We start from the raw sequence: 50,494 nt of genomic DNA, 5'->3' as shown, positions 1-50,494 counted from the left end.
GTTGATGTGGTACTTAATAGGGTTCATATTTAATGAAATAAAGGGTACATATTTATATTTATAATCGTTCTATTTTATTTTCATTTCTTACTTATGAACCCTTTAATTTTTTTTATTTAAAAAAAATATAATTAATTAATTATGTGCCCTTTTGTTGTTATTATTTTATTTTTATGGTACCTTTACTTATATTTATGTTACCTTTAAATTTAAAGTTGAGGTTGTTATGAGTGATTTAAAAGAAAATTTGAAAGTTGAAGATGAGTCTATTCGTACTGCTTTATATAAGCCTAATTATGATGGTGGATCAGGGCCAAGAAAAATAGACTTCAATAGATTATCTAGCCAGCTTCTAGCAGATGTTGATAGCGTTGAAAATTCAAATATTAGCCAAGCTTTGAAAACTTCAAAATATAAAGCTTTAGCTAGTAAGTTTAAAAATGCTTTGTTTAATGATAAGAGAAAATATAGAGGGAAAAGCCTTGAGAAAAGAATAAGTTTAAAAACTTTTGCTAGTTACTTATCAAGAGCAAGAAAATTATTTGATGATCGTTTACATCATTCTTTCTTTAAAGAAATAGATAAATTAGCTATTAATTACCCTTCTTATAATCCTATTTTTAACAGTTGGCACAACAAGGATGCTGCTACTATTAGAGTTGAAATTATAGAATTAAAAAAAAATCTAAAAGACTGTATGGTCTTAATAGAAAAATACAAGCAAAACACTAAGAATACAGTTCTAAAAAAAACATATCCAGTATGGGCTAATTCAATAGAGAACAACACTATTATTAATGAATCTGAAACAGCAAAAAAATTATTGAATGACCTTGATAGAGTAAAAGTAAACCATGAAATAATGTATCACTTAACACTCGATGCAACTGAAAAGTCAGCAATTAAGATGAAAACAGATGAGAAACTAAGGCAGAAAAAACGTAATACTATTCTAATTAATTACCCTGCTTATATAAATGAAATAACAAAAATAATAAACCTACCCGATGAAGCTTTTAATGGTTTTACTAGAGCAAGTATTGCTCCTTTATGTTTTGCACTTGCTGCAGCATCAGGCCGAAGAATGATTGAGATATTGCATACTGGTGAAATAAAAAGAATATCTAAATATAAAATATCTTTTACTGGTCAAGCTAAAAAGCGTTCAGAAAATGAAAGTGTTGAAAGAGAAATTTATAGTTTAGTTGATAGTCGACTATTTATAAAAAAAATAGAGACTCTTAGAAACTCTCAAGCATTGAGTGATATATACGAAATAATAAATAAAAATCCTGATCACTTAACTAAAACAGATAACATGAAGATCAACTCTGTTTTTCAAGATCCTTTAAATTCTTTTGCTAAAACATTTTTTAATGATAAAAATAGAGTTTTTAAAGATACTCGTGCTATTTATGCTCGAATAGTTTATGAGCAATATTTCAATAGAGATAAGCGTTGGAAAAATGTTGATGAAGATGTTTTCTTCTCTGAAATACTAGGGCATGATGATGAAGAAACACAGCTTCACTATAAACAATTTAAGCTAGAAGATTTTAACCCTAATTTAGATATAACTATTGGTGAAAACACTAGGCTTGAAGCATTAAAAAAACTCGATGATGATATGAGTGGTCTTGCTCGTCAAAATTCAGCTATTAAAATACATGACTGGGTTAAAGAGCAGATTTCAATAAATCCTTATGCCAATATAACGACTTATAGTATAAGAAAAGCTTTAACAGTCAAATCGACGGTTGTTGCACGTTATATGGAATTTGTAGCAGATGCACTAGATATTAAAAAAGATAATGGTAGGTTTGTAAGGAAAGAGGATGAAAGCAACAAAATTATAATAAATGACGATATAGATAATATCAATGATCATATTACTTATAATGAAAATAATGTTGAACTTGAAGAAGGTGAAAATGAAGTTGAAAAAAATATAAAAATAGCACTAGCTGAAGAAGAACCACCGCAGTTCACTGCTATGCAACTGGTAACAAAGGAGTGGCTAGTGCAGTTCGTTTACAAAGGTGTTCCGTGTGTTTGGACTGGAAAAGCCGATAATATGGGAGACGCTATAAATAAAGCTTGGGCTGAAAAATAAAAATAGGGACCACGGTCCCATTTTTATAATAATTAAATAATTAATCAGGGTGTACATCTATTTTCACCGCTTAAAAAAGGTTAAATTTTTTACTTATAAGGTGATTCTATAAAACTTAATAAAAAAATATATAAGATTGCAATAGGGAATATGGGGATGGCTAGAACCCTATTAGTTAAATCACCATCTTTAGCTAATACAAAAATATAAGCACTATAAAATAATATAATGTAATAATAAAAAATAACTAATCGTCTTTTTCTATTTAATATTTTATTATTTTGATAACCCTTAGCTATGAGCCGAGAAAAACGATATCTAATAAAAAAACCAATTATGACCAGACAATAAAAGCTAGTATATATAAAAAAGGTCATTAATTTTTATCTCCATCTAGCACGTTTCCAGATAAATCTTCTTTGTATTTGCTACCATCAATTCTTTCACATGAATAATATGCAGGTACATCATCATAATCGCCAGTTATAGTTATAACTAAAGAGCAATTTTCAATAATCTCTTTTAAGTTACTTATTTTTTCTGGCTCACTGACAACCATACTCACCTGTTTTGTATTAGTATCCAGTATAAAAGCCTTTTTTAAGTCACGATAAATATCAATTAAAGACAATGTATCTCCATACACCTCCATCGTCAGTAGTATTTTTTTCATTTGTAAATAGGTTTTTTCTAGATCCTGCCTACCATAACGCCAGAGTTTAAGTGTTTTTGATTTATTGTAGGGATTAAATTCATTAACTCTCAATACTGTATTCATTTTAGGAACTAATTTAAGTTTCCCTTTAACTGAAATACCAAAATCAACTAAATCATAGACCAGGTTTCCTACCGAAGAATTAAAACCTAATACCTCCGCAGTTTTTTTATAGCCTTCTCTTAAAAGACCATCGACTTCTAAGCTTCTATCTCCACCATCAAAAGCGTTAGCTATTCCATTATAAATGCCACCACCACCTTCATACGCGCCATTTATACCATGAACCATTAAAGGCGCACCTATAAGACAACCCCAGCCAGTCATGCATAGCCCAATACCCGTTATAGTCATACCTACGCCACCAAGTACTGACAAACCATTTTTGCTCCAATTAAAAGCTTGTTCCCAAAGGCTATTTTCCTCATCCTTAATAATTTGATAACCTTCTTCATAAGTCATAGCACCAGTATCAACTTGATAGACAATATCATTAGCTAAATTTTTAACTTCTTGCTTAAATCCTTGCTTAATACCATCATGGTATAAATGCTTTTCACATAATTCATCAGCGCATTTTAACAAACGACGGGCATCAATACGGATTAAATCCTTATCATTTTCAGATGTCCTATTTTCTTGTAATGAAGTTGTACCAAATGCGGTATGTGTTTGTTTGTTAAATGAGGTGATATTATTTACTGTATTGGTTTGTGGCGTTATGTTTGATGAGGTTCTTGTATTTGTCGTACTATAGCTAGTCGGTTCATTAACATACATATCGCTTTTGGTTGCAATAATTTTATTAATTCCTATCGGAGAACATTTGCAAGCTATGATGCAGCCGGTATAAGCCGCAGGCTTGCCATCAATGACAAAGGTTGTCGCCCCTTCGATTATTTTTCCTGTGCTTTTACATTTAGGGCAATATGCTAAATCGCCCTGTAACGCAACCCCACTAGTACCATCAAATGCACTCCCAGAGGCGCTTATAATTTTCCCGCCTGTTGTTGTTTTATCTCCAATTACCGCTATTCGTCTTGGCATTTTTTTACTTCCTTATACTTTATTATTATTTTTAATAGTGTATTTGAAAAATTAAAATTTTAACTTTCATTAGATAGTAAATAGTTACTTTTCTAAGTATATATCATTTCAATTTTATTATTATCTGTATTTGCCATAAAAAGTAATATTTTAAACTATAAAAATTAAGCCGCTCTCATACGATTTTTAAAAATTTCTAAGTGGTCTTGAGATATATCCCCTAAGAACTCGCTCATGTATATACCTATAATGGTATTAGTAAGCGCCCAAACAGGGAGGTCATCATCAATAAAGAAGTCCCTCTCTACATCAGTTAACACCTCTTCTACCCAGTCTTTGCTTATTGGTAAGTCTTCTAATGCGGCTGATAAGATGTTAGCCCACTTAAGATCCTTTTGATCCTCGATTTTGTTTTTATTATTATATATAGATATTAAATCAGGGATCACTTCGTGCTCAGTTTTTAAGTTTTGGTTATTTTTAGCACTAGTCGATTTATTCATTTTTTTGCGGTTATCAGTAATTGATGATATAAACTGCCATGATTCAGAGTCTATAAACCATACATAGCCACGGCCCTGAGAACGCGGAAGTCTTCTTTTATTTATTTTATACCCATGTGACTTACAAATAGCCTTAAAAACGGTATCAGCTCGTTTTGGCTTGTTTTTGGTGCCTGTGTAGCCCCCAAAACGGATAACATTATTAAACATTTCTAAACGCTCAATATCTATTAGATTATCCATTGCTTTTTGCATTGCTTCAGTAGTAACGTCACCTTCACCAGTTTTTATATTTATTCCGCAATCATCAAAGTATCTTCTTAATAATTTCCTATGTAATGATGCAAACGTTCTAGAAAGTATATCAACAACGGGTTTAGATTGTACGCTTAATGAATCAACAAACGGGTGTGCTTTTTTAAATATTTTATCTGCTGCGTCTTGAGAGAGAGAATTTACGACCATGTAGTCAGATATCCCATTTAACTTATATTTATAAATAAACATAAATTCTTGCTCTTCTTTATCTATAGATGCAGCTTCATCATGAGACATATCACGAATCTCAACCATTTTTATTTTATTTTTTCCACCTGATAGCCAAAAATCAATAGATTCTTCATTAACATCTAAGCCAAGTTCATGCTCAATTTCGTATCGAGTTATCATGGCTTTCTCTTCTTCAGTTAGAGTTCTTTTTTCTAAAAGTTTTGTTCTTGTTTTGTCATCAGGTGTTTGAGCTTCTAAATAACGCATTAGCTCTATTTCTTGTACTCGTTTTTTTGCATCTTTCCTTATATTTTTACCGAGAGTGCTTTTTTCTTCATTACTAGCTAAATGGTGCACTTTATATCCATCGGCATCTAAAATATAAATAAGATTATTTGAAAAATTTGACCTTGAGGAGGCTTCCATTTCCATTATTTTCATTTTCATTTTAGTAAATGGAGTATCTGCTAGACCTAAAGATAATTTATCATTTTCAAATATAGCATCGCAGTATTCCTGGTTAATTTCACCAGTTGCTATCATTGCTTGAATAAACCCTTTTCTTATATTTTCAGCAGTTTCTGAATGTTGGCCCGAAATTTTATCAAACCCAATCATAAACTCGACCGCAGTCCTATCTCGTCTTAACATTTGAATAGCATCAGATGGAACAACAACACCACTAAATATTCCATAATGTTTTTTAAAGTGTTCAACCTCAATAGATACACCTGATGATATAGCCGGGCTATAAATTAACCCATCATATTTTTTTGCAGTTTTACTTGGTGAGTCAGTGAATTCCATAACTTCCGGAGTCGGCGTAGTATCTTGGCTTACATAAAGAAATTTTTTAGAAGGGTGATTTGTTTTCAATTCATTAAGAAGTTGATCAGCTTTATTCTTGTTATCAGTTGCAACTAAAAAAGTTTCATTATTTTTAGCAGATTCTAATATTTCTGAAAAAACCCTATCACTATCAGTATAAAAGACTTCTCTTTGTTTTTTATTCCCATTTTTGTCTGTGTATGACACATCGACAGGTAATTCAATTACATGAATTTGTGTCCATGGTTCTAGGCCTATTTCTTCTCGTTTTTTTATTGCCATTTCACACAACTCTATCAATGTATCATTAGCATCAGCATCTACTAGAACTGAATGCTCTCGTGATGAAGCAATCGCTAAAATTAAACGATTAAATACGTCAACAGGATATTGAACAACCCTGCTTGTACAAATAGCTCTTAATCCTTGAGTAGCTTCATCGAAACCAAGGAAACCATGTTCACGGACCAATGGGGTCCATGAACCTTTTATAATACTATTAATGCACAAAATTAATTTTTGAACACCTGATGCTATATCATTAATACCTTGCTCTTGATAATTAAAAATATCTGATTTACTTCTTTGCCCATCTGTCATCATGTCATAAAGGCTTGAAGTTAAACTAACTCTATGTGCTAAAGAAATACCACTTTGACTTGAGTTCATTAACGGTTTTAAAAGAAATTTTGATTTACCTGATCCCATTCCTGCACGGACTATGACTGGTCCGTTTAATGATTTTATATGATTTAATATTTTTTCATTAATGAAAGGAGTATTATATCTAGTATAAGTTATGTTATCAGGTCTTAAAGTAGGGTCGGTAATTTTTGTACTAAATGATCGAGGCGCCTGTGCTTTTATTTTAGCCTTCAAAAATTGCTTTCCTATTCTGCTTCTAACGGTTCCTTCATAGATTTTAAGAACTTTTAAGTGATTTAAATAGCCATTAATTACTTTTATTAATTCTTTAGGAGAGTAATCAACAGGACATTTTTTCATGCCAGCATCACAACACGCATATAATTGTTTTATAAATGCTTTTTTGTTTTCAGTAGGGGTTACAGATAGAATTTTTAATTCAGTTTTAAAGTAATCACCTTGAATGCTTAATTTATTATTATTAGAAAAAATTTGTTTTGATGTTTCTCTTTTGCCTTTTTTAATCCAAATATCATTAAAATCTGAACAATCATCTTCATCAATAAATTCTTCGAAACGAGGATAAATACATTTTACTTTTGGATGCTTTTTAAGTATTTCAAAACCGTATTTAATACCAGTATTTCCTTTTCCTTTTTTTGCTTTTAAGTAGTCATTATCTAATGCGACTACAATTTCAATCCAAGGATATAGCTCTACAATCTGGTCTACAACATGCAATAGATTGTTAGCCGAAATACACATTATCGCAGCATCAAACTTACCATTAGCGGCTAAATATGCAGTTGCTGCAGTAGCAAAACCTTCTGCCAATACTATTTTTTTAGCACTTCTTAAACTGCCTACAACATGACAAGCACCAATATAATCCCCAGCGGTTATTGCTGTTGTCAGCGTTTTCCTTCCATCATCATATATACGTTGCCATCCTGATATTTTGGGTGAATTAATTTTTGATAATGGAATAGCCATCAATTTGGGACCATGGTCCCACTCAGAAAAAGATTTAATATTGCAATTATTAAATATAGCCGATATTTGTTTTTTTACAACATAATTAAAAGAACCATCCTCAGCAGATGCAGAGTTGAAAGCTTTTAAAAAAACTTCATATTTTTTCTTATTTTCTTCTGATTTTTTTAGTTCATCTAATTTAGCTAATCTTAAACGTTCTTCTCTTTCAGCTCTTATTTTTGCTAACTGGTTATTATTTTTATTACTTGAGACCGTGGTCTCATTATTTTTACAATAATTATATTCATTAAAAAGAAACTGTAATCCCGACCACGATCCAGCATCAGATCCTTTTTGTACAAAGTTTATAAAAGGGTATTCTATTCCGTCTCTTGATGTTTCTACGCGAGAATAAACTTCCACCCTTCCTTTTAATTTCTTTTCTAACGCTTTGGGAGCTTTGCTATATGATGAGAATCGCTCTGAGTGACCTTTAGTTTGAGATAGTACTATTTTATCTGCAATTGCAGGCCAATCTATTCCAGCGAAGGCTGCGAGGTTAGCTATTTCGTGGTATGCATAATCCATAATTTTATATGGATCGCTATCAAATTTTTCTTTATAAAAATCTAATAAACTCATTAATCTTTTTCCTAAAAAAAGGTTGCAAGATTCCTGAGTAGCAAATATAATAGAATCACTTTGTGGGATTCTAATGTTTTGTTGCTACTCCCAATAACGACCTCGGCCGCCACAGCCGAGGTTTTTTATTGTCTAAATCTTTTTTGATAAAATAATTACAATACAAAACCCTATTTATTATTTATAAAAATAAAATACGCCATAATGATACCCTTGATTACAAAACTAATCAATTGATCTTTTTTTTAAATATTTTTTATGAATGTTGATCTAGCTGTTCCAATTATTAAATGCATTGACTCTATATCATTAAGATCTTGTACCACTCGTTGATGTAAATGTTTAGTCGAATCTAAAAAAACCTTTTCATTTCTAATTGAAGATAATGTTTTTATCATAAAACAGCCATCCTTCATTTTAATTACAACGTCCTCACCAGTTTGAGGTTCTGCCATTGGGTCAATAATAATTACTTCCCCCTCAAGCACTCTTGGGCTAAGCGAATCGTCAACAACCTTTAAAGCATAAAATTTTGTAGAATCAACTGAAAAATTGACAAACTCTAAAACATCAGGACCCAATATAGGGTTTAAAACAGCTTTAGAGCCATTTTTTGTATCACCAGTTATAGGAATTTTCATTTCATTCGAATGGTCATCTACACCTGTTAGTATCCAGTCAGTACTTTTTCCAAGAGCTTTTGCTAAATTATATGCTAGCTCTAATTTCGGCATAGAGCCTTGTGCCTCTATGTTCGAAATAGTTGATTGAGTTACATTAACCATTTTGCAAAGATCCCTAGTTGTCAAACCAAGTTCCTCTCTTCTTTTTTTTAGCCTAAGTCCTCGTTCATTCATAATAAAACTCTTTATAGTTATATACGCTTAACTCTATACATTATCATAACGGTTTAGTTAACTAAACAATTAATTATATTGACTACAATAAAAATGATTAGTAAACTAAACTAAAAATATTACTTTACTAATCATGAAAACAGATGAATTGCTAAAAATTTTTAAAACAAAAAAAAATATAAGTTCGATTTTGAATATTAATCGTTCAGCAGTTAGTTTATGGGGAGATTATGTTCCTATAGATAGGCAGTATGAATTAGAAGTTAAAACTGGCGGGCTTGTCAAATCCGATTATACGGTCAATAAGGAAAAAAATAATGAAAATAGTTAGTGTTCCAGACCGTATGTTGAATACCGAATTTGTGCGAAAAAGAATTTTTTGTGTTTACCATAATTTTTATTCTTCAAATTCTACCGATAAACTGAGTAAATCTGATGTTAATTTAAGTAATCCAAAGCATTTTCTAAAACCAAAAAGAATTGTAGATTTTGGTAGTAAAAAAATACTGATAGATGCAGAAACAATCCGAGTAAGTGAAACATTCAGATACAAAGGAAGCACTACATTAATATCCGAAATTAATTTTAATCACCTTTCTTGGTCTAGAGCTATTAGAGAACTTCCAACATTTCAGCAAGCATGGATTAAGTATTGCTATGGCGAATTATTAGATTATTCATCACAAATAATTATATGTCAGCATGTTTGGCATGAATTTGAAAAAGAAATAAAAAAAAATAGCATTAATATAAAATCCAAAAATAAAAAAATATTAGAGGCGCTTGTTTGGTTAGCAGTTCAAAGCTCAGTTTATGAAGTCCACTATAATAAAAAACTTTATAGTTCATCATATTTGGCTTTATTATCAGGAAAATCGAAAAATTCATGGAGCCAATATTTTAATGATAAATGGTTATTATTATTAGGTATTTGTTTTAATTTAGATAAAGAGGCCTTAATTAATGTCGAACGCAACCATTGCAAATAATTTGCTTTTTTGCTTGTGCTATGAGGTTTTAAAAACAAACAAAACACATCCTAAATTGCTTTATAACAGAAAAGAAAATACTTACTTAATATTTTGCCCTGCTTGTGGCTTTAAAACACTTCCAGATTTTAATAAGCAAGCAGTAATAGCTAGTTGGTTTACTTCTAATCGTTTTGGTGACTCACACATTAAAAATTGCTGGATTACAAGTTATAACAAACAAACAGGTAGTGCAGTTAATTTAAATGAGACCATGGTCCCATTAAATAATAAAAAGAGTTAAGAATGTTTAAAAATCTAATCCCATATAAATTTTCCCCTGATGATAATGATTTTTCCGTTATATCTAAAGCATTAAAGACCGAAAAAAAATTATTATTCAATAAAATAGAGGATTCGCAATCTTATGCTTGTGGATTTAGTCATATTGTTAAAGATAATTATATTATTGAAACCGATAATAGAATTTTATTAAAAGTCATTTTTTCTCATAAATCTATTAAAAAATCAACAATTGATTCAAAACTTGAAGAGCGTCTAGATAAAATAAAAGAAGAGAATAAAACAAATGAAATAAGCAAACATGTAGCTGATATTTATAAGTATCAAGTTGAAGCAGAATGCTTACGTTTTGCGCCAATCACTTCTAAAGAGATTTATATTCTAATTGATAATTATACTAATTATATTTATGTTTCAGCGGCTACCACTAATGTTGCAGAAGAAGCATTAAATTTATTGCGAAAATTAATCGGTAAATTAGTTTGTCATAAAATTGGAAGCAATTTAATTGGCGATAAAATAATTAATCACCTTTGTTTTAATGGCAAAGATTTACCTGCAGAGTTATTTATTGATGATTACCCACTTATATCTGCGAATGACAAGAATAGTGTCAAAGTTAAAATAGATGGAATGCATAAAAATGATCCTCATTTTTTAAACATTTTAATGGGTTTATCAGTTAGATCTATAGATATGAGTTTAGTTAACATTCAAGATAAAAATGATTGCCAAAAATTAGCTTCATTTGCCTTTTGTCCGAGTAATAATGGGATATTCATATTTAAAAATTTTAATTATGACTTGATTGATGGGCAAGAAGAATATACAGATTATGATGATAGTTACTTCTATACTTCAAAGATGATATTAATTGGAAAATATATGAATAATATATTATTGAATTTGAATTTATTTTGTAATTGAGACCATGGTCCCAAAATGGAGTTATTTAATGCATAAAAAAATAACAATGATCCTATTAAATTTAATGAGCTAATTAAGAATGACTAAGAAGCGTAATAAAAAGTATAACCCGACTTTAAAGTTTCAGATTATTTCTAAAGAACGATCTAAGTATTACAAAATTTTAGATATAACAGCTATCGGAGTGTTTGTTTATAGGAGAAATAGAGAGTACAAACCTAAAAAGGCTGATGCTCATTTACTAAATGGAGTTCGTTACAAATGGCAAATTATGGCAGGGGTAATATGCCGGGATCAATTTAAAAAAGAGTATTTAAAAACAGAAACATTCATCACTGCTCAAGAATATTTTACATCTGAGTTAGCTGATTATCTGACAGAGTTCCAAAAAGAATTATGGGAACAATCAAACCCTTTACATCGATTAACTCAGTTCTGGCTGGCCAGTCCAGTTGAAACTGATATTAATGATAATTGGCTTTTATCACAATTAACAAATAAAGGTGCATATTCAAATTTTATAACCGAATATGAGCACGCTCAAATGAATAAAGTTAGTTTAACAACATATAAAGCAACAAAGGATTAATTAATGTCAATTAATACAATAATTATAGATATAGAAACATTGGATATAGATCCAACAGCGGTTATTCTGTCTATTGGTGCGTTTGCCTTTGATAGATTTAATTTAGATGAAACTAGAAAAAAAATCAAAATATCGATTGATTCACAAGAAGATGAAACCCCTTGTTTTCATATGGTATGCGATATTACGAACCAGATTATGCTAGGGAAGAGAACTGTTAGTATGGGAACTCTAAATTGGTGGCGTTCTCAACCTGATTTGGTTAAAAATAGTTTTATTTTTAAATGCAAAAAATATCATTTAGAAACAGTTCTTATGGAGTTGAATAGTAAAACCGAGTATTGGAAAAAAGAAAACAAAGATATTAAATTTTATTTTCGTGGTACTGATTTTGATCCTGTAATACTAAAAAATGCTCTAGACGAATATAATTTACAAACGCCTTGGAAATATTATCAAGTGCGAGACATTAGGACTTATATTGATGCATTGACAGGGGGAACTAAAGGTTATATTGAAAAAAACCAACCTTGTTTTGAAATGATAAAGCATAATGCTTTACATGATGCGATGAACGATGCAGAGCAAATGTGTATAGCATACAATATAAACAAAAGCTTTTTAAACCAGTAAAATAATTAATTGATACCATGGTCCCAATAAAGGTTTTTATGTTAAAAATTATTTTTTGAGGTATTGAAAATCGTAATGGGAAAAATAATTTTAAAAAGTGATTGCTAAACGTGAACTTTTTCGGTAAATTTATTCCATAAATATATATATTGCCATTAAACCGCATTACGCGGTTTTTTTGTGTCTAAAAAAAACAACCACCTTATTAGGTGGTTTTTTTATGCATGAAAATGGGTGATTTAAGCGTGATGCAACACGCTTAAATCAAATCCCCATGCTATTAACTTCATGGTTCATCTAAAACCCATTCGCCGTCTAGACAGCGAGTAAATAATATAGAAAATACTTAGAATGTTCAATGAAATTAAATATAAAAATTCTACATTAGTTAACGCTGATTCATTAGCGTATATGAAAACGTTACCAGATAACTGTATAGACTTAATTTTGACAGATCCCCCTTATTTTAAAGTTAAAAAAGATAAATGGGATAATCAATGGGACAACGAAGCAGCTTTTTTAGGTTGGTTAGATGATTGTTTTGCAGAGTTCTATCGTTTATTAAAACCATCAGGGTCATTATATGTTTTTTGTGGTTCAAAATTAGCATCTGACACTGAAATTTTGATGAGGCAACGGTTTAAAGTTTTAAGCCATATTGTATGGGCAAAGCCAAATGGGCCTTGGCTAAGACAGCATAAAGAAGATTTAAGAGCTTTCTTTCCATCTACAGAACGCATTTTATTTGCAGAACATTATGATGCGGATGGTTTTGCGAAGGGTTTAGTTGGGTATGGTTCTAAGTGTCAAGAGCTAAAAGGTCAAGTTTTTTCACCTCTAATTGAGTACTTTAAAACAGCCAGAGAATCACTAGGTATTAGTGCAGCAGAAATAAATCAAGCAACTGGTACTCAAATGTGTTCACATTGGTTTAGCTATAGCCAGTGGGTTTTGCCAAATGAAATTCAATACAAGGCACTACAGAAACTTTTTAATCAAAAAGAACAAGGTAATTTATTAGATCGTCAATATTCAGATATTTCATTACAGTATGGAACATTAAGAAAGGAATATAGCGAACTTTCATTGGAATTTGATGAATTAAAAAAGGAATATAATAATTTACGCAGGCCTTTTTACGTGACAAGTGATGTTCCTTATACAGATGTATGGACTTATCCTCCGGTAACCTATTACAAAGGTAAGCATCCGTGCGAAAAACCAGCAGAAATGATTAAGAATATTATTAATTCATCATCCCGACCGGGACAGGTTGTGGCCGACTTTTTTATGGGTTCAGGCGTTACTATTAAACAGTCTTTACTATTGGACCGAATTTCTATTGGAGTCGAATTAGAAGAGGCACGGTTTATGCAAACAGAAAGAGAATTGAAAGAAAAATACTAAACCTATCTTGGTGTAATGTAATTGAGCTTCCTGTCAACAAAGAGTTTTTATGCATAATAATTTTAAATGAAGTCACTAGTTAGGATTTTTCTTTTGGCTTTGCAAAAAAAAACAGCCCAAGAGGGCATAACTATGAAGATAAATAATATGGAAACAAAAGGGCCAATTACAGCATGGTTCATAGGGCTTTTTAGCGCTTTAATAAGTAATGTAACCAATTTAAGCTTATCCGAATGGGCGGCATTCATTGCAATAACGGCACCTTTGATTGGGTTGTATCTTAAATGGCATTATGAGCGTCGGGCAGATAAACGTGGTGAATTAGAAACTCAAGCGAAGATAAAAAGTTATGAAAGGTATAACAAAAATAACAACGAGTGCGATTTGTAGTGTCGCAGCAATCATCGGCATCGTTGTCAGTGATTACTCAGATGAAATTAGAACCAGTAAAGAGGGACTGGAAATTATAGGTAATGCCGAGGCTTGTATGAACGAGCCTTATTATTGTCCTGCTAATATTCTAACTATCGGCATTGGATCAACAACGGGTAAAATAGATAAACGCAAATACTCTGATGATGAAATTGCCCTGCGCTGGGTTAATGATATTAAAATTGCAGAGGATTGCGTTAACAGATTTGTTAATGGCTTTCATCTTCCTCAGCCAGTATTTGATGCTACTGTATCAATTACCTTTAATGTTGGGTGTTCTAAAATGAGGGTATCAACGATGTATAGTTACCTTAACTCCGGTAACTATCGAAAAGCATGTCAAGAATTACCTCGCTGGAACAAGGCAAATGGGAAAGTATTAGATGGACTAATTATTCGTCGTAAGAAAGAGGAAAAATTATGCCTCACTTATGATTCAAAATTTAAGCAATAATTTTAGTGAAAATTATTTGTTTTGATTTGTTCTTGTTTCTATATATTTTAGGATTTTGAATTATGACAACAAAATATAAAGTAATCACAATAATTTCTGTTATTTCTGTATTCATTTTACTACTAGGTGTGATTGATATAAAAAATACTTATATAGAATTAAGCCGTCTTAAAAATGAGCTTTCTAAAATCAAATCAGATTTTAACCAATATAAAAAATTATCAGTAGAATTAGACGGGATTAATAATAAATTAACACAGGAATTGAGTGATGCAAAAACTGAAAACAATAAGCTTTATAGCAATGTTATTAACGGCCTTGGCCGGTTGCAGTTCAACATCGATAAGGCCACCCCCTCCAGCGTGGATGATGAAAAAACCTGCGAACTCTCTGGAGAAGCTCGACAAAATTATCATTTACTCAGAGACGACATAATAACAAAAGATAAAATGATTATTGGATTGCAAAAGTATGTTCATGATGTATGTTTAATTAATTGATCGTATTTGTTATTCGATAAAATATTAGTGCCCTGTGTTGTTTTATAGCCGCCTTGTGCGGTTTTTTTGTCTTTAAATAATGGGAAATAATATGAGATATTTAATACTAATTTTAATAACTATTCTATTAAGTGCTTGTAATGACGCCGATGTTGCATCTAGGAACCTTAGCACAGCCGCTGACAATTTTGAAATACAAAGAAGGATCGTATTTTATAATGGTATCACTAATGATTACATGCTTACAATTGAAGGTCTGTGCTCAAAAGATAACACAAGCACAGACAAAACACTTGGAATTATATGTAAAGTTGGAAAGAATGAATATAAAAAACATTTATTAGGATTGTCTGATAATGTTACATTTTTCATTGAACAAATTGATGGACATCAAACTAGTATTTACCATTATAAAGTTATTTTTAAACCATCTGTTATTATCCCTGATATCGAAATAAATTAGTAATTTAGTCCACAAAATCTGTTGATAAATCATGTATCAAAAATCCTAGTCTTATATTTATCAAGCAAATTAAGACCTGATTAATTAGTGTGCATTTTTATAATTACTATATTTTGAATAAATATGTAAATAGTATTTATAAATCAATATTAATGTATGGGCCATTGTCCCATTTAAGGATAAAAATGAAGATTTATATAGCTGGCCCTATATCAGGTTATAAAAATGGTAATAGGGAAGCATTTACTGTTGCTGAAGAAAAACTAAATCAAGTTTCTGGAAATGTTATTTTAAACCCATCTAAGCTTCCTAAAGGTTTAAGCGAAAGCGAATATATGGACATTTGTATGGCGATGATTCGTTGTGCTGACGCTATTTATTTATTAAATGGTTGGAAAGCCAGCGCTGGGGCATCTGCTGAATATGCAATTGCTTATAAACTGGGTTTAAAAATTATGATTCAAAATTAAAATAATCATTTTAAATTTAACGGTAGCGTAGTTGTGAAGCTATTAGCAGTGACCGTTTTTATATCAGTGAGAGATGTTTATTGTGTCTGATTTATTAGAGTTATCTAGTAAGCTTCAACGAATACAAAATCAAATACCTTATGCAACCGCTCTAGCGTTAACTAAAACAGCTAGGAGCATTGAACAGGCCCAAAAAAAAGCATTAATAAGAAAACTTGATCGACCGACACCATTTACGGTTAATTCAGTTGGTTCTATTGCTGCTAGAAAAGATAATTTATTTGCGAAAGTATTTGTAAGAGATATTGCCGCTGAGTATTTAAAACCGTTCGAATTTGGTGGTGAACATAAGCTCAATAGTAAAGCTGTGCTCGCTCCAATTAATGTAACTTTAAATAAATATGGTAACTTACCTCGTACTAAAATGAAGCAGCTTACTAATCGAAAGGATACTTTTGTTGGTGAGGTCGGTGGTATATCTGGTGTTTGGCAGAGAGTAAAGCCTCGGAAGAGTAAAAAGAAAAAAGGCCGTTCTGCTCGTTCACCTAATGGCTTGAGAGTTGATCGACAAAAACAACCGCATCCAAAACTTTTAATAAGCTTTGAGGATCCGCTGGAGGTTAAACCTATACTAGGTTATATGGATAGAGCTGAGAAGATGATTAGCACATTATTTCCTACCAATTTAGAGTCTTCCATTCGTGAAGCAATCAGAACAGCCAAATAATCTATAAAAAGTGGGGCTTGGGTCCTTCCCAGCACTTTTTTGTATCACGGGGATTGCGCACCGCGATTCGCGGCTAGATATTAATTTTCAAAATTTGGGTAACAGGTAACATGAATCAAGCAGATTATGCAAGGCATCAAGGAGTATCAAGAAAGACGATAACCGTTTGGAAAAACAGGGGTATTTTAGTTTTTAATGGTAAAGAAATTGACGTTGAAAAATCGGATGAAAATGTTACCCAATACCTAAAAAAGACAAAGCAAGGTAACAAGTTAAAAGGTAACAACGAAGGTAACAATATTGACGATGATCTCATTGAAAAGTTAACTGAATCTTCTGGCGTCAATTTGACTTTTGATGAAGCTCGGCGAATGAAAGAAAACTACCTAGCACTTTTATCCAAAGTCGAATATGAGACGAAAATAGGGCGCCTTCTTCCATTTAGCGAAATGCTCGATGCAGTTAAAAATGAATATTCGAGAATGCGAACACGATTAATATCCATTGCACCAGAGCAAGGACCTCGATTAAAAATAATGGCAACAACATGCACAGATCAGGAGTTTGTTGAAAAATTGCAAGATATCATTAGTGAGGTGATGAAGGAGCTGAGTCTTGATGAGCGAAGTGAGCGAAATTCAAATTGACCAGTCAGCGTTTGATAGTTTTAAAAACGGATTAATCGCAGCAAGACAAGAGGTTAAACCACCGGAACAATTAGCACTTAGCGAATGGGCTAATAAGTACGCTGTTCTATCGAAAGAAACGAGTGCACAAACGGGCCGATTTACATCATTTAAATATCAAGACGGCATTATGGATGCCGTAACTGATCCTGCCGTTGTTGAAGTTACAGTGATGAAGTCGGCTCGTGTTGGCTATACTAAAATTCTGGATCATGTGATTGGTTATCATATCCATCATGACCCATCTCCAATGCTTGTTGTTCAGCCACGCGTTGAAGATGCCGAAGATTATAGTAAAACTGAAATTACGCCTATGTTACGTGATACGCCGGTATTAGCCGCTATCACTGGTGACTTAAAAGCCAAGACGAGCAATCAAACAATCCTTAAAAAAACGTTTAGCAATGGCGCTAACTTGTCATTAGTTGGTGCTAATTCTCCCGGCGGTTTTCGTCGAATTACAGTAAGGCTTGCCTTATTTGATGAAATCGACGCTTACCCTGTTGGGGGTGCCGGCGTTGAGGGTGATCAGATTGCACTAGGCACAAAGCGAACAGAAACATTTTGGAATAGAAAAATAATTAAAGGGTCAACACCAACAGTCGAAGGTATTAGTCGAATAAAAAACGAATACCTAAAAAGCGATCAGTGTAAATGTTTTGTTCCTTGCCCCCACTGTGGTGAATACCAAATACTCGAATGGGGGGATGAGAATACACCTTACGGAATTAAATGGGATAAAGATGAAAATGGCCATGGCTTACCAGAGACGACTTTCTATGCCTGCCGGCATAACGGATGCGTTATTAAGCACTATTCACTACCATCTATGGTAGAGCATTGTGAGTGGAGGCCAACGTCAGATAGGCCTTTTAATGGCCATCGTGGTTTTCATATTTGGGCTGCTTACAGCTTATTTCCTAACGCATCTTGGCCGAATTTAGTCAAAGAATGGTTAGAAGTAAAAAACAATCCGCTTGAACGACAAACATTTATTAACCTTGTTCTTGGTGAAACGTATGAAGATAAAGGCGAGAAATCACTTAACGAAAAGTCACTAGCAGAGCGGTGTGAAGTATATGCGGCTGAGGTTCCTGATAATGTAGCGGTGATTACGGCCGGCGTCGATACGCAAGATGGGCGGTTTGAAATTGAGATTGTCGGTTGGGGTAAAAATGAAGAGTCCTGGTCAATAGCTTATGACGTTATCGAAGGTGACCTTGAAACAAACGAACCGTGGGATAGGCTTGATGCTTATTTGAAACAAATCTGGCGTCGGGCTGATGGGCGTGGTTTTAATATTATGGCCACATGCATGGACTCAGGCGGTCATCATACACAAAAGGTGTATGAGTTTTGTAAGGATCGGCTTGGACGTCGTATTTTTGCAACGAAAGGCGAGTCTGCTCGTGGTGGTGCTCGTTCTCCCGTTTGGCCAACTAAGCGTCCAACCAGTCGGAATAAATCGACGTTTAAACCGATAATATTGGGTGTAAATGCGGCAAAAGATGTTGTTCGTAATCGATTACACTTAACTCCACCAAAATTAGATGAAGATTCGCCGGGATATATGCATTTTCCTGTTGATCGTGACCTTAATTATTTTGCTCAGCTTTTATCTGAAAGTTTAATCGTTAAAAGTGCGAACGGTCAAAAATTTCGTGTTTGGGAACTTCGTCCGGGAAGAGCAAATGAAGCACTGGATTGTCGTGTTTATGCCTATGCAGCGCTATGTGGGTTATTCCAGTTCGGGCTTAAATTAAATAATTTAGCTCAAAAAATTAAAGACAATCAATTTGATCTTGTTCCAGCTTCAAATAATGAAAGTAATAAAGTTGACTATCGCTATCCGGGCGTAGTTATTGAAGAACAACCTGTGGAAAAAGTAAGCCGCCACAAAAAACTTGCATAAGAGGATATATGGTAACTTTAAGTACAAGCATTTTAGTCGGGTTAACAAAAGAAGAATTAAAAAAAATGCTAAGCGAAGCACAGTCTGCTTATGCGCAATTAATGACGGGCAAAAAAACAGTGTCACTTTCTTATTCACTCGGCGATGGCAATCGTTCTGTTTCTTATCAACAAGCAAATTCAACGGATTTATTCGCTTGGATAAAATTGTTACAAGCCGAACTCGGTATCGTTCCTACCACTCGGCGGCCATTGCGATTTAGGTATTAATTATGACAGTGCAAATTTTAGATGTAAATGGCCAACCTTTCCAGCCCAAAAAAACAATGGCTTTAGTTGGGTCCGGTACGCCTTATGATGCGGCTGACCGTCATAGTGATCAGATGGCTAACTGGCGGCCTTATTCGCTTTCACCTGATTTAGAGATTAACAATAGTCGAAGTGTTATTTCTGCTCGAATTAAAGATTTAGTTCGCAATGACGGGTGGGCGAGTGGCGGTATTACTCGAATTTTAGATAATACGGTCGGTGCGACATTTAGACCAATTCTAAAACCTGATTATCGTTCACTAAGGCTATTAACGGGGATTAAAGGATTTGATATTCAATGGGCTGATGAGTATAAAAAAACGATTGAGGCTCATTATCGACGCTGGGCACTTGATACTCGGCGTTTTTGTGATGTTCAGCGTAAGCTGACATTACCGCAAATTTTTAGATTAGCATTTAGACATAAGCTAATCGATGGCGATGGTATTGCGTTACTTCATTATCGATTAGATAAAATTAATGACCATGATGCCTATTATGCGACAGCAATTCAAATTATCGATCCCGATCGTTTGAGTAATCCAGATAATATGTTTGATAACGAAAAATACCGGGGTGGTGTTGAGATAAATAATGATGGTGCTCACGTTGCATATCACATTCGAAAAGCTCATGAAAGCGATTGGTTTTCAATGCCTGATGCGATGTCATGGCAGCGAATTCCGCGTGAAACAAAATGGGGTCGTCCAATCATTATTCATGATTTTGATATGGATAGAACGGATCAGCATCGAGGAACGGGAATTTTTACGCCTATTTTGCAGCGAATGAAAATGCTGACAAAGTATGACCAGAGCGAACTTGAATCATCAATTTTAAATGCGGTATTTAGTGCGTACATTGAATCGCCTTATGACCAAACATTAGTTGAAGAGGCCATGGGGGAAATTAGCACTTATCAAAAAGAGCGAGCGGAATTTCATAATGATCGGCGCATATCTTTAAGCAGCGGCGCTAAGATGCCAATTTTGTTTCCGGGTGAGAAAATTACATCAGTTAATGCGGCTCGGCCGGTGAGTAATTTTCGTGATTTTGAAAGTACAGTTTTAAGAAATTGCGCATCCGCAATGGGTTTATCATCTCAGCAGCTTTCGCAAGACTGGTCAGATGTTAATTATTCTTCAGCACGAGCAGCGCTAATTGAAGTATGGAAAACCTTATCAAGACGACGGTCTGATTTCGCCACAGGATTTGCCCAGCCGATATTATCTGCTTTTGTTGAAGAACTTCACGAGAACGGTCTGTTGCCATTACCTAATGGAGCACCGCATTTTGCTCATAATCGTAATGCTTATTCTCGTGCACAATGGATGGGGCCGGGGAAAGGCTGGGTTGATCCGGTTAAGGAAAAACAAGGCGCCATTCTTGGTATGCAAAACGGTCTCTCAACGCTTGAAATTGAAGTTGCTGAAAATGTGGGTGAGGATTATTTGGAATTACTTGACCAGATTCAGCTAGAAAAAGAAGCATTCGAATCAAGAGGATTAACCCCTCCTCATATAATGGGAATTAATATTGGGAAAGATGATGAAAAACAAGATGATTCACATACTGTCACAAAGGGTACTTAACGTTCCACTCGCTATACACCCCAAAAAAGCCGAAGTGATTTTATCTTCGCTCAGTGAGCGATTTAATATTGGTCAACTTAATCATCAGGCTATTAGTTTTGATTATGATGAACACGATGAGGAAGATCCACGGTCCAGTAAAAAACCGTATGAAGTGATTAAAGGAGTAGCGATTATTCCCATTTATGGGACTTTAGTCCAGAAGCTTGGAACGCTTGAGCCTTATAGCGGCATGACGGGCTACGATGGCATTCGTATTAATTTTTTAAATGCCATGCATGATTCAGACGTTAAAGCGATTTGCCTAGATATCGATTCACCCGGCGGAGAGGTGGCAGGGTGTTTTGATTTGGTTGATTGTATCTACTCATATAAAGGAACAAAACCAGTATGGAGCATACTTTCAGAGAATGCTTTTTCTGCGGCTTATGCAATTGCCAGTGCTGCAGATAAAATTACTGTTCCCCGTTCGGGCGGAGTCGGCTCGATTGGTGTAATTACGCTTCATTGTGATTATTCAGAGCGGATCAATAAAGATGGGCTTAACGTCACGATTATTAATTTTGGTGATCGCAAAGCGGATGGTAACCCTTACGAGAAACTAGGCGAGCAAGCTAAAAAAAATATTCAAAGCGATATTGATGAACTCGGCCAACTTTTTGTTGGTACTGTTGCTCGTAATCGCAATTTGAATTGTGATGTTGTTATTAGCACCCAAGCCGGATGTTACATGGGGCATCACGGAGTATCAATCGGTCTTGCTGATGCGGTGTTATCACCAAATGAAGCATTTCAAAAATTATTACAGGAGATAAATTAATGTTAAGTTTTGGACATTTACTTGGTGGAAACGCTAAGAAAGCAACAAGCGCATCAGAAGATGAAGAGGATAAAACTAATCCTAAAAATACTGATGATGGTGATGATAAAAACAAAGGTAAAAGCAACAGTAAAAAAGCAAATACTGAAGACGACGACGGTGACGACGACGGAGACGGAGACAGCGGTAAAGGCAAGGTTAAAAAAGCAAATACTGAAGATGGTGACGACGATAACGACGACGGCGGTGAAGAAGATAAAAAAGAGCAAGGTAAAAAAGCAGAGCGTCAGCGCTGTGCTAAAATTTTCTCAAGTCCTCATGCGGCCGGTAGAGCTGACATGGCGGCGCACCTTGCTTTCAATACCAATTTAAGTGCGAAAGAAGCGGTTGGTATTCTTGCGTCGATGCCAGCATCTAGCACGTCATCACGCCAGTCACTTGACGAGCGAATGGCTCAAGTTGGCAACTACGTTGTTGGCGCTGATAGCAAAAAAAGTGCTAGCGGCGTAAATGATACGAATGAAGCTAAAGATTTATACTTAACATTAATGGGGAAAAAATAATGACAACATATTCTGATGGCTCATTTCAACCGGGCGCACAACATGATGAATTTGTCTCTGATAATTTAATTGCCGGGTCACTTCAATTGGTGACAGGTACCGTGCAAATTGCTAAATCAACAAAAATTTTATTGAGAGGTACTATTTTAGGGAGAAATGAATCAGGGGAGTTTTTACCTTGCATTAAAAGCGCAACCGACGGCAGCCAAGTTCCTGTTGCGATTTTAGTTGATGTTATTGATACGACAGACGGTGCTAAACAAGGTGGTATTTATCGAATGGGTGAGTTTAATAAATGCGCAGTTATTATTGATGATTCTTGGAATATTGATGATATAACTGAAGCTTTGGTTAAATCCACTATCTATTTAAAAGATACAATTAGCGCATAGTTAGTATTTTTTTATTATTTCAATCAAGCCGCTTTTAGCGGTTTTTTTACAGGTGAATTTTTTATGGAAATTTTGAATATTTATACAACAGCAGAGCTTGTTAAGTTAGTTAGGAGCTTAATTACTTCCCCGTGTTTTTTACTTGACCGTTTCTTCGGTGCGATAGTCGAGCATGAAACAGAAGAAGTTATTATTGATGTTATTGTAGGCAAACGCCGAATTGCGCCGTTTTGCTCACCATTAGTTGCAGGAAAAGTTGTTGAAGGACTTGGCTACCAAACAAAGACCTTTAAACCAGCTTATATAAAAGACAAGCGTGTACCTAATTTATTAAAACCGATCAAACGTCAAGCTGGTGAAGCTTTAATGGGTCAATTAAACCCTGAGCAGCGTCGTGCGGTTAACCTTCAAATCGAGATGGCAGACCAAATCGATATGATTAAGCGCCGACTAGAATGGATGGCAGCGAGCGCACTTGCAACCGGGACAATTACGGTTAATGGAGAAGGGTTCGAAAAAACTGTTATAAATTTTGGACGAGATCCTGATCTAACTGTAACCCTTAGTGGAACAAGTGCGTGGTCAATTAATCCATCGGGCGATTACACTAAACCGACTCAGGATATTGAAGAGTGGGCAACGTTGATGCTGCAAAAATCCGGGGTTGTCGCTCAAGATATTATTTTTACTCCATCAGCGTGGAAAGCATTCAAAAAAGATAAGGACATTCGTGATGTTGCGATTGTTAATCCACTCATGAACTCTTATCCAAATAGTGTTGATGCTGGTACTAATATCAATGTGGGGGGGATTTATAAAGGTAAATGGGGGCAGTTTAATTTATGGTTATATAACGACTGGTTTGTTGATCCTGATGATGATAAAGAAAAACCGATGTTAGAAGACGGCATGTTATTAATGTCTGGCCCTCAATTAGAAGGGTTTTGTGCGTTTGGTAGCATTATAGATCCAAAATTCAATTATGGCGCAATGGCTTATGCTCCTAAAATTTGGACGCAAGATGACCCTGCTCAAGAATTTATGATGATGCAATCGGCTCCTTTGGTTATTCCATCTCGTGTTAACGCATCGTTTGCTGCAAGAGTTATTTAATTAGTACTTTTTTTATAGGAAAAAATCAAAATGGCAAAATCACCTAAATTACCTGCAGTCGATCCTAACCGGTCGGTATTATCGCTTAGTTCGAGTGGCGTTTTGGTTGGTGACACAATCATAGCCACTATTACGTTGTTTGACAGTGAAGGCAAACAATTAACTCATGGTGGCGACGCCGTGATTTATCATTGTGACAATGAAAATGTAACCATTTCATCGGTCATCGATAATAAAGATGGTACTTACTGCGCAGATTTAACTGCAGAAAAGGCAGGTCAAACAAACATTCTTTTTTCTGTCAATGGTTCTGAAACCACGGTCCCAACCGAGCTAAATATCTCTGAAATTTTAGCAGATAAAGCGCAATCAACTATAACGACTAATAAACAATCATTAGCGGTAAATGACGAGTGTGATATTAGGGTAACGTTAAAAACAGCAGATGGTGAGTTGTTAACGGGTCAGAAAGTGGTACTTGTTGGTGATGTAAAAACAATAATGTTTCCAGACATGAAAGATAATAATGACGGTATCTATTGCTGTTCATTTAAAGCTGAAAAAAGCGGAAAAATCAATATTAGTTTTACTGTTAATGATGAACTCTTCCCTTCTACGCTAGTGTTGTCTATTCAAAAGAATGAGCCGAAAGAAAAGACTAAAACAGGAAAAGTTGCTCCTGGTCATACCATTTACTATAACGGTCAAAAGTACACTCAAAATATGAGTATTAGTATGCTTGAAGCTGACTTTGGTGTGCAGTTTTCTCGTGGTGTTGTGACCTTATGAGTATAAATTGGGATAAGGAGCTTTTAGCTCCTTTGCATGATACGTTCGGTGGAAATGCGGAATATCGACCAAGAGTTGGTGTCGCATTTAAAATAAACGTTATTTTTGACCGCGCTTATACTTATATCACAACGCTAGATGATGGCAGCGAAATGGTATCAACTGCACCGGCTATTGGAATAAGAGAAAGTGATTTTGTTCGCTTACCGGTTCAAGGTGATAAAGTCTTTATTGACGATGTTAAAGAGCTTTTTATTGTTCGTGAAATGCATCCAGATAGCCTAGGTGGTCAAAAGCTTTTACTTAACAAGGTTAATCGATGAACAGTAATACTATTCGTGAAATGTTTGTTACGGCTTTGCACGGTAATACAGAAGCAAAGAACCGGGTTTACTCACCAAAAGACTGGGCAACTTATGATGCACATTACCCTGTTATTTTAGTGACAACGCCGCTTGAAAGTAAAAATTCATTAGGCCGAAATATTCCACAGTTTAATACAGTAACGACCGTTCAAGTTCTCGCCCGGGTATCAACCATCGATGATTTTACATCAGGCGATTTTCAGTCTTTGTTTAACGCTGAATTAATAAAAGAGCAGATAGAGAAGGCGATAATTAATAGTTATGAACTGACTCGAAATATTCAGCAGTTTCTTAGTGTTAAATCACAAATTCAAAGCAATGCATTGGGAGAAGAGCACATCACTGAGCTTTTAATGTTATTTGATGTTGAATACTACCAAGGACCAGAGTGTTTTTATGATGTCGATAGCTCAAATTTAACCGGAATTGATATTCAAGTTAAACAACCTGAAGCAACAATTTCCCCCGTTACTAAAATTGATTTATGAGGTGAACATGTTTGTTAAACCGAAAGAAGGCCGGACTATTAGAGATCCGGTGACTAAAGAAATTCTGCCCGAAAACGGCGCAACGGTGCAAAAATCACCGTTTTGGCTTCGTCGGCTCCGGGATGGTGACGTTGAACTTATCAAGGAGAAAAAGTAAATGATAGGATTCGATAATATACCTAATAATTTACGTGTACCGTTATTTTATATTGAGCTTGATAATTCGATGGCCAATAATGCGGTTGCTTCGCAAAACACGCTGATTATTGGTCAAAAACTTGCGTCAGGTAGTGCTACTGCAAATGAAGCGGTGGTTGTTTCATCTGCGAGTACAGTTATCACATTAGCTGGTCAAGGCTCTATGCTGCACAATCAATTTACGGCTTACAGCGGAAATGATACATCAGGTAAAATTTATATCTTACCGCTTGAAGATGATAGTGAATCAATGATTGCCGCAGTTGGTAAAATCATTATTGATTCAGCACCTACCGAAAGTGGATTGATTAGCTTGTACGTTGCTGGTACTAAATTACAGTTAACCGCAACACCGAATCAAGCAAAAGAAACTATCGCTGTAAATATAGCAGAGCGAATTAATGCTAAGTCAGAACTGCCAGTCAAAGCAGCCGTTTCAGATTATACCGTTACACTTACGGCTAAAAATTTAGGTGCTCATGGTAATGACATCAAAATTATTTTGAATTATTTAGGCAGCTCAGGAAGTGAATATACACCGACCGGAATGGGGATCACTATCCAAAATATGAGTGGCGGCGCAGGCGTTCCTGATCTTGCCTCTGCACTGGCAAATTTAAGTGATAAAACGTTTGATTTTATTATCAACCCTTATACCGATATAACATCGCTTAACACGCTGAAAGACTTTCTATCTGATGATGTTGGGCGCTGGAGCTATGCCTCACAGTTGTATGGCCATTTTTTTAGTGCTTGTAGCGGTACGTATGGCGAGATTACGACGCTAGGCGAATCACGGAACGATCAGCACGGCTCGATTTTGGGTGTTTATGACTCTCCAACCTCGGCTTATTGCTGGTCGGCTGCTTATGCCGGCGCCGCAGCGGTGAGTTTACGAAATGATCCTGGTCGGCCACTTCAAACGTTGTCAATTAACAAAGTATTAGCGCCATCGTTGTCGTCTATTTTTGATTTAAACGAGCGTAACAATCTACTTTACAGCGGAATATCTACATATAGCGTTGATGACGATAAAACGGTTCGAATTGAAAATATTATTACGAATTATCAAAAAAATAAATTTGGTGATGAAGATGATAGTTACCTGCAAGTTGAACGCATGTTTTTATTGATGTTTGTTATGCGCTATATGAAAGCTAAAGTGACCAGCAAGCTTGCTCGAATGAAGTTAGCAGCAGATGGTACTCGCTTTCCGCCGGGTTCCTCAATTGTTACACCTAAAATCATAAAAAGTGAGCTTATTGCGCAATACAGGTGGCTTGAAAATAACGGATATGTACAAGGTGCCGATACTTTTGCTAAAGAGCTTATTGTTGAAATTAACGCTCAAAATCCAGATCGTGTTGATGTTATTTGGCCGGGAACATTAATCAGTGCATTACGTGTTTTTGCTGTTAAAAATCAATTTAGGAATCGAGTAAACAATTAATTTATATTCCCCACATTCGTGTGGGGAAAAGGGGAAATTATGACCTTATTAGCTGGCACAGCTTATGTCACTATTGATGGCCAATCAATTATGGTTGTCGGTAATTTTAAATATCAAGCATCAAAAATTAAGAGAGAAACATTAGTTGGAATGGATGGTGTTCACGGTTATAAAGAGACGCATATTGCCCCTTTTATTTCTTGTGATGTCCGAGATAGTGGTGGGACCACGGTCGCAGATTTTAATAAGATGGTGAATGTTACTATTAGCGTCGAACTAGCAAACGGTAAGATGCTTACTGGCAGTAATATGTGGAGCGTTGAAACACAAGAGGTATCATCAGATGATGCCGTATTTAGCCTCAAATTTGAAGGCGGATCGTTAAGCGAGGGGTAATAATGCAATCAATTACAGAAAAAAACGAATTTGAATCAACGAAAGTTATTACGTTAATAACTCCAATTGCAAATAATGATAATTCGTTAAAATATGAATCAGTACAGCTGAGAGAGCCGACTATTTTAGAGATGGAGAATTATTATAATGATATTAAATCAAATAATAATCATCTTTCGGCAGTCAAAAAAATGGTTTCGTTAATGTCAGCTATCCCCATGGAAATAACCAATAAACTCAAGTGGCGTGATTTTAAAAACTGTGAGAGCTACTTAATGGGTTTTTTCGACTATACGCCGGAATAGATATTTATCGTGTTTTGGCAGAGGTTACTTATTTTTATCATTGGGGACCCTTAGATGCATCAATGCTAACCGCATCAAGGCTTCTTTGGTGGCACGAACAAGCACGGAAAATAAATGAGATGCGGTTAAATGAGGGTTAATAATGGCTAATATGTTTGATGTTGGCATTAAAGCAACTGCATATGGTATTGATGAAATCCAGAAAATGGATGACTCAGTCAAAAAGCTTGATGCTAATGCGATAAAAGCGAATAAAAGTCTTGAGGGTGGTGGCAAAAAAGCAAAAGAAGGATTATCACCGGTGGGTGATATTTTAAAAGATATAAACGTCTCGGCTAAATTTGGAGCAGAGATTATTGGAAAGATGTCTTCACCTATAAAGGGGATCGGAGAACTTGCTTTAAAATATAAAAATGTACTTGGTGGTGTTGGTTTTGTTGGAGGGGTTATTGGACTTGGTAATAAGCTAGTTAATGATGCAAATAAACATGCAACAGAGACAGCTAATTATGTTGCATTATCTCAGTCGAACAACATGGCACCTCGTGATTTTAGCAAGTTAGTAGGCGCTATGCGAATCATCGGCATAGAGAAAGAAAGCGCAGAAGGATCTGTATCTAAATTTTATACTTTATTTAATGAAGCCCTGCAAGGTCGAGATAAAGATTCTCTGAGTTATTTTAACCAAATTGGTGTGAAAATAGAAAAAGATGACAATGGTCTAGCTGATGTCAGTAAAACTATTCAAAATTTCGCATCCAAATTTGAAAAATTAAATCCGGCCATTCAGGGAACCCTCGCAAGTAAACTTGGTTTAGATAATAATCAAATGAAGTTATTGCAAAGAGGAGGCGAAATTGAAACGCTCTCTCAAAAAGCAGAAGATTTAAATCTAGTTGATGATCAAGAATACATAGATAGATCTTTAGAATATAAAAAAACCGATGAAGAATATCAAGCGTGGTCCAGTGGTATTTATAATAATTTTTCTCGTTATGTTGATAAATTGGTTATGGGTTCTGCTGGGGCATTTAAAGCGGCAACGGTTGATATCAGTAAAAACGGTGCAGATTCTTCTTATGCTAATGAGGCTGGCTATGCGCTTGAGATGAGTGGAGATGGTGCGATGTTTGGTTTTCAAAGCTCTAGAGATGTAGAAGTTAAAAAAGAGGTAGTAGATAAGTCAGACACGATAATTAATCCACCCCAATATTTGCATCAGGATAATAATGAAAAAAAAGTGACTGAAGTAAAAATTACAATTGAAAAGGATAATGATTCAGAGAGTATTACGGTCCCAATTGGCGGAACAATCACAAAATCAATGTCATTCTAATTAAAAGGTTAAATGTTATGGACTGGAATGATAAATTATTAAAAGCCTCTTTCCGGGGCATACCTTTTGCCATTATTGATGTATCTTCAAGTCATGGCCGTCGTAATGCAACGCACGAATATCCTTACCGTGATAAAGCTTGGGTTGAAGATATTGGACGAAAGGTTAGAAAAATCAAATTAAATGGTTTTTTAGTTGGAAGCAGTTTGCTTTATAAAAGCTCTGATATTATTACTCAGCGAGATAATCTTGTTGCTGCCTGCGAAAAAATGGGGGTAGGGACACTTGTTCACCCGACGTTCGGTGAGTTAACAGTATCAGTTGATGATTTAACGATAAAAGAGGGCGTAAGTAACGGTAATACAGTTGAATTTTCATTATCTGTAACAGAGTCAGGATTGCGTGTTTTTGCGATTACGAATATTAAAGAAATAGAGTCAACGGTTGATAACTCGTATTTGTCTGTTATTGCATCGGTTGCCAGTAGTTATATCTCTAGCGTTAAAATGATTTTAATGAAGTCTAACCAAGCTATAAAAACACTGGTTAAAACGACGGGATATTGGGAAAATTCAATAACAAGTATAACAGATGAAGCTTCTAATCTGGTGAATACCGTGAATGATCTTTTCGGAAATAGGAAATATGGACGTTATAGTTCTGGCGATGTTGGTGGGCATGTTAATGGCGTAAATGGTAATGTAACAAATACGGATGATACCAATGATTACAATTTACTGATGAAGCAAAAGATTATCAGCTCAATTTTAAATAAAAGTAAAACAGCGAATAATCTTTCATCAATTAACGGTCTTAATAATGCCGGTGATATTGATGATTACACAAAGAATATATGCGTTGGTATTCAATCCATTCTTGATTCTGGTTTATCAAAATATGACATGTTAAATGCCTTTGAAAAATTATACTGGCTACAGTATGTCGAATATGATGTTGATAATAAAAACATTATAGTTTTAGCAATGACGAATTTGTATTTTAAGATCATCATTGCTGCTTTATTCGCTAAAATATCGGCTGAATACATCCCTTCAAGTTATGATGATGCTATGTCTGTGTTAAAGCGAGTGATATTAGTCTTAGATGATGCACTTTTACTTGTTGGTAACTATTCTCTTGATGATGTGTATATTCAATTAAAGCAGTTAAAAAGCGATATCATTAACGCGGTTAATGTGAAAGGAGCGAATCTATCGCATTTAACTGAGGTGATAACTTACGCTCCTGTTCCAGCGTTAACAATGGCTAATCAACTTTATCAAGATGCTAACCGAGCTGATGAGCTTATTGTTTCGGCCAATCCCATTCACCCGGCGTTTATGCCAACAAAATTTAATGCGCTAAGTGAGTAATTATGAATGATGATTTAATTTTACGCTTAGATGACAAAGAGATAATTGGATGGGATAGTTTGCGAGTCAGTCGTTCTATTGAGCGTTTCCCTACAAATTTTAGCTTGTCACTTATGGATAATTATGACGTAACTGGCAATACTCAAATAATAAGACCTGGTCGAGAATGTCAAATTTATCTTGGCAGTGATTTGGTTTGTACGGGTTACATCGATCAGTGGATGGTCTCTAAAACGTCGACATCGCATCAAGTCAACGTCTCCGGACGTGGTAAGTGCCAAGATTTAGTCGATTGCTCTGCCAATTGGCCCAACAATGTGATTAGCAATACAAACGTTATCGCACTTTGTCAAAAACTGGCGAATTCTTATGGAATAAAAGTAAAAAGTAATATAAAAAACTTCCAAATTTTACCGCAGTTTAATTTAAATTGGGGGGAAACATCACAGGAAATTATTGACCGAATTTGTCGATGGGCCGGATTACTTTATTATGAACTTCCTGATGGCAGTCTCTATTTAACAAGAGTGAATAATAAGAAAGCGGCTAGTGGCATTGAAGAAGGTAAGAATATTGAAAAATATGATTATTCCGTCTCTTTGGCATCCCGGTATTCCGAGTATTCAGGTATTTCAATATCCGCATTACCTCTTCAGGAACTTGGCACTGCTGGTTATTCTCAAATGATGGTTGCGAAAGCTAAAGATCCTGATTATAAAAAATTACGTTTTAGAAATAAAATAACGATTGTTGAAAGCACGATGACGAGTGCTAAATTAGCACAAGACTGTATAAATTGGGAAATGAATCGGCGCTATGGGCGCTCTAAGCAAATCAAAGTCACACTGGATAGCTGGCGAGATTCTTCGGGAGCATTATGGGAGCAAAATACCTTAGTCCCCGTTAATATTCCATCCATTGATTTAAAAAACGAACTCTGGTTAATCGCAAGTGTAGAGTATCAAAAAGGGAAAAAAGGAACACGGTGTGACATGATTTTAATGCCTCCGGAAGCCTTTATTGTTGAACCTTTTCAATTTTATTCACCCCTTGCGGAGCTTCAAAAATGATTGAAGAAATTAAAAAACTTTATCGAAATATAAAAATGATGATAGGGATCGGCCAAGTTGTACAAGTTAACGATAGCGGACCAATTCAAATTGCTCAGTATCAAACAGCATTAGAATCAAAAGATAATACGCCACGCATCGCTGAGTTTGGTTTTTCTTCATCGTTACCGGCTGATAGTGATGTTGTAATGGTGTTTATTGGCGGTGATAGAACAAATGGAATTATTGTAGCCAGCAATCATAAAGAGTCTCGATACAAAGATTTAAAGCAGGGGGAGACGGTCATTTACAATCAGTGGGGCGATCATATTATTTTATCGAAAAGTGGCATTACGGTTCAAGCAAATAGCAAGCCCGTTAAAATTGTCACGACAGCTACCGTTGAAATTGATGCACCACTATTAACAGTAACGGGACAAGTTATAGACAATACAGCAGGGGGAAATACGGAAACGATTAGCCAGCTAAGAGATCGTTTTAATCGGCATACTCATCTTGTCAAAAATGTGGCCAGCGGCTATCAAGCCATTAATTCAGAAGTTCAAAATTAAGATTAATATTCTTCATTTATTTTTTATGTGTAAAATAGTTATCTTTTATTAATTAAATGGAGTTTTTTTATGGGAAATATAAATAAAATTAAAGTTGATGATGAATCTAGTTTGCTTGCAAAAAAAACATACAGTTCTTTAACTTTTTTTTGTCAGTTTGCTCGGGTTTTATTTGCATTAACCATTATGTTTTTATCATTTTTTCTCTATGCATTTGGCACATATAAAACAGAAATAGTTAACATAATTGCTATTTTAATTCTATTTATTTTGGGTGTTAATTTTTTTAACAATTATATGCTAATGAAAATAAAGCAATTTGAAAACATGAATAAGTTATTAAATAAAATAGAATAAACCTTTCTAATTATATTTAAATTAAACCGCCGTTGGGCGGTTTTTTTATGGGGAAAAAATGAGTGATATAACCACATTTTTTGATTTAGATGTCATGAGAGGCGATTGGTCAGTTGATTTTGGCGATTTAAAGCAAGGTAACGATTTATCAACATCTATTATGATCAGTTTATTTACTGACGGCTTAGCCAATGCCGATGATGAAATTGAAGATAATAATCGGCGTGGCTGGTGGGCTGATATCTTTTATGATTCAAATATTGGATCAAGGCTTTGGCTTCTTTATCGTCAAAAACTCACATTAAATGTTGCTCGCCGCGCTGAACTTTACGCTAATGAGGCACTTCAATGGTTGATATCCGATGGTGTTGTTAGTCAATTTGATATAACTAGCCAAATTATCTACCCAAACAGCCTTTATTTACAGGTTACTTATTACAAGCCAAATGGCGATGTCAGTACATTAAAATTTAATCGAATTTGGGAGCAAGTGTAAATGCCATTTAAACGTAAAACACTATCAGAACTTCAATCTATTGTAACGAGCGATATTGAAAATGGCCAAAAAGATATTGGCTCGCTGCTTCGATTTTCGAATATGCGAGTCATTGGAAATACAGTCGCTGGCATGAGCCATTTGCAATACGGGTATTTAGATTACATTGCAAAGCAAGCTACGCCCTATACAGCAACAGATGAATATTTAGCCGCATGGGGTGCAACTCGCAAGATATTTAGGTACCCACCAACAGCAGCGACGTGCAAAAAGGTACTCTTTGAGGGAAAGGCTGGTGTTTCTATTCAAAAAGGTACCAAATTAAATCGGAGTGATGGCTACCAATATACGGTTGATAACGGGCTTACTATCAATTCAAATGGCGAATCTTACGCAAGTATTACTGCAGTATTAAAAGACCCTTTTGATGATATTACGTGCGGCGGTAAAGATGGGAACATTGATGCTGGGACGCTATTGACTTTTGACGAGCCGATTACTGGATTATCAAATCAGGTTACGACAATCGATCCGATTACGGGTGGTAGTGATGTTGAAAATGAAGAAGATTTTAGGTCTCGAGTTTTGCATCGCTATCAAAATACCCCACAAGGCGGTAGTAATGATGATTACATTAGTTGGGCGTTATCGATACCCGGCGTAACTCGTGCTTGGATTAAGCGCAGAATAATAGGGGTGGGGTCGGTTGGCGTCTATTTTATGATGGATGGCAATAGTAATAATGGATTTCCGGTTGGTAGTGATGGAATATCAAATAAAGAAGATTGGGGAGCTTATAAGGCAACAGGGGACCAACTAACAGTAGCAAATTATATTTACGATTTTCAGCCAGTCACCGCACTCGTATGGGTGTGCTCTCCCATTGCTAAAAAAATTAATTTCGAAATAAGAGGGATATCAAGCGCAAGTGATAGTGTCAAAAAAGAACTCCATCAAGCGATTGAAAATGTCTTTTTTAGTGAAGGTGAATTGGCTGGAATGATTAACTTATCATCAATCATCAAAGCAATTTCAAATGTTGATGGGACAAATGGATTTATTCTTAATACCCCAAATTCGAATATATCGCTTGGTACCGGGGAGTTGCCGTCAATCGGGGTAATTAGTTATGTCTAAGTATAGTCAAGATGAGTATGCAATGGCATTAAAACAATTAATGCCAAAAGGGATCATTTGGGGTGATAGAAATTCAATTCAATATCGTTTGTTGATGTCTATTGCGAAAAGTTTTCAACGTATTGATGATGAAGCTATTAATTTAATTACTTCCGCTTTTCCGGGTTCATCGATTACTTTTTTAGATGAGTGGGAGAAAAGCCTCGGATTACCGGATAGTTGTAGTTTTGGTGAAAAACAGACTTACCAAGATAGGCTTTTAGCCGTCTTTTTAAAATTCATTAGCATCGGAGGCCAAAGTAAATCGTATTTTACTGAACTGGCATCTGCATTATCGAAAGTTATCAAAATAAAAGAATTCCGCCAAGCCCGGTGTGGGCTATCTCGAGCAGGTGATCGAATTTATGGCGAAGAGTGGCCGTTTGTGTGGCAAGTTCTAGGACTTAATGATAATAGGCAGTTTGCTAAAGCCGGAATGTCTCGATGTGGTGATCCGCTTATGACGCATGGCAACTCAACCATTGAATGTCGATTAGATAAATATTCACCTTCTCATACTATTTTACAATTTATTTATGATTAAGGAATTACAATGCAAAAAATAGGAAGCATTACTTCATCAGCAACTGCGTCTGGTGAGTTTACTGACGGTGTTGTCGCAGCAGGTATTGAACCTACGATTTTACCTGCGGCTTGGTTTAACACTATTCAAAGAGAGTTAGTCAACATTATTGTTTCATCAGGGATGACACTCGATCCTAATGATGATACACAAATCGCTCAGGCAATACGAGGATTAACTAACTCATCAGTAGGCAAGTTTGAGTTATCAATGAAAAGACTATATCAACTTGATAATGGCTGGTATTCATTGAATGGTGATACATTTCTTGTTTCTTCACCTCAAGGAAAAGTCCTTAATTCATTCTCAACAGAGTTTAAAGCTGACTGGGGTATTTCTATATCTGGAGATAGGATTAACCTCCCTAATTTTTTCTCTAAAGATGGAAGAGGGGCATTTCTTCGAGTAGTAAACGGTTCAAGTAGACAAGTAGGTTCTTGGGAAGATGACAAAATAAGGAACATATGGGGTAACGTTTATTCTTTTAATAAAGGTGCATACATAGAAAGCGCAAGTCAGGGTGCTCTTTATATTAGTTCAACATGGAATTCATCAATTAAATCTGGAAGTGGTGATAATTGGGGCGGAATAATTAGTATGGATGCGTCTAGAGTTGTGCCAACCGGCATTGAAAACAACCCTGTTAACTTAGGCCTTACAGCTGCAATGTATCTAGGAGTGTAAAATGGCAGAAATAAATTATTATTATGATTCATTAAGTGAAAATAGACAATTCACTCATTCTCTTGAAAGCAACAATAACAGCTTGGCGCCATTTAACGCTTTGCGAGAAGCCCCCGAATTTAAAGACGGTTTCTGGCCGTGTGAAAAAAATGGTGCTTGGGTTTTGATTGAAAGTTTCATAGGTCAGTATGCATACAATAAAAAAAATAAAGAAAGTATGCTAATCCAAAAATTAGGCCCCGTTGATGACGATTACACTTTACTCGTGCCATGTAAGTATGATGAATGGAATGGAGAAAAGTGGGTGAAAAATGAAAAATTAGAAGAAGAAGAAAGAATAAACAATATAACTAAAGAGAAAAATGAACGGATAAATATAGCAACTGAGCAAATAAGCATACTCCAGTATGGCGAAAGCATTCAACAACTTACAGATTCAGAAATTTTACTATTAAAAAAATGGCAAGAGTATCGATTTTTAGTTAATAGAATAGATGTAAAAGGGTCTGATTGTATTTTTCCAGATGAACCAACTTTATAGGGTGGATACTTTATGGCACGGATTTTTGGCTATTTGAAAAATGGCTCCGGGGAAGTGATATCAAATTGTAAAATTAGATTTGTTTCGTTAAAAAATACAATGAATGTTATCGACAAAATAAACTGTTCTATTATTACGGATAGCTATGGATATTACGATTTAACATTGAATAATTCTGAGTACGCTGTTTATATTTCAACTTTACATAAAGGCATTGAACATTACATAGGAGATATAACTATTTATCATGATTCCCCTGACGATACACTAAATAATTTTTTAACTATTCCAAGTGAAAGCGATCTTACTCCAGCGCTGATTAATGATTTTTATCAAGTACGAAATCAAACCATCATTGCGGCAAATAAAGCTGATGATGCCTGTAATAGAATAGAAGATATTGGTGCAAAAATATTAGAACTTCACCCTGTTTTAACTGTAAATAATACATTCCCCGATGAAAAAGGGAATGTATTGGTAGACGTCAAAAAAGGTATCGAGCTAAGTTCATCGCTGAGTAGTGATTCAGAAGAAACGGCGGCGACATCGAAGGCGATTAAGTCGGTGGTAGCCTTAGTAGATGCTAAAAAGGATGTAGAGTTAAGCTCGTCGTTAAGTAGTGATTCAGAAGAAACCGGTGCGACTTCAAAAGCAGTGAAAGAGGCTTATGATTTAGCATTAACAGCCAATGAAGGAGTAGTTGAGGCGTTAAATTTAGGCAAAGTTGTGGGTACGACAGAACGACCAGGAGTGGTGAAATTAAGCTCGTCGTTAAGTAGTGATTCAGAGGAAACAGCAGCGACGTCGAAGGCGATTAAATCAGTGGTTGCTTTAATAGATGCTAAAAAGGGTGTAGAGCTAAGCTCATCGCTGAGTAGTGATTCAGAAGAAACTGGTGCGACCTCAAAAGCAGTAAAAGAGGCTTATGATTTAGCATTGACAGCCAATGAAGGAGTAGTTGAGGCGTTAAATTTAGGCAAAGTTGTGGGTACGACAGAACGACCAGGAGTGGTGAAATTAAGCTCGTCGTTAAGTAGTGATTCAGAGGAAACAGCAGCAACGTCGAAGGCGATTAAGTCAGTGGTTGCTTTAATAGATGCTAAAAAGGGTGTAGATCTAAGCTCATCGCTGAGTAGTGATTCAGAGGAAACAGCAGCGACATCGAAGGCGATTAAGTCAGTGGTTGCTTTAATAGACGCTAAAAAGGGTGTAGATCTAAGCTCGTCGTTAAGTAGTGATTCAGAGGAAACAGCAGCAACGTCGAAGGCGATTAAGTCAGTGGTTGCTTTAATAGACGCTAAAAAGGGTGTAGAGCTAAGCTCATCGCTGAGTAGTGATTCAGAGGAAACAGCAGCGACATCGAAGGCGATTAAGTCAGTGGTTGCTTTAATAGACGCTAAAAAGGGTGTAGATCTAAGCTCGTCGTTAAGTAGTGATTCAGAGGAAACAGCAGCGACATCGAAGGCGATTAAGTCAGTGGTTGCTTTAATAGACGCTAAAAAGGGTGTAGAGCTAAGCTCATCGCTGAGTAGTGATTCAGAGGAAACAGCAGCGACATCGAAGGCGATTAAGTCAGTGGTTGCTTTAATAGACGCTAAAAAGGGTGTAGAGCTAAGCTCATCGCTGAGTAGTGATTCAGAGGAAACAGCAGCGACATCGAAGGCGATTAAGTCAGTGGTTGCTTTAATAGATGCTAAAAAGGGTGTAGAGCTAAGCTCATCACTGAGTAGTGATTCAGAAGAAACCGGTGCGACCTCAAAAGCAGTAAAAGAGGCTTATGATTTAGCATTGACAGCCAATAAAGGAGTAGTTGAGGCGTTAAATTTAGGCAAAGTTGTGGGTACAACAGAACGACCAGGAGTGGTGAAATTAAGCTCGTCGTTAAGTAGTGATTCAGAGGAAACAGCAGCGACATCGAAGGCGATTAAGTCAGTGGTTGCTTTAATAGACGCTAAAAAGGGTGTAGAGCTAAGCTCATCGCTGAGTAGTGATTCAGAGGAAACAGCAGCGACATCGAAGGCGATTAAGTCAGTGGTTGCTTTAATAGATGCTAAAAAGGGTGTAGAGCTAAGCTCATCACTGAGTAGTGATTCAGAAGAAACCGGTGCGACTTCAAAAGCAGTGAAAGAGGCTTATGATTTAGCATTAACAGCCAATGAAGGAGTAGTTGAGGCGTTAAATTTAGGCAAAGTTGTGGGTACGACAGAACGACCAGGAGTGGTGAAATTAAGCTCGTCGTTAAGTAGTGATTCAGAGGAAACAGCAGCGACGTCGAAGGCGATTAAATCAGTGGTTGCTTTAATAGATGCTAAAAAGGGTGTAGAGCTAAGCTCATCGCTGAGTAGTGATTCAGAAGAAACTGGTGCGACCTCAAAAGCAGTAAAAGAGGCTTATGATTTAGCATTGACAGCCAATGAAGGAGTAGTTGAGGCGTTAAATTTAGGCAAAGTTGTGGGTACGACAGAACGACCAGGAGTGGTGAAATTAAGCTCGTCGTTAAGTAGTGATTCAGAGGAAACAGCAGCAACGTCGAAGGCGATTAAGTCAGTGGTTGCTTTAATAGACGCTAAAAAGGGTGTAGAGCTAAGCTCATCGCTGAGTAGTGATTCAGAAGAAACTGGTGCGACCTCAAAAGCAGTAAAAGAGGCTTATGATTTAGCATTGACAGCCAATGAAGGAGTAGTTGAGGCGTTAAATTTAGGCAAAGTTGTGGGTACAACAGAACGACCAGGAGTGGTGAAATTAAGCTCGTCGTTAAGTAGTGATTCAGAGGAAACTGCAGCAACATCAAAAGCAGTTAAAATCATTAAGGATTCAATTAATCCTATTGTTAATAATATAAGTGTAGACCCAAATAATGCCGGGGGGGCGCTATATTTATTTGCTCCAAATAGTGGTGGACGCTATTCGCTTCAAGTTAAAGCAGATGGACATAATGGAGTGTGGGATGATGTAAATAAAAGGTGGTTGTATTGCTTTAATCCTGATGGTTATCTTGTTCATGGTATCAACCCATCTATCATTGGCGTGGGGCAGTCTTATCAAAATGTTACAAATTCAAGAATTAATTATGTTACATACACAAACACAACAAGCAGGCCTATTTTAGCAAGCGTAATGTCTCCATCTGGAAATGTTACAATTATAAAATTAAATGGTGTGGAAGTATTCAGAATACCTGCAAACACTTATCATAGTTTCATAATCCCTCCTGGTTCAAATTACAGCGCAAGCTTGGCTGCATACTCAGTATCAGGAAGGCCTGCGAGTGCAAACTGGGTAGAGTTGCGATAAATTATTGGAGTATATATGAAGTATTATAAAGATCAAAAAAACAATATATGGGCTTTTGATGATGATGTTGATGTAGCTATCATGCGCCTAGATTTAATAGAAATGACAGAAAAAGAAATAAACACAATGTTATTTGTGTCAGATGAACAAATTACAGTTCCTCAATCATTAAGTCGTTTTCAAGCTATGACAGTTCTGAAACTCACTAAACTAGAGGACGGAATCACTCTATATCAAGCAACTGATGCATATATTAATTCACTTGATAATGATTCAGTTGAAAGCATAACTGCAAAGACAGCGTGGGAAACTGCGCAAGAATTTAGGCGTGATTCGACTTTGATTCAATTAGCTGGGAAATTGTTTAATCTAACTGATGAACAAGTCGATAAAATGTTCTTTGAAGGGGCAAAGATAAAAGCATAATTAAAAACCTACAATTAAGGAATTTCAATGTATTTTTACAAGTTAGCAATAGCACTTGACCAGTTTTTTAATGCACTAATTTCAGGTAAGCCGAACGAAACGCTATCTAGCAGAGCTTACAGATGTGCTAACTTAACTGACAACGCTAAAAAGCGATGGATTATTGCAGAAAAAGTTATTAATGCCATATTTTTTTGGCAAAAAAAACACTGTTACCTCGCTTACGTTTCACAACGAAAACGCAATCGTTTATAGATATAAAGTATACTCGCTAAAATCTGAGTTGAAGTTGACTAATGAAAAAAGGGTAACTATGGATCACACACTTCATAGTTGCCCTTTTTTAAATCATCTAGTTAATTATATTTTACAATCAGATTATGAATTTAGATTTGTACCTGCTACGGACGTAACAGCACAAAGTAGAATTTAAACATCAAACTTTTTACAAAGCTGTTCAGTTAATTCATTGGTTTTTGTCATGTAAGGTTCAAGATATTCACTATTATCTATAATGCAATAAATACCTTTTGATCCATTTCCAAATATGAAATACACAGAACCTTTGAGATCATCTTTTTTTGCAATTAGTCTCATTTCATCTAAATTTTGGTACCAATCAAGCATGTCACTTAGCGAGTGTGTTTTATTAATCGCTTCCCCGTCATCGACACTTATAGTAAATTGGTGCGACATTAATTCATTATATAAAGCTGTGATTATTTTAATTTCGTTTTTTTGCGTTACTGATATCATGTTATCACCTTGTTAATTACACTTTATAGTTATTGTATAAAAATGTGTTTTCATTCCAGATTTAGCCTATCCATACTTTGAACTCAGTGAAAAAACCTTTCAAACTAAGATGATAGATTAAAATCAATTTTTGCATTACAGGCATCTAAGTATTTAAAAATAGTTTGCATACTTGATTTGCTAGGATTACTTTCGATTCTATGAATATTTGATGGTGCGACTTTTAGTTTTCTTGCAACATCAGATGAGGTTAAATTAGCGTTATAACGAGCCTTTGAAAGTAGTTCTTTTAGTTTCCATTCATATTCTGCATTTTCATATGCTTCTTTTGCTGCATCATTGCAAAGCATTACTTTCTCTAAGTCAAGAATCGTTTTTGAGTGCTTTTTAGTCATTTTGTATGATCTCCTTTAATCTATCTCGTGCTATTTTAATTGCTACTGCTGGAGTTTTTTGCGTCTTTTTTACAAATGAATGTAATAAATAAACTGTATTATTTTTTTGATATGCATAAATACTTCTGGCTATATTGTTACGCTCTATTGCTCTTAATTCAAATAACCCGTTACCTAATGCTCGGCTATCTGGCATTTTCAGTTGACCGATTTTTTCTAATTTTTTTATTAGATGAAACATTTTACCACTTAGTTCATCAGGTAATTCTGATAACTCTAAAAAAGCATCATCATGTATTTTTATATTAAACATTTTAAACCCTTTTTTTATCTTATAAAGTAATTTTATCTTATATGATAAAAAAAGCAAGTTATTTTTATCACATAAAGTAATTTTCTCTTATAAAATAAATTTATCATATAAGATAATAAAATGAGTTGCATCAGGAGCGTGTTAGAGCTACTCTATTTTCATTGAGACAAGAAATAAAGACTATTAAAATGAAAGAATTAAATTTGTTACAAGAAATTATAAGAGATGTAGATGCAGCAAATAGGCTAAGGGATAATATTTCATGGAAAAATTGGGAGTCCGCAGATGTAATTTTAGAGTCATATCAATTTAAACCAACAAATGTATTAAAATCTATTTTAGAAAGAGCAATAAAAACTGACGGTTTATCACTTGAAAAAGATATATCTAGATTTAAAAAATTTAGTTAAATATGTGAATAGGGACTATAGTCCCTATTTTTAGTTATCTATTTCAGCAATATTTTGATGACAAGAATTTGTAATCTCTTTAGCTACTCCGATTAAATTAGTTATATCTTTATCAAAAACCCCCGAATTATCATTCTCTAGAGTATTTTGGATTATATTTATTAATGAATGTAATTGCTCCAGCTTTAGATCAATCGGTTCCAATTTTAATTTTAATATTTTTTTGCTAATCATTATGTATTTCCTATGGTGGGTTAATACATTAATGTATATTTAATTTTTTTAGATTTAGATAGTTTTTTTGTATTATAATTAAATTGGCTGATGGTTAGCCGGAAAAGATTTATCTTACCGGCTTACCATTTTTTAAGGAATACTAAAATTTGAGCATAAAAAATTTCTGATAGTGTTATGTATCTAGGTTTCTTTCTAATAACTGCTCAATTTGTTTTATTAGGTCTTCTGGTGCATTTTTTAATGAAAACGTAACGTCAGTAGGGGTTTTATACGTTGCTTTTACTCCATTCCTAAAAAAGCGTTCTTTTGGCTTTATTTGTTCAGGTAGAACAGTTTCAAATTTAGATATAACTTGCTCAGTAGTAAGTTCGTTTTTAATTTTAACTAATTCTATAGCTATTATCATTACCGATTCTTTATGGCTTCTATAAATCTTAGCTAATCGCTCGCCAGCTCTTGCGCTTAATTCGTTAGGTGATTTAAAGCATTTAATTACTTCAATCGGTAGTGATGCTGTTTCTATGCAACGTTTAATTATTTTTCTATCGACTTTGATATCTTCAGATAATTGGCTTACATTATTAAAGAATTCACGCTCTAATCTAGTTTTATAACGCATTCCAATTTCGTAAGCACTAGGCTTGCGATGGTCATTACCAGTTTCAGAAAGGTAATCCATTTCTTTGTCGGTTAAGTCGCCCACTAATACAAGGTAGTCTTTTTTAGCTAAAATGGCCGCTTTTCTTCTTCTGCTTCCGTCTGCAACCTCAATAACACCGCTTATTTCTCGTCCAATGCCGGGGAATTGCTGTCCTGATTTGGTCATTGTTGGCATAATGTCATCGAGAGCGTCGCTATCAAGTAACTCTTGTAATCGAATATTGTCGGAATAGACCATCGTTGCTTTATTTACAAAATTTGCATCTATTTTTTTACATATAAAAGTTATATCACGGCCGAGAACAGGTAAAGTTATGGTATTGCCGGGCGAAACGGCTACTGATCTTCGTGATAAAGCTGCTACGGTTGGAGTTGGTGAGCGCTTTGACGATGTTTTTATCTGTTCTTCAATATCTAATTGTTCTGAGTTATTCAAATTTAAAGTAGGTGCTCGTTTCATATTAGTTACTCCATCGTGGTGTTATCAATTTATTTAAAATTTCATTAGCGACAGGCTCCCATATTGATATTGCATTTCTCCATGCACTTGACGTGCTTCTTTGGTCAGCGGCTTGTTCGAATATAGTTCGCATTCTAATTTGACCTTTTCCTACTTCGTCAGTTGTTCTCACTATTTCTTTTAGTACCATTTCATTCCATGAAGCCCTAATTTGATCAAGCATCCATTCGCTTTGACTCCCCATTGAATTGCTATATTTTGTAACCAAGACTTTAACATCTGGCTCAAACCCTCCAAGGTCAATATTAGACAATACATCATTTAACATGGTAAAGAACTGGTAAGAGCTAACGTAATCGTAAAGTTCGGCAGGTGTTGGTACTATAATCACATCGGAAGCGCAAACAAGGTTAACAGTTCCAACTCCGAGTGTCGGTGCACTATCAATTATAATAATGTCATAATCTTTCCAAATAGTCTCTATACCTGCCCTTAGTAATAAATGAGGTTCATAAGCTAATTTATTATCATCATATTGTGCGTAAACTTCGCTCTCAATGCGATGTAACTCTAAACATGATGGAATTATGTCCAACTTGGGCCAGCAAGTAGTTTTTATTGCGTAAGATAAGTCATTTTTCTCACCAATCATAAACGGTAAAACAGTATTTTCCCCTGTTATGTGCAATTCGGGGACATAACCGTGATAAAGGGATGCTGTCGCTTGTGGGTCCATATCTATTATAAGCGTCCTGAATCCTTGTAAGGCATAAGATTGTGCGATATGAACTGCTGATGAGGTTTTATAAGCACCGCCTTTATTAACTGATACGGAAATAACAACAGGATCAGAATTGACTGGACGTTTAGGAGCAGTACCAAAAATATCTCGCATGTGGTCAATTTGATAAATAGTATAACCTTCTCTTCGCTGAACACTCCCAGCTTGAATAAAATCAGGAGGCGGAAGTTGACCTGATTCCTCTGATGCTCGAATCGTTGGTTCGGAAACACCCGCTAATTCAGCAGCTTCTTTTATACCAAATCGCCTAGTAATTGTGCGAGAAGTAGGGTCACTATCTCCAAATTGAGCCTTTGCAATCTGCATAGTCATTACTTGCCCACGCTTTATACATTGTTCTAAAGTATTTTTTAAACTCATAAAAATTCTCCTTTTTTAACTTTGTTTATTCTACAGCATTTTGCCTTTTTTAAGCAAAATACTATAAAAAAAGCAAAATAATTTTTTTGTGAAATTTTAAAACCTGCTTTTTTTAGTTGTTACTTTTTAATACGTTACAAAATTATTGATTAAAAACATATAGATATGAATAAATTTTCAATTTTATAAATATTGTTACATATGATTTTTTTTTAAATTTTATAAATTTATTATCTAAATTCACTTAAACGATAAAATAAGGTACCATAAGTAACTAATGATAAATTATAAAAGGTGCCATAATAAAAGTCAATATAAAAGGTACCATAAATAACAATTAAAGGGTTCACACATCAAAAGGGATCATATGTATCTATAGATAAGTACCACATCAACCGTTTAATCGCGCGATTAAACGGTTGATGTGGTACTTATCTATAGATACATATGATCCCTTTTGATGTGTGAACCCTTTAATTGTTATTTATGGTACCTTTTATATTGACTTTTATTATGGCACCTTTTATAATTTATCATTAGTTACTTATGGTACCTTATTTTATCGTTTAAGTGAATTTAGATAATAAATTTATAAAATTTAAAAAAAAATCATATGTAACAATATTTATAAAATTGAAAATTTATTCATATCTATATGTTTTTAATCAATAATTTTGTAACGTATTAAAAAGTAACAACTAAAAAAAGCAGGTTTTAAAATTTCACAAAAAAATTATTTTGCTTTTTTTATAGTATTTTGCTTAAAAAAGGCAAAATGCTGTAGAATAAACAAAGTTAAAAAAGGAGAATTTTTATGAGTTTAAAAAATACTTTAGAACAATGTATAAAGCGTGGGCAAGTAATGACTATGCAGATTGCAAAGGCTCAATTTGGAGATAGTGACCCTACTTCTCGCACAATTACTAGGCGATTTGGTATAAAAGAAGCTGCTGAATTAGCGGGTGTTTCCGAACCAACGATTCGAGCATCAGAGGAATCAGGTCAACTTCCGCCTCCTGATTTTATTCAAGCTGGGAGTGTTCAGCGAAGAGAAGGTTATACTATTTATCAAATTGACCACATGCGAGATATTTTTGGTACTGCTCCTAAACGTCCAGTCAATTCTGATCCTGTTGTTATTTCCGTATCAGTTAATAAAGGCGGTGCTTATAAAACCTCATCAGCAGTTCATATCGCACAATCTTATGCCTTACAAGGATTCAGGACGCTTATAATAGATATGGACCCACAAGCGACAGCATCCCTTTATCACGGTTATGTCCCCGAATTGCACATAACAGGGGAAAATACTGTTTTACCGTTTATGATTGGTGAGAAAAATGACTTATCTTACGCAATAAAAACTACTTGCTGGCCCAAGTTGGACATAATTCCATCATGTTTAGAGTTACATCGCATTGAGAGCGAAGTTTACGCACAATATGATGATAATAAATTAGCTTATGAACCTCATTTATTACTAAGGGCAGGTATAGAGACTATTTGGAAAGATTATGACATTATTATAATTGATAGTGCACCGACACTCGGAGTTGGAACTGTTAACCTTGTTTGCGCTTCCGATGTGATTATAGTACCAACACCTGCCGAACTTTACGATTACGTTAGCTCTTACCAGTTCTTTACCATGTTAAATGATGTATTGTCTAATATTGACCTTGGAGGGTTTGAGCCAGATGTTAAAGTCTTGGTTACAAAATATAGCAATTCAATGGGGAGTCAAAGCGAATGGATGCTTGATCAAATTAGGGCTTCATGGAATGAAATGGTACTAAAAGAAATAGTGAGAACAACTGACGAAGTAGGAAAAGGTCAAATTAGAATGCGAACTATATTCGAACAAGCCGCTGACCAAAGAAGCACGTCAAGTGCATGGAGAAATGCAATATCAATATGGGAGCCTGTCGCTAATGAAATTTTAAATAAATTGATAACACCACGATGGAGTAACTAATATGAAACGAGCACCTACTTTAAATTTGAATAACTCAGAACAATTAGATATTGAAGAACAGATAAAAACATCGTCAAAGCGCTCACCAACTCCAACCGTAGCAGCTTTATCACGAAGATCAGTAGCCGTTTCGCCCGGCAATACCATAACTTTACCTGTTCTCGGCCGTGATATAACTTTTATATGTAAAAAAATAGATGCAAATTTTGTAAATAAAGCAACGATGGTCTATTCCGACAATATTCGATTACAAGAGTTACTTGATAGCGACGCTCTCGATGACATTATGCCAACAATGACCAAATCAGGACAGCAATTCCCCGGCATTGGACGAGAAATAAGCGGTGTTATTGAGGTTGCAGACGGAAGCAGAAGAAGAAAAGCGGCCATTTTAGCTAAAAAAGACTACCTTGTATTAGTGGGCGACTTAACCGACAAAGAAATGGATTACCTTTCTGAAACTGGTAATGACCATCGCAAGCCTAGTGCTTACGAAATTGGAATGCGTTATAAAACTAGATTAGAGCGTGAATTCTTTAATAATGTAAGCCAATTATCTGAAGATATCAAAGTCGATAGAAAAATAATTAAACGTTGCATAGAAACAGCATCACTACCGATTGAAGTAATTAAATGCTTTAAATCACCTAACGAATTAAGCGCAAGAGCTGGCGAGCGATTAGCTAAGATTTATAGAAGCCATAAAGAATCGGTAATGATAATAGCTATAGAATTAGTTAAAATTAAAAACGAACTTACTACTGAGCAAGTTATATCTAAATTTGAAACTGTTCTACCTGAACAAATAAAGCCAAAAGAACGCTTTTTTAGGAATGGAGTAAAAGCAACGTATAAAACCCCTACTGACGTTACGTTTTCATTAAAAAATGCACCAGAAGACCTAATAAAACAAATTGAGCAGTTATTAGAAAGAAACCTAGATACATAACACTATCAGAAATTTTTTATGCTCAAATTTTAGTATTCCTTAAAAAATGGTAAGCCGGTAAGATAAATCTTTTCCGGCTAACCATCAGCCAATTTAATTATAATACAAAAAAACTATCTAAATCTAAAAAAATTAAATATACATTAATGTATTAACCCACCATAGGAAATACATAATGATTAGCAAAAAAATATTAAAATTAAAATTGGAACCGATTGATCTAAAGCTGGAGCAATTACATTCATTAATAAATATAATCCAAAATACTCTAGAGAATGATAATTCGGGGGTTTTTGATAAAGATATAACTAATTTAATCGGAGTAGCTAAAGAGATTACAAATTCTTGTCATCAAAATATTGCTGAAATAGATAACTAAAAATAGGGACTATAGTCCCTATTCACATATTTAACTAAATTTTTTAAATCTAGATATATCTTTTTCAAGTGATAAACCGTCAGTTTTTATTGCTCTTTCTAAAATAGATTTTAATACATTTGTTGGTTTAAATTGATATGACTCTAAAATTACATCTGCGGACTCCCAATTTTTCCATGAAATATTATCCCTTAGCCTATTTGCTGCATCTACATCTCTTATAATTTCTTGTAACAAATTTAATTCTTTCATTTTAATAGTCTTTATTTCTTGTCTCAATGAAAATAGAGTAGCTCTAACACGCTCCTGATGCAACTCATTTTATTATCTTATATGATAAATTTATTTTATAAGAGAAAATTACTTTATGTGATAAAAATAACTTGCTTTTTTTATCATATAAGATAAAATTACTTTATAAGATAAAAAAAGGGTTTAAAATGTTTAATATAAAAATACATGATGATGCTTTTTTAGAGTTATCAGAATTACCTGATGAACTAAGTGGTAAAATGTTTCATCTAATAAAAAAATTAGAAAAAATCGGTCAACTGAAAATGCCAGATAGCCGAGCATTAGGTAACGGGTTATTTGAATTAAGAGCAATAGAGCGTAACAATATAGCCAGAAGTATTTATGCATATCAAAAAAATAATACAGTTTATTTATTACATTCATTTGTAAAAAAGACGCAAAAAACTCCAGCAGTAGCAATTAAAATAGCACGAGATAGATTAAAGGAGATCATACAAAATGACTAAAAAGCACTCAAAAACGATTCTTGACTTAGAGAAAGTAATGCTTTGCAATGATGCAGCAAAAGAAGCATATGAAAATGCAGAATATGAATGGAAACTAAAAGAACTACTTTCAAAGGCTCGTTATAACGCTAATTTAACCTCATCTGATGTTGCAAGAAAACTAAAAGTCGCACCATCAAATATTCATAGAATCGAAAGTAATCCTAGCAAATCAAGTATGCAAACTATTTTTAAATACTTAGATGCCTGTAATGCAAAAATTGATTTTAATCTATCATCTTAGTTTGAAAGGTTTTTTCACTGAGTTCAAAGTATGGATAGGCTAAATCTGGAATGAAAACACATTTTTATACAATAACTATAAAGTGTAATTAACAAGGTGATAACATGATATCAGTAACGCAAAAAAACGAAATTAAAATAATCACAGCTTTATATAATGAATTAATGTCGCACCAATTTACTATAAGTGTCGATGACGGGGAAGCGATTAATAAAACACACTCGCTAAGTGACATGCTTGATTGGTACCAAAATTTAGATGAAATGAGACTAATTGCAAAAAAAGATGATCTCAAAGGTTCTGTGTATTTCATATTTGGAAATGGATCAAAAGGTATTTATTGCATTATAGATAATAGTGAATATCTTGAACCTTACATGACAAAAACCAATGAATTAACTGAACAGCTTTGTAAAAAGTTTGATGTTTAAATTCTACTTTGTGCTGTTACGTCCGTAGCAGGTACAAATCTAAATTCATAATCTGATTGTAAAATATAATTAACTAGATGATTTAAAAAAGGGCAACTATGAAGTGTGTGATCCATAGTTACCCTTTTTTCATTAGTCAACTTCAACTCAGATTTTAGCGAGTATACTTTATATCTATAAACGATTGCGTTTTCGTTGTGAAACGTAAGCGAGGTAACAGTGTTTTTTTTGCCAAAAAAATATGGCATTAATAACTTTTTCTGCAATAATCCATCGCTTTTTAGCGTTGTCAGTTAAGTTAGCACATCTGTAAGCTCTGCTAGATAGCGTTTCGTTCGGCTTACCTGAAATTAGTGCATTAAAAAACTGGTCAAGTGCTATTGCTAACTTGTAAAAATACATTGAAATTCCTTAATTGTAGGTTTTTAATTATGCTTTTATCTTTGCCCCTTCAAAGAACATTTTATCGACTTGTTCATCAGTTAGATTAAACAATTTCCCAGCTAATTGAATCAAAGTCGAATCACGCCTAAATTCTTGCGCAGTTTCCCACGCTGTCTTTGCAGTTATGCTTTCAACTGAATCATTATCAAGTGAATTAATATATGCATCAGTTGCTTGATATAGAGTGATTCCGTCCTCTAGTTTAGTGAGTTTCAGAACTGTCATAGCTTGAAAACGACTTAATGATTGAGGAACTGTAATTTGTTCATCTGACACAAATAACATTGTGTTTATTTCTTTTTCTGTCATTTCTATTAAATCTAGGCGCATGATAGCTACATCAACATCATCATCAAAAGCCCATATATTGTTTTTTTGATCTTTATAATACTTCATATATACTCCAATAATTTATCGCAACTCTACCCAGTTTGCACTCGCAGGCCTTCCTGATACTGAGTATGCAGCCAAGCTTGCGCTGTAATTTGAACCAGGAGGGATTATGAAACTATGATAAGTGTTTGCAGGTATTCTGAATACTTCCACACCATTTAATTTTATAATTGTAACATTTCCAGATGGAGACATTACGCTTGCTAAAATAGGCCTGCTTGTTGTGTTTGTGTATGTAACATAATTAATTCTTGAATTTGTAACATTTTGATAAGACTGCCCCACGCCAATGATAGATGGGTTGATACCATGAACAAGATAACCATCAGGATTAAAGCAATACAACCACCTTTTATTTACATCATCCCACACTCCATTATGTCCATCTGCTTTAACTTGAAGCGAATAGCGTCCACCACTATTTGGAGCAAATAAATATAGCGCCCCCCCGGCATTATTTGGGTCTACACTTATATTATTAACAATAGGATTAATTGAATCCTTAATGATTTTAACTGCTTTTGATGTTGCTGCA

62 protein-coding genes are annotated in these 50,494 nt (G+C 34.7%); 49 read left to right on the top strand and 13 right to left on the bottom strand.

What is annotated here, in order from left to right; all coding sequences use genetic code 11:
* Positions 1 to 226: 226 nt before the first annotated feature.
* Entirely contained in the window at positions 227 to 2,113 is a 1,887-nt protein-coding gene (locus RHO12_12820) for a protelomerase family protein (GenBank protein ID WVD67476.1), read from the top strand.
* A gap of 376 nt (positions 2,114 to 2,489) precedes the next feature.
* Here RHO12_12820 and RHO12_12815 read toward each other — a convergent pair whose 3' ends face one another.
* The 3 genes from RHO12_12815 to RHO12_12805 form a co-directional block, all read right to left on the bottom strand.
* Positions 2,490 to 3,875 (bottom strand): PAAR domain-containing protein, encoded by a 1,386-nt coding sequence (locus RHO12_12815; protein ID WVD67475.1) that lies wholly within the window; start codon positions 3,873 to 3,875, stop codon positions 2,490 to 2,492.
* 164 nt (positions 3,876 to 4,039) lie between these two features.
* Positions 4,040 to 7,957, bottom strand: coding sequence for a plasmid replication protein, CyRepA1 family (locus RHO12_12810; protein ID WVD67474.1), 3,918 nt, complete (start codon positions 7,955 to 7,957; stop codon positions 4,040 to 4,042).
* Between the two features lie 245 nt (positions 7,958 to 8,202).
* Positions 8,203 to 8,814 carry a LexA family transcriptional regulator gene (locus RHO12_12805; protein ID WVD67473.1) on the bottom strand — a complete coding sequence of 204 codons (612 nt, stop codon included), beginning with the start codon at positions 8,812 to 8,814 and terminating at the stop codon, positions 8,203 to 8,205.
* Positions 8,815 to 8,947: 133 nt separating this feature from the next.
* Between RHO12_12805 and RHO12_12800 the strand changes: the two genes are divergently transcribed.
* The 41 genes from RHO12_12800 to RHO12_12600 all read left to right on the top strand — a co-directional run bounded on the left by RHO12_12800 (position 8,948) and on the right by RHO12_12600 (position 40,206).
* Positions 8,948 to 9,145, top strand: coding sequence for a Cro/CI family transcriptional regulator (locus RHO12_12800; GenBank protein WVD67472.1), 198 nt, complete (start codon positions 8,948 to 8,950; stop codon positions 9,143 to 9,145).
* Positions 9,132 to 9,803 (top strand): bacteriophage antitermination protein Q, encoded by a 672-nt coding sequence (locus RHO12_12795; GenBank protein WVD67471.1) that lies wholly within the window; start codon positions 9,132 to 9,134, stop codon positions 9,801 to 9,803. Before RHO12_12800 ends, RHO12_12795 begins: the two co-directional genes overlap by 14 nt.
* The gene (locus tag RHO12_12790; GenBank protein WVD67470.1) at positions 9,778 to 10,086 is read left to right on the top strand and encodes a hypothetical protein; all 309 of its coding nucleotides are present in this window, start codon (positions 9,778 to 9,780) and stop codon (positions 10,084 to 10,086) included. Before RHO12_12795 ends, RHO12_12790 begins: the two co-directional genes overlap by 26 nt.
* A gap of 2 nt (positions 10,087 to 10,088) precedes the next feature.
* Positions 10,089 to 11,012 carry a recombination-associated protein RdgC gene (gene rdgC, locus RHO12_12785; protein WVD67469.1) on the top strand — a complete coding sequence of 308 codons (924 nt, stop codon included), beginning with the start codon at positions 10,089 to 10,091 and terminating at the stop codon, positions 11,010 to 11,012.
* 79 nt (positions 11,013 to 11,091) lie between these two features.
* Positions 11,092 to 11,601 carry a hypothetical protein gene (locus tag RHO12_12780; GenBank protein WVD67468.1) on the top strand — a complete coding sequence of 170 codons (510 nt, stop codon included), beginning with the start codon at positions 11,092 to 11,094 and terminating at the stop codon, positions 11,599 to 11,601.
* Positions 11,602 to 11,604: 3 nt separating this feature from the next.
* Positions 11,605 to 12,234, top strand: coding sequence for a 3'-5' exonuclease (locus RHO12_12775; protein WVD67467.1), 630 nt, complete (start codon positions 11,605 to 11,607; stop codon positions 12,232 to 12,234).
* Positions 12,235 to 12,585: 351 nt separating this feature from the next.
* Positions 12,586 to 13,641 (top strand): site-specific DNA-methyltransferase, encoded by a 1,056-nt coding sequence (locus RHO12_12770; GenBank protein ID WVD67466.1) that lies wholly within the window; start codon positions 12,586 to 12,588, stop codon positions 13,639 to 13,641.
* Positions 13,642 to 13,734: 93 nt separating this feature from the next.
* Complete coding sequence (locus RHO12_12765; protein WVD67465.1) at positions 13,735 to 14,031, top strand: hypothetical protein; 297 nt, start codon at positions 13,735 to 13,737, stop codon at positions 14,029 to 14,031.
* A complete protein-coding gene (locus RHO12_12760; protein ID WVD67464.1) occupies positions 13,991 to 14,527 on the top strand; it encodes a lysozyme in 537 nt (178 codons plus the stop codon). The genes RHO12_12765 and RHO12_12760 overlap by 41 nt, the downstream gene beginning before the upstream one ends.
* Positions 14,528 to 14,589: 62 nt before the next feature.
* Positions 14,590 to 15,027, top strand: a complete 438-nt coding sequence (locus RHO12_12755) for a lysis system i-spanin subunit Rz (GenBank protein WVD67463.1) — start codon at positions 14,590 to 14,592, stop codon at positions 15,025 to 15,027.
* A 91-nt stretch (positions 15,028 to 15,118) separates the two neighbouring features.
* Positions 15,119 to 15,490, top strand: coding sequence for a hypothetical protein (locus RHO12_12750; protein WVD67462.1), 372 nt, complete (start codon positions 15,119 to 15,121; stop codon positions 15,488 to 15,490).
* Between the two features lie 185 nt (positions 15,491 to 15,675).
* Complete coding sequence (locus tag RHO12_12745; GenBank protein WVD67461.1) at positions 15,676 to 15,960, top strand: DUF4406 domain-containing protein; 285 nt, start codon at positions 15,676 to 15,678, stop codon at positions 15,958 to 15,960.
* Positions 15,961 to 16,042: 82 nt separating this feature from the next.
* Complete coding sequence (locus RHO12_12740; GenBank protein ID WVD67460.1) at positions 16,043 to 16,687, top strand: hypothetical protein; 645 nt, start codon at positions 16,043 to 16,045, stop codon at positions 16,685 to 16,687.
* A gap of 110 nt (positions 16,688 to 16,797) precedes the next feature.
* Positions 16,798 to 17,334, top strand: a complete 537-nt coding sequence (locus RHO12_12735; protein WVD67459.1) for a hypothetical protein — start codon at positions 16,798 to 16,800, stop codon at positions 17,332 to 17,334.
* Positions 17,306 to 19,285: a phage terminase large subunit family protein gene (locus RHO12_12730; protein WVD67458.1), complete on the top strand. Its 1,980-nt coding sequence runs from the start codon at positions 17,306 to 17,308 to the stop codon at positions 19,283 to 19,285. The genes RHO12_12735 and RHO12_12730 overlap by 29 nt, the downstream gene beginning before the upstream one ends.
* A gap of 8 nt (positions 19,286 to 19,293) precedes the next feature.
* Positions 19,294 to 19,554 carry a gpW family head-tail joining protein gene (gene gpW, locus RHO12_12725; protein WVD67457.1) on the top strand — a complete coding sequence of 87 codons (261 nt, stop codon included), beginning with the start codon at positions 19,294 to 19,296 and terminating at the stop codon, positions 19,552 to 19,554.
* Between the two features lie 2 nt (positions 19,555 to 19,556).
* Positions 19,557 to 21,185, top strand: a complete 1,629-nt coding sequence (locus RHO12_12720) for a phage portal protein (GenBank protein WVD67456.1) — start codon at positions 19,557 to 19,559, stop codon at positions 21,183 to 21,185.
* Complete coding sequence (locus RHO12_12715; protein ID WVD67455.1) at positions 21,142 to 22,005, top strand: S49 family peptidase; 864 nt, start codon at positions 21,142 to 21,144, stop codon at positions 22,003 to 22,005. The genes RHO12_12720 and RHO12_12715 overlap by 44 nt, the downstream gene beginning before the upstream one ends.
* Entirely contained in the window at positions 22,005 to 22,568 is a 564-nt protein-coding gene (locus tag RHO12_12710) for a hypothetical protein (protein WVD67454.1), read from the top strand. The genes RHO12_12715 and RHO12_12710 overlap by 1 nt, the downstream gene beginning before the upstream one ends.
* Complete coding sequence (locus RHO12_12705) at positions 22,568 to 22,960, top strand: head decoration protein (GenBank protein ID WVD67453.1); 393 nt, start codon at positions 22,568 to 22,570, stop codon at positions 22,958 to 22,960. Before RHO12_12710 ends, RHO12_12705 begins: the two co-directional genes overlap by 1 nt.
* A gap of 69 nt (positions 22,961 to 23,029) precedes the next feature.
* Positions 23,030 to 24,073, top strand: a complete 1,044-nt coding sequence (locus tag RHO12_12700) for a major capsid protein (protein WVD67477.1) — start codon at positions 23,030 to 23,032, stop codon at positions 24,071 to 24,073.
* Between the two features lie 30 nt (positions 24,074 to 24,103).
* Positions 24,104 to 24,862, top strand: a complete 759-nt coding sequence (locus tag RHO12_12695; protein ID WVD67452.1) for an invasin domain 3-containing protein — start codon at positions 24,104 to 24,106, stop codon at positions 24,860 to 24,862.
* On the top strand, positions 24,859 to 25,185 hold the full coding sequence (locus tag RHO12_12690; protein ID WVD67451.1) for a hypothetical protein: 327 nt from the start codon (positions 24,859 to 24,861) through the stop codon (positions 25,183 to 25,185). Before RHO12_12695 ends, RHO12_12690 begins: the two co-directional genes overlap by 4 nt.
* On the top strand, positions 25,182 to 25,715 hold the full coding sequence (locus RHO12_12685) for a hypothetical protein (GenBank protein ID WVD67450.1): 534 nt from the start codon (positions 25,182 to 25,184) through the stop codon (positions 25,713 to 25,715). The genes RHO12_12690 and RHO12_12685 overlap by 4 nt, the downstream gene beginning before the upstream one ends.
* Before the next feature lie 7 nt (positions 25,716 to 25,722).
* Complete coding sequence (locus RHO12_12680; GenBank protein ID WVD67449.1) at positions 25,723 to 25,872, top strand: DUF2635 domain-containing protein; 150 nt, start codon at positions 25,723 to 25,725, stop codon at positions 25,870 to 25,872.
* Positions 25,873 to 27,363, top strand: a complete 1,491-nt coding sequence (locus RHO12_12675) for a phage tail sheath subtilisin-like domain-containing protein (protein WVD67448.1) — start codon at positions 25,873 to 25,875, stop codon at positions 27,361 to 27,363.
* Positions 27,364 to 27,402: 39 nt separating this feature from the next.
* Positions 27,403 to 27,759: a phage tail tube protein gene (locus tag RHO12_12670; protein ID WVD67447.1), complete on the top strand. Its 357-nt coding sequence runs from the start codon at positions 27,403 to 27,405 to the stop codon at positions 27,757 to 27,759.
* Positions 27,760 to 27,761: 2 nt separating this feature from the next.
* Complete coding sequence (locus RHO12_12665; GenBank protein WVD67446.1) at positions 27,762 to 28,064, top strand: phage tail assembly protein; 303 nt, start codon at positions 27,762 to 27,764, stop codon at positions 28,062 to 28,064.
* Positions 28,065 to 28,206: 142 nt separating this feature from the next.
* The gene (locus RHO12_12660) at positions 28,207 to 29,400 is read left to right on the top strand and encodes a hypothetical protein (protein ID WVD67445.1); all 1,194 of its coding nucleotides are present in this window, start codon (positions 28,207 to 28,209) and stop codon (positions 29,398 to 29,400) included.
* Between the two features lie 17 nt (positions 29,401 to 29,417).
* Entirely contained in the window at positions 29,418 to 30,773 is a 1,356-nt protein-coding gene (locus tag RHO12_12655; GenBank protein ID WVD67444.1) for a DNA circularization N-terminal domain-containing protein, read from the top strand.
* Between the two features lie 2 nt (positions 30,774 to 30,775).
* Positions 30,776 to 31,843 carry a contractile injection system protein, VgrG/Pvc8 family gene (locus RHO12_12650; GenBank protein WVD67443.1) on the top strand — a complete coding sequence of 356 codons (1,068 nt, stop codon included), beginning with the start codon at positions 30,776 to 30,778 and terminating at the stop codon, positions 31,841 to 31,843.
* Positions 31,840 to 32,394: a phage baseplate assembly protein gene (locus RHO12_12645; protein WVD67442.1), complete on the top strand. Its 555-nt coding sequence runs from the start codon at positions 31,840 to 31,842 to the stop codon at positions 32,392 to 32,394. The genes RHO12_12650 and RHO12_12645 overlap by 4 nt, the downstream gene beginning before the upstream one ends.
* 69 nt (positions 32,395 to 32,463) lie before the next feature.
* Positions 32,464 to 32,751 carry a hypothetical protein gene (locus tag RHO12_12640; protein ID WVD67441.1) on the top strand — a complete coding sequence of 96 codons (288 nt, stop codon included), beginning with the start codon at positions 32,464 to 32,466 and terminating at the stop codon, positions 32,749 to 32,751.
* A gap of 58 nt (positions 32,752 to 32,809) precedes the next feature.
* Complete coding sequence (locus RHO12_12635; GenBank protein WVD67440.1) at positions 32,810 to 33,247, top strand: phage GP46 family protein; 438 nt, start codon at positions 32,810 to 32,812, stop codon at positions 33,245 to 33,247.
* A complete protein-coding gene (locus RHO12_12630) occupies positions 33,248 to 34,384 on the top strand; it encodes a baseplate J/gp47 family protein (GenBank protein ID WVD67439.1) in 1,137 nt (378 codons plus the stop codon).
* On the top strand, positions 34,377 to 34,967 hold the full coding sequence (locus RHO12_12625; GenBank protein WVD67438.1) for a DUF2313 domain-containing protein: 591 nt from the start codon (positions 34,377 to 34,379) through the stop codon (positions 34,965 to 34,967). Before RHO12_12630 ends, RHO12_12625 begins: the two co-directional genes overlap by 8 nt.
* Before the next feature lie 9 nt (positions 34,968 to 34,976).
* Complete coding sequence (locus tag RHO12_12620) at positions 34,977 to 35,690, top strand: hypothetical protein (GenBank protein ID WVD67437.1); 714 nt, start codon at positions 34,977 to 34,979, stop codon at positions 35,688 to 35,690.
* A 1-nt stretch (position 35,691) separates the two neighbouring features.
* Entirely contained in the window at positions 35,692 to 36,231 is a 540-nt protein-coding gene (locus RHO12_12615) for a tail fiber assembly protein (protein WVD67436.1), read from the top strand.
* A gap of 12 nt (positions 36,232 to 36,243) precedes the next feature.
* On the top strand, positions 36,244 to 39,525 hold the full coding sequence (locus tag RHO12_12610; GenBank protein ID WVD67435.1) for a tail fiber protein: 3,282 nt from the start codon (positions 36,244 to 36,246) through the stop codon (positions 39,523 to 39,525).
* Between the two features lie 15 nt (positions 39,526 to 39,540).
* Positions 39,541 to 39,951: a hypothetical protein gene (locus tag RHO12_12605; protein ID WVD67434.1), complete on the top strand. Its 411-nt coding sequence runs from the start codon at positions 39,541 to 39,543 to the stop codon at positions 39,949 to 39,951.
* Between the two features lie 27 nt (positions 39,952 to 39,978).
* Entirely contained in the window at positions 39,979 to 40,206 is a 228-nt protein-coding gene (locus RHO12_12600; protein WVD67433.1) for a hypothetical protein, read from the top strand.
* A gap of 174 nt (positions 40,207 to 40,380) precedes the next feature.
* Here the strand turns inward: RHO12_12600 and RHO12_12595 are convergent, their stop codons facing one another.
* The 3 genes from RHO12_12595 to RHO12_12585 form a co-directional block, all read right to left on the bottom strand.
* Complete coding sequence (locus tag RHO12_12595) at positions 40,381 to 40,707, bottom strand: hypothetical protein (protein WVD67432.1); 327 nt, start codon at positions 40,705 to 40,707, stop codon at positions 40,381 to 40,383.
* Positions 40,708 to 40,811: 104 nt separating this feature from the next.
* Complete coding sequence (locus tag RHO12_12590) at positions 40,812 to 41,102, bottom strand: helix-turn-helix transcriptional regulator (GenBank protein WVD67431.1); 291 nt, start codon at positions 41,100 to 41,102, stop codon at positions 40,812 to 40,814.
* Positions 41,095 to 41,415 (bottom strand): type II toxin-antitoxin system RelE/ParE family toxin, encoded by a 321-nt coding sequence (locus RHO12_12585; protein WVD67430.1) that lies wholly within the window; start codon positions 41,413 to 41,415, stop codon positions 41,095 to 41,097. Before RHO12_12585 ends, RHO12_12590 begins: the two co-directional genes overlap by 8 nt.
* A 188-nt stretch (positions 41,416 to 41,603) precedes the next feature.
* On the opposite strand from RHO12_12585, the gene RHO12_12580 reads away from it, so the two are divergent.
* Positions 41,604 to 41,825, top strand: a complete 222-nt coding sequence (locus RHO12_12580; protein ID WVD67429.1) for a hypothetical protein — start codon at positions 41,604 to 41,606, stop codon at positions 41,823 to 41,825.
* Positions 41,826 to 41,855: 30 nt separating this feature from the next.
* Here the strand turns inward: RHO12_12580 and RHO12_12575 are convergent, their stop codons facing one another.
* The 3 genes from RHO12_12575 to RHO12_12565 all read right to left on the bottom strand — a co-directional run bounded on the left by RHO12_12575 (position 41,856) and on the right by RHO12_12565 (position 44,344).
* Complete coding sequence (locus tag RHO12_12575) at positions 41,856 to 42,059, bottom strand: hypothetical protein (protein WVD67428.1); 204 nt, start codon at positions 42,057 to 42,059, stop codon at positions 41,856 to 41,858.
* 175 nt (positions 42,060 to 42,234) lie between these two features.
* Complete coding sequence (locus RHO12_12570; protein WVD67427.1) at positions 42,235 to 43,182, bottom strand: ParB/RepB/Spo0J family plasmid partition protein; 948 nt, start codon at positions 43,180 to 43,182, stop codon at positions 42,235 to 42,237.
* 1 nt (position 43,183) lies between these two features.
* On the bottom strand, positions 43,184 to 44,344 hold the full coding sequence (locus RHO12_12565; protein ID WVD67426.1) for an AAA family ATPase: 1,161 nt from the start codon (positions 44,342 to 44,344) through the stop codon (positions 43,184 to 43,186).
* Positions 44,345 to 45,158: 814 nt separating this feature from the next.
* On the opposite strand from RHO12_12565, the gene RHO12_12560 reads away from it, so the two are divergent.
* From RHO12_12560 to RHO12_12550, 3 genes are all read left to right on the top strand, one after another.
* Positions 45,159 to 46,319, top strand: coding sequence for an AAA family ATPase (locus RHO12_12560; protein WVD67425.1), 1,161 nt, complete (start codon positions 45,159 to 45,161; stop codon positions 46,317 to 46,319).
* 1 nt (position 46,320) lies between these two features.
* Positions 46,321 to 47,268 (top strand): ParB/RepB/Spo0J family plasmid partition protein, encoded by a 948-nt coding sequence (locus tag RHO12_12555; GenBank protein ID WVD67424.1) that lies wholly within the window; start codon positions 46,321 to 46,323, stop codon positions 47,266 to 47,268.
* A gap of 175 nt (positions 47,269 to 47,443) precedes the next feature.
* A complete protein-coding gene (locus RHO12_12550; protein WVD67423.1) occupies positions 47,444 to 47,647 on the top strand; it encodes a hypothetical protein in 204 nt (67 codons plus the stop codon).
* Positions 47,648 to 47,677: 30 nt separating this feature from the next.
* On the opposite strand, the gene RHO12_12545 is transcribed toward RHO12_12550, so the two are convergent.
* Entirely contained in the window at positions 47,678 to 47,899 is a 222-nt protein-coding gene (locus RHO12_12545; protein WVD67422.1) for a hypothetical protein, read from the bottom strand.
* A gap of 188 nt (positions 47,900 to 48,087) precedes the next feature.
* On the opposite strand from RHO12_12545, the gene RHO12_12540 reads away from it, so the two are divergent.
* From RHO12_12540 to RHO12_12530, 3 genes are all read left to right on the top strand, one after another.
* Positions 48,088 to 48,408 carry a type II toxin-antitoxin system RelE/ParE family toxin gene (locus RHO12_12540; protein WVD67421.1) on the top strand — a complete coding sequence of 107 codons (321 nt, stop codon included), beginning with the start codon at positions 48,088 to 48,090 and terminating at the stop codon, positions 48,406 to 48,408.
* The gene (locus RHO12_12535; GenBank protein ID WVD67420.1) at positions 48,401 to 48,691 is read left to right on the top strand and encodes a helix-turn-helix transcriptional regulator; all 291 of its coding nucleotides are present in this window, start codon (positions 48,401 to 48,403) and stop codon (positions 48,689 to 48,691) included. Before RHO12_12540 ends, RHO12_12535 begins: the two co-directional genes overlap by 8 nt.
* 104 nt (positions 48,692 to 48,795) lie before the next feature.
* Entirely contained in the window at positions 48,796 to 49,122 is a 327-nt protein-coding gene (locus tag RHO12_12530; protein ID WVD67419.1) for a hypothetical protein, read from the top strand.
* Positions 49,123 to 49,296: 174 nt separating this feature from the next.
* On the opposite strand, the gene RHO12_12525 is transcribed toward RHO12_12530, so the two are convergent.
* The 3 genes from RHO12_12525 to RHO12_12515 all read right to left on the bottom strand — a co-directional run.
* A complete protein-coding gene (locus RHO12_12525; protein WVD67418.1) occupies positions 49,297 to 49,524 on the bottom strand; it encodes a hypothetical protein in 228 nt (75 codons plus the stop codon).
* Between the two features lie 27 nt (positions 49,525 to 49,551).
* On the bottom strand, positions 49,552 to 49,962 hold the full coding sequence (locus RHO12_12520; GenBank protein ID WVD67417.1) for a hypothetical protein: 411 nt from the start codon (positions 49,960 to 49,962) through the stop codon (positions 49,552 to 49,554).
* Between the two features lie 15 nt (positions 49,963 to 49,977).
* Positions 49,978 to 50,494 (bottom strand): hypothetical protein (locus RHO12_12515; GenBank protein ID WVD67416.1); only part of this gene is annotated, 517 nt, incomplete at its 5' end.

The organism is Orbaceae bacterium lpD02 (assembly GCA_036251875.1).
Lineage (GTDB): Bacteria > Pseudomonadota > Gammaproteobacteria > Enterobacterales > Orbaceae > Orbus > Orbus sturtevantii.
Note: the sequence above shows the minus strand (reverse complement) of the source record. Positions and strands in the feature narration are given on the sequence as shown.

What these genes read in the sequence shown, in the direction of transcription:
- RHO12_12820 (WVD67476.1), top strand. Translation starts at nt 227, where the DNA reads ATGAGTGATTTAAAAGAAAATTTGAAAGTTGAAGATGAGTCTATTCGT.
- RHO12_12815 (WVD67475.1), bottom strand. Translation starts at nt 3,875, where the DNA reads ATGCCAAGACGAATAGCGGTAATTGGAGATAAAACAACAACAGGCGGG.
- RHO12_12810 (WVD67474.1), bottom strand. Translation starts at nt 7,957, where the DNA reads ATGAGTTTATTAGATTTTTATAAAGAAAAATTTGATAGCGATCCATAT.
- RHO12_12805 (WVD67473.1), bottom strand. Translation starts at nt 8,814, where the DNA reads ATGAATGAACGAGGACTTAGGCTAAAAAAAAGAAGAGAGGAACTTGGT.
- RHO12_12800 (WVD67472.1), top strand. Translation starts at nt 8,948, where the DNA reads ATGAAAACAGATGAATTGCTAAAAATTTTTAAAACAAAAAAAAATATA.
- RHO12_12795 (WVD67471.1), top strand. Translation starts at nt 9,132, where the DNA reads ATGAAAATAGTTAGTGTTCCAGACCGTATGTTGAATACCGAATTTGTG.
- RHO12_12790 (WVD67470.1), top strand. Translation starts at nt 9,778, where the DNA reads ATGTCGAACGCAACCATTGCAAATAATTTGCTTTTTTGCTTGTGCTAT.
- rdgC (WVD67469.1), top strand. Translation starts at nt 10,089, where the DNA reads ATGTTTAAAAATCTAATCCCATATAAATTTTCCCCTGATGATAATGAT.
- RHO12_12780 (WVD67468.1), top strand. Translation starts at nt 11,092, where the DNA reads ATGACTAAGAAGCGTAATAAAAAGTATAACCCGACTTTAAAGTTTCAG.
- RHO12_12775 (WVD67467.1), top strand. Translation starts at nt 11,605, where the DNA reads ATGTCAATTAATACAATAATTATAGATATAGAAACATTGGATATAGAT.
- RHO12_12770 (WVD67466.1), top strand. Translation starts at nt 12,586, where the DNA reads ATGTTCAATGAAATTAAATATAAAAATTCTACATTAGTTAACGCTGAT.
- RHO12_12760 (WVD67464.1), top strand. Translation starts at nt 13,991, where the DNA reads ATGAAAGGTATAACAAAAATAACAACGAGTGCGATTTGTAGTGTCGCA.
- RHO12_12755 (WVD67463.1), top strand. Translation starts at nt 14,590, where the DNA reads ATGACAACAAAATATAAAGTAATCACAATAATTTCTGTTATTTCTGTA.
- RHO12_12750 (WVD67462.1), top strand. Translation starts at nt 15,119, where the DNA reads ATGAGATATTTAATACTAATTTTAATAACTATTCTATTAAGTGCTTGT.
- RHO12_12745 (WVD67461.1), top strand. Translation starts at nt 15,676, where the DNA reads ATGAAGATTTATATAGCTGGCCCTATATCAGGTTATAAAAATGGTAAT.
- RHO12_12735 (WVD67459.1), top strand. Translation starts at nt 16,798, where the DNA reads ATGAATCAAGCAGATTATGCAAGGCATCAAGGAGTATCAAGAAAGACG.
- RHO12_12730 (WVD67458.1), top strand. Translation starts at nt 17,306, where the DNA reads ATGAGCGAAGTGAGCGAAATTCAAATTGACCAGTCAGCGTTTGATAGT.
- gpW (WVD67457.1), top strand. Translation starts at nt 19,294, where the DNA reads ATGGTAACTTTAAGTACAAGCATTTTAGTCGGGTTAACAAAAGAAGAA.
- RHO12_12720 (WVD67456.1), top strand. Translation starts at nt 19,557, where the DNA reads ATGACAGTGCAAATTTTAGATGTAAATGGCCAACCTTTCCAGCCCAAA.
- RHO12_12715 (WVD67455.1), top strand. Translation starts at nt 21,142, where the DNA reads ATGAAAAACAAGATGATTCACATACTGTCACAAAGGGTACTTAACGTT.
- RHO12_12710 (WVD67454.1), top strand. Translation starts at nt 22,005, where the DNA reads ATGTTAAGTTTTGGACATTTACTTGGTGGAAACGCTAAGAAAGCAACA.
- RHO12_12705 (WVD67453.1), top strand. Translation starts at nt 22,568, where the DNA reads ATGACAACATATTCTGATGGCTCATTTCAACCGGGCGCACAACATGAT.
- RHO12_12695 (WVD67452.1), top strand. Translation starts at nt 24,104, where the DNA reads ATGGCAAAATCACCTAAATTACCTGCAGTCGATCCTAACCGGTCGGTA.
- RHO12_12690 (WVD67451.1), top strand. Translation starts at nt 24,859, where the DNA reads ATGAGTATAAATTGGGATAAGGAGCTTTTAGCTCCTTTGCATGATACG.
- RHO12_12685 (WVD67450.1), top strand. Translation starts at nt 25,182, where the DNA reads ATGAACAGTAATACTATTCGTGAAATGTTTGTTACGGCTTTGCACGGT.
- RHO12_12680 (WVD67449.1), top strand. Translation starts at nt 25,723, where the DNA reads ATGTTTGTTAAACCGAAAGAAGGCCGGACTATTAGAGATCCGGTGACT.
- RHO12_12675 (WVD67448.1), top strand. Translation starts at nt 25,873, where the DNA reads ATGATAGGATTCGATAATATACCTAATAATTTACGTGTACCGTTATTT.
- RHO12_12670 (WVD67447.1), top strand. Translation starts at nt 27,403, where the DNA reads ATGACCTTATTAGCTGGCACAGCTTATGTCACTATTGATGGCCAATCA.
- RHO12_12665 (WVD67446.1), top strand. Translation starts at nt 27,762, where the DNA reads ATGCAATCAATTACAGAAAAAAACGAATTTGAATCAACGAAAGTTATT.
- RHO12_12660 (WVD67445.1), top strand. Translation starts at nt 28,207, where the DNA reads ATGGCTAATATGTTTGATGTTGGCATTAAAGCAACTGCATATGGTATT.
- RHO12_12655 (WVD67444.1), top strand. Translation starts at nt 29,418, where the DNA reads ATGGACTGGAATGATAAATTATTAAAAGCCTCTTTCCGGGGCATACCT.
- RHO12_12650 (WVD67443.1), top strand. Translation starts at nt 30,776, where the DNA reads ATGAATGATGATTTAATTTTACGCTTAGATGACAAAGAGATAATTGGA.
- RHO12_12645 (WVD67442.1), top strand. Translation starts at nt 31,840, where the DNA reads ATGATTGAAGAAATTAAAAAACTTTATCGAAATATAAAAATGATGATA.
- RHO12_12640 (WVD67441.1), top strand. Translation starts at nt 32,464, where the DNA reads ATGGGAAATATAAATAAAATTAAAGTTGATGATGAATCTAGTTTGCTT.
- RHO12_12635 (WVD67440.1), top strand. Translation starts at nt 32,810, where the DNA reads ATGAGTGATATAACCACATTTTTTGATTTAGATGTCATGAGAGGCGAT.
- RHO12_12630 (WVD67439.1), top strand. Translation starts at nt 33,248, where the DNA reads ATGCCATTTAAACGTAAAACACTATCAGAACTTCAATCTATTGTAACG.
- RHO12_12625 (WVD67438.1), top strand. Translation starts at nt 34,377, where the DNA reads ATGTCTAAGTATAGTCAAGATGAGTATGCAATGGCATTAAAACAATTA.
- RHO12_12620 (WVD67437.1), top strand. Translation starts at nt 34,977, where the DNA reads ATGCAAAAAATAGGAAGCATTACTTCATCAGCAACTGCGTCTGGTGAG.
- RHO12_12615 (WVD67436.1), top strand. Translation starts at nt 35,692, where the DNA reads ATGGCAGAAATAAATTATTATTATGATTCATTAAGTGAAAATAGACAA.
- RHO12_12610 (WVD67435.1), top strand. Translation starts at nt 36,244, where the DNA reads ATGGCACGGATTTTTGGCTATTTGAAAAATGGCTCCGGGGAAGTGATA.
- RHO12_12605 (WVD67434.1), top strand. Translation starts at nt 39,541, where the DNA reads ATGAAGTATTATAAAGATCAAAAAAACAATATATGGGCTTTTGATGAT.
- RHO12_12600 (WVD67433.1), top strand. Translation starts at nt 39,979, where the DNA reads ATGTATTTTTACAAGTTAGCAATAGCACTTGACCAGTTTTTTAATGCA.
- RHO12_12595 (WVD67432.1), bottom strand. Translation starts at nt 40,707, where the DNA reads ATGATATCAGTAACGCAAAAAAACGAAATTAAAATAATCACAGCTTTA.
- RHO12_12590 (WVD67431.1), bottom strand. Translation starts at nt 41,102, where the DNA reads ATGACTAAAAAGCACTCAAAAACGATTCTTGACTTAGAGAAAGTAATG.
- RHO12_12585 (WVD67430.1), bottom strand. Translation starts at nt 41,415, where the DNA reads ATGTTTAATATAAAAATACATGATGATGCTTTTTTAGAGTTATCAGAA.
- RHO12_12580 (WVD67429.1), top strand. Translation starts at nt 41,604, where the DNA reads ATGAAAGAATTAAATTTGTTACAAGAAATTATAAGAGATGTAGATGCA.
- RHO12_12575 (WVD67428.1), bottom strand. Translation starts at nt 42,059, where the DNA reads ATGATTAGCAAAAAAATATTAAAATTAAAATTGGAACCGATTGATCTA.
- RHO12_12570 (WVD67427.1), bottom strand. Translation starts at nt 43,182, where the DNA reads ATGAAACGAGCACCTACTTTAAATTTGAATAACTCAGAACAATTAGAT.
- RHO12_12565 (WVD67426.1), bottom strand. Translation starts at nt 44,344, where the DNA reads ATGAGTTTAAAAAATACTTTAGAACAATGTATAAAGCGTGGGCAAGTA.
- RHO12_12560 (WVD67425.1), top strand. Translation starts at nt 45,159, where the DNA reads ATGAGTTTAAAAAATACTTTAGAACAATGTATAAAGCGTGGGCAAGTA.
- RHO12_12555 (WVD67424.1), top strand. Translation starts at nt 46,321, where the DNA reads ATGAAACGAGCACCTACTTTAAATTTGAATAACTCAGAACAATTAGAT.
- RHO12_12550 (WVD67423.1), top strand. Translation starts at nt 47,444, where the DNA reads ATGATTAGCAAAAAAATATTAAAATTAAAATTGGAACCGATTGATCTA.
- RHO12_12545 (WVD67422.1), bottom strand. Translation starts at nt 47,899, where the DNA reads ATGAAAGAATTAAATTTGTTACAAGAAATTATAAGAGATGTAGATGCA.
- RHO12_12540 (WVD67421.1), top strand. Translation starts at nt 48,088, where the DNA reads ATGTTTAATATAAAAATACATGATGATGCTTTTTTAGAGTTATCAGAA.
- RHO12_12535 (WVD67420.1), top strand. Translation starts at nt 48,401, where the DNA reads ATGACTAAAAAGCACTCAAAAACGATTCTTGACTTAGAGAAAGTAATG.
- RHO12_12530 (WVD67419.1), top strand. Translation starts at nt 48,796, where the DNA reads ATGATATCAGTAACGCAAAAAAACGAAATTAAAATAATCACAGCTTTA.
- RHO12_12525 (WVD67418.1), bottom strand. Translation starts at nt 49,524, where the DNA reads ATGTATTTTTACAAGTTAGCAATAGCACTTGACCAGTTTTTTAATGCA.
- RHO12_12520 (WVD67417.1), bottom strand. Translation starts at nt 49,962, where the DNA reads ATGAAGTATTATAAAGATCAAAAAAACAATATATGGGCTTTTGATGAT.